Origin of the sequence: Actinomyces sp. 2119 (assembly GCF_003591215.1) — a bacterium.
Classification (GTDB): domain Bacteria; phylum Actinomycetota; class Actinomycetes; order Actinomycetales; family Actinomycetaceae; genus Actinomyces; species Actinomyces lilanjuaniae.
Genome location: NZ_QYRR01000010.1, coordinates 1 through 56,197, shown reverse-complemented (window position 1 = coordinate 56,197; position 56,197 = coordinate 1). Strand labels below are relative to the sequence as shown.

Annotated in this window: 54 protein-coding genes, 1 tRNA gene and 2 riboswitches (1 of these 57 cut by a window edge); of the genes, 36 read left to right on the top strand and 19 right to left on the bottom strand. The window is 70.7% G+C overall.

Going from position 1 to position 56,197, the window contains the following annotated elements:
- The 5 genes from D4740_RS11775 to D4740_RS11755 all read right to left on the bottom strand — a co-directional run.
- Window positions 1-565, bottom strand: the 5' portion of a protein-coding gene (locus D4740_RS11775; protein ID WP_119836236.1) for a class II fructose-bisphosphate aldolase. The gene continues 287 nt to the left of window position 1, outside the view; only the first 565 of its 852 coding nucleotides appear in the window; the start codon lies at window positions 563-565; its stop codon lies beyond the left edge, outside the window.
- A 146-nt stretch (window positions 566-711) separates the two neighbouring features.
- Window positions 712-1,317, bottom strand: a complete 606-nt coding sequence (locus D4740_RS11770) for a tetratricopeptide repeat protein (protein ID WP_119836237.1) — start codon at window positions 1,315-1,317, stop codon at window positions 712-714.
- A 12-nt stretch (window positions 1,318-1,329) separates the two neighbouring features.
- On the bottom strand, window positions 1,330-2,622 hold the full coding sequence (locus D4740_RS11765; protein ID WP_119836238.1) for a PTS ascorbate transporter subunit IIC: 1,293 nt from the start codon (window positions 2,620-2,622) through the stop codon (window positions 1,330-1,332).
- Window positions 2,619-3,071, bottom strand: coding sequence for a PTS sugar transporter subunit IIB (locus D4740_RS11760; protein WP_119836239.1), 453 nt, complete (start codon window positions 3,069-3,071; stop codon window positions 2,619-2,621). The genes D4740_RS11765 and D4740_RS11760 overlap by 4 nt, the downstream gene beginning before the upstream one ends.
- Before the next feature lies 1 nt (window position 3,072).
- Window positions 3,073-3,582, bottom strand: a complete 510-nt coding sequence (locus tag D4740_RS11755; RefSeq protein ID WP_119836240.1) for a PTS sugar transporter subunit IIA — start codon at window positions 3,580-3,582, stop codon at window positions 3,073-3,075.
- Between the two features lie 283 nt (window positions 3,583-3,865).
- Here D4740_RS11755 and D4740_RS11750 point away from each other — a divergent pair, with 283 nt between their 5' ends.
- A complete protein-coding gene (locus D4740_RS11750) occupies window positions 3,866-4,981 on the top strand; it encodes an endonuclease/exonuclease/phosphatase family protein (RefSeq protein WP_147392866.1) in 1,116 nt (371 codons plus the stop codon).
- A gap of 120 nt (window positions 4,982-5,101) precedes the next feature.
- Here the strand turns inward: D4740_RS11750 and D4740_RS11745 are convergent, their stop codons facing one another.
- On the bottom strand, window positions 5,102-5,905 hold the full coding sequence (locus tag D4740_RS11745; protein ID WP_119836242.1) for a S9 family peptidase: 804 nt from the start codon (window positions 5,903-5,905) through the stop codon (window positions 5,102-5,104).
- 125 nt (window positions 5,906-6,030) lie between these two features.
- Window positions 6,031-6,113: riboswitch (SAM riboswitch) on the top strand.
- An 8-nt stretch (window positions 6,114-6,121) separates the two neighbouring features.
- Here D4740_RS11745 and D4740_RS11740 point away from each other — a divergent pair.
- The 3 genes from D4740_RS11740 (at window position 6,122) to metE (ending at window position 10,700) form a co-directional block, all read left to right on the top strand.
- Entirely contained in the window at window positions 6,122-7,246 is a 1,125-nt protein-coding gene (locus D4740_RS11740; protein WP_119836414.1) for a methylenetetrahydrofolate reductase, read from the top strand.
- 225 nt (window positions 7,247-7,471) lie between these two features.
- Window positions 7,472-7,744 carry a hypothetical protein gene (locus D4740_RS11735; RefSeq protein WP_119836243.1) on the top strand — a complete coding sequence of 91 codons (273 nt, stop codon included), beginning with the start codon at window positions 7,472-7,474 and terminating at the stop codon, window positions 7,742-7,744.
- 103 nt (window positions 7,745-7,847) lie between these two features.
- Window positions 7,848-7,934: riboswitch (SAM riboswitch) on the top strand.
- A gap of 384 nt (window positions 7,935-8,318) precedes the next feature.
- Complete coding sequence (metE, locus tag D4740_RS11730) at window positions 8,319-10,700, top strand: 5-methyltetrahydropteroyltriglutamate--homocysteine S-methyltransferase (RefSeq protein WP_119836415.1); 2,382 nt, start codon at window positions 8,319-8,321, stop codon at window positions 10,698-10,700.
- An 86-nt stretch (window positions 10,701-10,786) separates the two neighbouring features.
- Here metE and D4740_RS11725 read toward each other — a convergent pair whose 3' ends face one another.
- From D4740_RS11725 to D4740_RS11715, 3 genes are all read right to left on the bottom strand, one after another.
- Entirely contained in the window at window positions 10,787-11,725 is a 939-nt protein-coding gene (locus D4740_RS11725; protein WP_119836244.1) for a copper homeostasis protein CutC, read from the bottom strand.
- A gap of 136 nt (window positions 11,726-11,861) precedes the next feature.
- The gene (locus tag D4740_RS11720; protein ID WP_119836245.1) at window positions 11,862-12,779 is read right to left on the bottom strand and encodes a cation diffusion facilitator family transporter; all 918 of its coding nucleotides are present in this window, start codon (window positions 12,777-12,779) and stop codon (window positions 11,862-11,864) included.
- Window positions 12,780-12,908: 129 nt separating this feature from the next.
- Entirely contained in the window at window positions 12,909-13,193 is a 285-nt protein-coding gene (locus tag D4740_RS11715; protein WP_119836246.1) for a YtxH domain-containing protein, read from the bottom strand.
- A 234-nt stretch (window positions 13,194-13,427) separates the two neighbouring features.
- On the opposite strand from D4740_RS11715, the gene D4740_RS11710 reads away from it, so the two are divergent.
- On the top strand, window positions 13,428-14,192 hold the full coding sequence (locus tag D4740_RS11710; protein WP_205570073.1) for a VIT family protein: 765 nt from the start codon (window positions 13,428-13,430) through the stop codon (window positions 14,190-14,192).
- 93 nt (window positions 14,193-14,285) lie between these two features.
- Here D4740_RS11710 and D4740_RS11705 read toward each other — a convergent pair whose 3' ends face one another.
- From D4740_RS11705 to D4740_RS11690, 4 genes are all read right to left on the bottom strand, one after another.
- Complete coding sequence (locus D4740_RS11705) at window positions 14,286-15,410, bottom strand: App1 family protein (RefSeq protein WP_119836416.1); 1,125 nt, start codon at window positions 15,408-15,410, stop codon at window positions 14,286-14,288.
- A gap of 16 nt (window positions 15,411-15,426) precedes the next feature.
- Complete coding sequence (locus D4740_RS11700; protein WP_396027234.1) at window positions 15,427-16,827, bottom strand: glycosyltransferase 87 family protein; 1,401 nt, start codon at window positions 16,825-16,827, stop codon at window positions 15,427-15,429.
- 164 nt (window positions 16,828-16,991) lie between these two features.
- Window positions 16,992-18,227: an MFS transporter gene (locus D4740_RS11695; RefSeq protein ID WP_119836249.1), complete on the bottom strand. Its 1,236-nt coding sequence runs from the start codon at window positions 18,225-18,227 to the stop codon at window positions 16,992-16,994.
- An 80-nt stretch (window positions 18,228-18,307) separates the two neighbouring features.
- Window positions 18,308-19,855, bottom strand: coding sequence for a hypothetical protein (locus D4740_RS11690; RefSeq protein WP_119836250.1), 1,548 nt, complete (start codon window positions 19,853-19,855; stop codon window positions 18,308-18,310).
- 207 nt (window positions 19,856-20,062) lie between these two features.
- Here D4740_RS11690 and D4740_RS11685 point away from each other — a divergent pair, with 207 nt between their 5' ends.
- From D4740_RS11685 to D4740_RS11630, 12 genes are all read left to right on the top strand, one after another.
- Window positions 20,063-20,983, top strand: coding sequence for a PP2C family serine/threonine-protein phosphatase (locus D4740_RS11685; protein WP_119836251.1), 921 nt, complete (start codon window positions 20,063-20,065; stop codon window positions 20,981-20,983).
- A 115-nt stretch (window positions 20,984-21,098) separates the two neighbouring features.
- A complete protein-coding gene (locus tag D4740_RS11680) occupies window positions 21,099-22,034 on the top strand; it encodes a DUF2993 domain-containing protein (protein WP_119837095.1) in 936 nt (311 codons plus the stop codon).
- A 236-nt stretch (window positions 22,035-22,270) separates the two neighbouring features.
- Window positions 22,271-23,611 (top strand): MoxR family ATPase, encoded by a 1,341-nt coding sequence (locus D4740_RS11675; protein ID WP_119836253.1) that lies wholly within the window; start codon window positions 22,271-22,273, stop codon window positions 23,609-23,611.
- A gap of 14 nt (window positions 23,612-23,625) precedes the next feature.
- Window positions 23,626-24,714, top strand: a complete 1,089-nt coding sequence (locus D4740_RS11670) for a DUF58 domain-containing protein (protein WP_396027235.1) — start codon at window positions 23,626-23,628, stop codon at window positions 24,712-24,714.
- A 2-nt stretch (window positions 24,715-24,716) separates the two neighbouring features.
- The gene (locus D4740_RS11665) at window positions 24,717-25,238 is read left to right on the top strand and encodes an alpha-amylase (RefSeq protein ID WP_119836254.1); all 522 of its coding nucleotides are present in this window, start codon (window positions 24,717-24,719) and stop codon (window positions 25,236-25,238) included.
- A complete protein-coding gene (locus D4740_RS11660; RefSeq protein WP_259390711.1) occupies window positions 25,238-26,284 on the top strand; it encodes a VWA domain-containing protein in 1,047 nt (348 codons plus the stop codon). Before D4740_RS11665 ends, D4740_RS11660 begins: the two co-directional genes overlap by 1 nt.
- A complete protein-coding gene (locus D4740_RS11655) occupies window positions 26,281-27,363 on the top strand; it encodes a VWA domain-containing protein (protein ID WP_259390712.1) in 1,083 nt (360 codons plus the stop codon). Before D4740_RS11660 ends, D4740_RS11655 begins: the two co-directional genes overlap by 4 nt.
- On the top strand, window positions 27,360-28,277 hold the full coding sequence (locus D4740_RS11650; protein WP_119836256.1) for a tetratricopeptide repeat protein: 918 nt from the start codon (window positions 27,360-27,362) through the stop codon (window positions 28,275-28,277). Before D4740_RS11655 ends, D4740_RS11650 begins: the two co-directional genes overlap by 4 nt.
- 95 nt (window positions 28,278-28,372) lie before the next feature.
- Complete coding sequence (locus tag D4740_RS11645) at window positions 28,373-28,891, top strand: NUDIX domain-containing protein (protein WP_119836257.1); 519 nt, start codon at window positions 28,373-28,375, stop codon at window positions 28,889-28,891.
- Between the two features lie 45 nt (window positions 28,892-28,936).
- Window positions 28,937-29,674, top strand: a complete 738-nt coding sequence (locus tag D4740_RS11640; protein WP_119836258.1) for a TetR/AcrR family transcriptional regulator — start codon at window positions 28,937-28,939, stop codon at window positions 29,672-29,674.
- Window positions 29,675-29,836: 162 nt separating this feature from the next.
- A complete protein-coding gene (locus D4740_RS11635; RefSeq protein ID WP_119836419.1) occupies window positions 29,837-30,490 on the top strand; it encodes a M50 family metallopeptidase in 654 nt (217 codons plus the stop codon).
- A 296-nt stretch (window positions 30,491-30,786) separates the two neighbouring features.
- Window positions 30,787-32,040, top strand: coding sequence for an extracellular solute-binding protein (locus tag D4740_RS11630; protein ID WP_119836259.1), 1,254 nt, complete (start codon window positions 30,787-30,789; stop codon window positions 32,038-32,040).
- A gap of 111 nt (window positions 32,041-32,151) precedes the next feature.
- On the opposite strand, the gene D4740_RS11625 is transcribed toward D4740_RS11630, so the two are convergent.
- Window positions 32,152-32,222 (bottom strand) — tRNA-Gly (locus D4740_RS11625).
- Window positions 32,223-32,412: 190 nt separating this feature from the next.
- On the opposite strand from D4740_RS11625, the gene D4740_RS11620 reads away from it, so the two are divergent.
- From D4740_RS11620 to D4740_RS11605, 5 genes are all read left to right on the top strand, one after another.
- Entirely contained in the window at window positions 32,413-33,108 is a 696-nt protein-coding gene (locus D4740_RS11620; RefSeq protein ID WP_119836420.1) for a TM2 domain-containing protein, read from the top strand.
- Between the two features lie 424 nt (window positions 33,109-33,532).
- Window positions 33,533-33,802 carry a hypothetical protein gene (locus tag D4740_RS12770; RefSeq protein ID WP_147392867.1) on the top strand — a complete coding sequence of 90 codons (270 nt, stop codon included), beginning with the start codon at window positions 33,533-33,535 and terminating at the stop codon, window positions 33,800-33,802.
- Entirely contained in the window at window positions 33,795-35,546 is a 1,752-nt protein-coding gene (locus D4740_RS11615; protein ID WP_119836421.1) for an ABC-ATPase domain-containing protein, read from the top strand. The genes D4740_RS12770 and D4740_RS11615 overlap by 8 nt, the downstream gene beginning before the upstream one ends.
- A 252-nt stretch (window positions 35,547-35,798) precedes the next feature.
- Complete coding sequence (dcd, locus tag D4740_RS11610; protein ID WP_119836260.1) at window positions 35,799-36,509, top strand: dCTP deaminase; 711 nt, start codon at window positions 35,799-35,801, stop codon at window positions 36,507-36,509.
- Complete coding sequence (locus tag D4740_RS11605; RefSeq protein WP_119836261.1) at window positions 36,506-37,633, top strand: hypothetical protein; 1,128 nt, start codon at window positions 36,506-36,508, stop codon at window positions 37,631-37,633. Before dcd ends, D4740_RS11605 begins: the two co-directional genes overlap by 4 nt.
- 170 nt (window positions 37,634-37,803) lie before the next feature.
- On the opposite strand, the gene D4740_RS11600 is transcribed toward D4740_RS11605, so the two are convergent.
- Window positions 37,804-38,709 carry a 3'-5' exonuclease gene (locus D4740_RS11600; protein ID WP_119836262.1) on the bottom strand — a complete coding sequence of 302 codons (906 nt, stop codon included), beginning with the start codon at window positions 38,707-38,709 and terminating at the stop codon, window positions 37,804-37,806.
- A gap of 284 nt (window positions 38,710-38,993) precedes the next feature.
- Between D4740_RS11600 and D4740_RS11595 the strand changes: the two genes are divergently transcribed.
- Entirely contained in the window at window positions 38,994-39,746 is a 753-nt protein-coding gene (locus D4740_RS11595; protein WP_259390744.1) for a nitroreductase family protein, read from the top strand.
- Window positions 39,747-39,857: 111 nt separating this feature from the next.
- On the opposite strand, the gene D4740_RS11590 is transcribed toward D4740_RS11595, so the two are convergent.
- Both D4740_RS11590 and D4740_RS11585 read right to left on the bottom strand, forming a co-directional pair.
- Window positions 39,858-40,850, bottom strand: coding sequence for an AraC family transcriptional regulator (locus D4740_RS11590; protein WP_220475023.1), 993 nt, complete (start codon window positions 40,848-40,850; stop codon window positions 39,858-39,860).
- 355 nt (window positions 40,851-41,205) lie between these two features.
- A complete protein-coding gene (locus D4740_RS11585) occupies window positions 41,206-42,291 on the bottom strand; it encodes an NAD(P)-dependent alcohol dehydrogenase (RefSeq protein WP_119836264.1) in 1,086 nt (361 codons plus the stop codon).
- A 383-nt stretch (window positions 42,292-42,674) separates the two neighbouring features.
- On the opposite strand from D4740_RS11585, the gene D4740_RS11580 reads away from it, so the two are divergent.
- The 3 genes from D4740_RS11580 to D4740_RS11570 all read left to right on the top strand — a co-directional run bounded on the left by D4740_RS11580 (window position 42,675) and on the right by D4740_RS11570 (window position 45,891).
- Window positions 42,675-43,742 carry a serine hydrolase gene (locus tag D4740_RS11580; RefSeq protein WP_243106875.1) on the top strand — a complete coding sequence of 356 codons (1,068 nt, stop codon included), beginning with the start codon at window positions 42,675-42,677 and terminating at the stop codon, window positions 43,740-43,742.
- A gap of 266 nt (window positions 43,743-44,008) precedes the next feature.
- Entirely contained in the window at window positions 44,009-44,803 is a 795-nt protein-coding gene (locus tag D4740_RS11575; RefSeq protein WP_119836266.1) for a hypothetical protein, read from the top strand.
- A 2-nt stretch (window positions 44,804-44,805) separates the two neighbouring features.
- Window positions 44,806-45,891, top strand: a complete 1,086-nt coding sequence (locus D4740_RS11570) for an XRE family transcriptional regulator (protein WP_182911363.1) — start codon at window positions 44,806-44,808, stop codon at window positions 45,889-45,891.
- A 41-nt stretch (window positions 45,892-45,932) separates the two neighbouring features.
- Here D4740_RS11570 and D4740_RS11565 read toward each other — a convergent pair whose 3' ends face one another.
- A complete protein-coding gene (locus D4740_RS11565) occupies window positions 45,933-46,874 on the bottom strand; it encodes an exodeoxyribonuclease III (protein WP_119836268.1) in 942 nt (313 codons plus the stop codon).
- A 124-nt stretch (window positions 46,875-46,998) separates the two neighbouring features.
- Here D4740_RS11565 and D4740_RS11560 point away from each other — a divergent pair, with 124 nt between their 5' ends.
- The 7 genes from D4740_RS11560 to D4740_RS11530 all read left to right on the top strand — a co-directional run bounded on the left by D4740_RS11560 (window position 46,999) and on the right by D4740_RS11530 (window position 50,961).
- Window positions 46,999-47,859, top strand: a complete 861-nt coding sequence (locus tag D4740_RS11560) for an SDR family oxidoreductase (RefSeq protein WP_119836269.1) — start codon at window positions 46,999-47,001, stop codon at window positions 47,857-47,859.
- Window positions 47,860-47,907: 48 nt separating this feature from the next.
- Window positions 47,908-48,405: a thiol peroxidase gene (tpx, locus tag D4740_RS11555; RefSeq protein ID WP_119836270.1), complete on the top strand. Its 498-nt coding sequence runs from the start codon at window positions 47,908-47,910 to the stop codon at window positions 48,403-48,405.
- 151 nt (window positions 48,406-48,556) lie between these two features.
- Complete coding sequence (pyrE, locus tag D4740_RS11550) at window positions 48,557-49,126, top strand: orotate phosphoribosyltransferase (protein WP_119836271.1); 570 nt, start codon at window positions 48,557-48,559, stop codon at window positions 49,124-49,126.
- Between the two features lie 91 nt (window positions 49,127-49,217).
- The gene (locus D4740_RS11545; RefSeq protein ID WP_147392868.1) at window positions 49,218-49,631 is read left to right on the top strand and encodes a hypothetical protein; all 414 of its coding nucleotides are present in this window, start codon (window positions 49,218-49,220) and stop codon (window positions 49,629-49,631) included.
- Between the two features lie 2 nt (window positions 49,632-49,633).
- The gene (locus D4740_RS11540; protein WP_119836273.1) at window positions 49,634-49,867 is read left to right on the top strand and encodes a hypothetical protein; all 234 of its coding nucleotides are present in this window, start codon (window positions 49,634-49,636) and stop codon (window positions 49,865-49,867) included.
- A gap of 17 nt (window positions 49,868-49,884) precedes the next feature.
- Window positions 49,885-50,226, top strand: coding sequence for a hypothetical protein (locus D4740_RS12765; protein ID WP_147392869.1), 342 nt, complete (start codon window positions 49,885-49,887; stop codon window positions 50,224-50,226).
- Window positions 50,227-50,283: 57 nt separating this feature from the next.
- Window positions 50,284-50,961 carry a TrmH family RNA methyltransferase gene (locus tag D4740_RS11530; protein ID WP_119836275.1) on the top strand — a complete coding sequence of 226 codons (678 nt, stop codon included), beginning with the start codon at window positions 50,284-50,286 and terminating at the stop codon, window positions 50,959-50,961.
- Between the two features lie 243 nt (window positions 50,962-51,204).
- Here the strand turns inward: D4740_RS11530 and D4740_RS11525 are convergent, their stop codons facing one another.
- On the bottom strand, window positions 51,205-51,642 hold the full coding sequence (locus D4740_RS11525; protein ID WP_119836276.1) for an Hsp20/alpha crystallin family protein: 438 nt from the start codon (window positions 51,640-51,642) through the stop codon (window positions 51,205-51,207).
- A gap of 355 nt (window positions 51,643-51,997) precedes the next feature.
- Here D4740_RS11525 and fbaA point away from each other — a divergent pair, with 355 nt between their 5' ends.
- The 3 genes from fbaA to D4740_RS11510 all read left to right on the top strand — a co-directional run.
- On the top strand, window positions 51,998-53,047 hold the full coding sequence (gene fbaA, locus D4740_RS11520) for a class II fructose-bisphosphate aldolase (RefSeq protein WP_119836277.1): 1,050 nt from the start codon (window positions 51,998-52,000) through the stop codon (window positions 53,045-53,047).
- A 255-nt stretch (window positions 53,048-53,302) separates the two neighbouring features.
- The gene (locus D4740_RS11515; protein WP_119836278.1) at window positions 53,303-55,696 is read left to right on the top strand and encodes a glycoside hydrolase domain-containing protein; all 2,394 of its coding nucleotides are present in this window, start codon (window positions 53,303-53,305) and stop codon (window positions 55,694-55,696) included.
- A 37-nt stretch (window positions 55,697-55,733) separates the two neighbouring features.
- On the top strand, window positions 55,734-56,197 hold a 464-nt coding region (locus D4740_RS11510), incomplete at its 3' end, for a hypothetical protein (RefSeq protein WP_147392916.1).

Sequence of the window (56,197 nt, the reverse complement as noted above, 5' to 3'; positions counted from 1 at the left end):
CGAGGTCGATGTCGGTGGTGGAGCGGAACTGGCCGTGACTGGTGCCGATGCTCACGGCCAGGGCGTCGGCGTCCACCTGCTCCAGGAACCACACGGCCTCCTGGGGCTGGGTGCGCAGGCCCCCGGTGCTGCTCACCCCCTCCTCGGTCCCGCCGATGGTGCCGATCTCTACCTCCACGGAGACGCCGCGGCTGCGGGCGTAGTCGATGACGCGGCGCGAGGTGGCCACGTTGCGGCTCACGGCCATGAGGGAGCCGTCGAACATGACCGAGGAGTAGCCCGCCTCCACGGCGTCGCGGATATCGGTCAGGCTGGTGGCGTGATCGAGGTGGAGGGCGACGTCGACGACCTCGTCCTCCGCCATGGAGCGGCATACGGCCACCAGGTTGCGCATGCCGACGTACCGGGCGGTGCCCGGAGAGGTCTGGACGATGACCGGGGCGCCGAGGTCGCGGGCTGCCCGGATGATAGGTGGCACCATCTCCAGGCTGTGGGCGTTGAACGCGCCGACCATATAGCCCACGGCGGCCGCCTCGGCCAGCATCGGGGTCATGGATACGTACATGGGGATCCTTTCACGAGGGTCTCAGGTACGACGGCTCCCTGCGGGCTGCTTCCCGGGTGGGAGCCGCCTGCCACCTGCTGACGGTGCCGGGCGGCGCTCTCACCGATGCGCGGTCAGTGCCGGGCTGGTGCCGGGTCAGTGCCGGGTCAGTACTGTGAGCGCATGACGCGCTTGGACAGGGCCGTCAGGTCGTCGAGCCTGGAGCTCCAGTGCCGGACGCCGTCGTCGTCCTTGGCAGCGGCGGCCTGACGGAGCATGTTGTTGTACAGGGTGAGCAGCCCGCGGTAGGCGGGGCCGAACTGCTCGTGCAAGGCCATGGAGGCCTCGTAGTGGGCGATAGCAGCCTCGGTGTCCCCCAGCTCGGCGCAGGCGGCACCCAGCTCGTTGAGGACGGTGACGCGCTGGTCGGTCCCGCCGGTGCCGACTTCCTGGGCCGGTCCTGTCGGCACCTGGCCCTGCCCGGCCGGTGCCTGGGACAGGGCACTTGTCTCCGGTGCTGGGCCGACTCCTGCCCCACCCAGCGCCACCAGCTGGTCGGTCAGCGAGGCGATGGTGGTTCGCAGCTCGGCCTCGCGCTGTGGTGGGACCGGCAGCGACGGGGCTGCTGCGGCACTGGCGGCGTTGGCGGCGCTGGTAGCGCTGGTAGCGCTGGCAGCACTGCCTTCTTCACCGGGCGTCACGGCTCCGTGGTTCTCCAGGCTCCCACGGCTCCCGCGGCCCTTGCGCCCCCACGACCTCTTTCCCAGTCTCATGGCCTCCTCCTCTCAGAAGGCCCGCATGATCGGGCCGATGACGTAGGCGAAGACCAGCCCCGCCGTGATGGTGTCGACGTCGGTGGCGGACAGGTTGGGGAAGCCCAGGTTGAGGAAGGTGGTCACCAGGAGGGCGGGCAGGAGGGTGATGAACAGCCCGTGGACGACCCCGCCCACTAGCGCCCCTCGCCTGCCGCCCACCGCGTTGCCGAAGATCCCCGCCGTGCCTCCGGCGAAGAAGTTGGTGAGCATGCCCGGCACGATGACGGCGAAGCCGAGGGCGGGCAGGGCGAGCATGGCGATGACGGTGCCCAGGGTCGTAGTGATGAAGCCGACCACGACAGCGTTGGGTGCGTAGGGGAACAGGACCGGGCAGTCCAGAGCCGGCCTGGAGTCAGGGACCAGCCTCATGGAGATGCCCCGGAAGGCGGGGACAATCTCTCCCAGCAGGAGGCGCACCCCGGCCATGAGGACGTAGACGCCCACGACGAACTGCACCGCCTGGATGAAGGCGTGCACCATGTGGTTCATGTCCCCGGTTTGGTCGGCCACGGGATCCGCCCCGGCGAAGGCGGCGGTGACAAGGTAGAGCGGCACCATAACCACCGCCAGGGACATGTAGGTGTCCTGGAGGAACTCCAGGGAGCGGGGTAGCGTGACCTCCTCGGTGGAGGGCTGTCTGTCTGTGCCCCGCCTGCGCACCAGCCAGGCTACCCCGGCCTCGACCAGGTAGCCGATGGTGCAGAAGTGCCCCAGGGCGATGGCGTCGTTGCCGGTGATCCTGCGCACGATCGGCTGGGCGGCGGCGGGCATGCCCACGGCGAAGACCCCACCCACCAGGCTGGCTGCGGCGATGAGCCAGGCTCCGTGCAGCCCGGCAGCGTGTCCCAGGACCACGGTCATGGTGGCCATCCACAGTAGGGCCTGCCCGGTGAGGAAGATGTACTTCCACGGGGTGAGGCGGGCCAGGAGGATGTTGACCACGAAGATCCCCAGGAAGGTCAGGGCGATCTGGCCGCCCAGCTGGAGGTTGTTGGTGGCGTAGCCGTTAACCGCCTCGATGCTGGGCACCACGCCGGTCATGTTGAAGGCTGCCTGGAACACGGTACCGAAGTAGGTCAGGGTGTCCACCAGGATCGCCGAGCCGGCGGCCAGGACGTAGAAGCCCAGAAGGGTCTTGAAGGTGCCGACGACGGTGGCACCTACGCCCTTGCCCTGAAGGACCAGGCCGAGCATCGCGATGAGGGCGATGACGATCCCGGCCTGGGTCAAGATGTTGGAGATGACCCAGCCCAGGGCGCTCATGGCTGGGGCTCCTGGGTCATGGAGGGCGAGGTGGCCGACGTGCTGGTCTCGGGAAGAGCCGCCCCAGGCCCGCTACCCGGTGACGTGCGAGCGTCCTGGTCACGGTGTCCGTCCCGCAACCCTGTGACAAACGCTGTGACGACAGGGACGAGCCGGTCGCGGATCTCCTCCTTGTCCACGACGTTGTGAAGGAACACAAGGGTGATCGAGGGGTCAGGACCGTGCTTGTCGATCATAGGCCGGAAGTTCTCCGCCGAGACGATGATGTCGGCCTGGATACCGGGCAGGGCGGAGATCCCGTCGTGGTGGAGGCTGGCGGGCAGGTCGGCCTGGCGGAGGACCTCCTCGGCCTCCATCTGGCAGGCGAGGCTGGAGCCTAGGCCGGCCCCGCAGACGAAGTAGATGTCGGGCTTCCTGGGTGTGTCGGCCGTGCGGGCGGAACGTGCCATGTCAGGTACTCCTTTGTCGGTGGCTGCCGGTGTCTGTCGGTGACGTGGTGGATGCGCCGTGCCCGTGGCGGAGTGCCCGCTGGAGCTCGGTGACGGTTCTCGCTGCAACCAGGAGCCTCAGCCGTGTGACGTCGGTGACCAGGGACACGAACTGCTGCAGGGCGGCCAGGTGGGAGGCGCTGTCTACAGCCGCCAGACAGAACACGAGGGACACCGGGTCGTTGTCCTCATGGCCGAAGGTCACAGGGTCTGACAGGGTGAGCAGGCTCATGGCCTGTCGGTAGACCTCGCCGTCGGGGCGCGCGTGGGCCAGGGCTGTGTGGGGAGCCAGGACGATGTAGGGGCCGTACGTCTCCACGGAGCGGATCATGGAGCGGACGTAGGCACGTGAGACGGAGCCGTCGGACACCAGTGGCTCGGCGGCGAGCGTGATGGCCTGGCGCCAGTCGTTGACCCGCTGGCGGATGACGACACGGTCGTCGGTGATGAGGTCGGTCAGTGCACTGTCCATGGCTTGGCTCCATGACGCGGACAGAGGTCGTGCTCGGTGATTGTGCTCGGCAGCATGTGCTCGGCTCCTGGCCCGCGTGGCTCGTGGTTGATGCACTGCGAGTATCCGCGCCCGCGTCTGAGGCGGGCCAGCACGTCTCCTTCCGCCTCAGGGCGTGCAGGCGGAAGATGGGCGGGACCGGCTGGTCCAGGGACCTGGCAGGCAGCAGCCGCGAGACCATGGCCGCTGCGCGTGCTCCTCTCGCTGCCCGGACTTTCTCACGAGCTCTGGTTGAATGTCGTGCATGAGTCGTTACCTTCATGGCCTGGGATGGGGTGTGGTCGCGCTCGCGGCAGCCGTGGCGCTGGTGAGCCTGCGTCCTCCTCTGACCATGCAGCCCTTTGTCGCCCAGGTCGTGGCGCTGCGCACCTTCATGACGCTCGGGTGGGGGCTCCTGGGCCTCCTCCTGCTGGCCACCGCCCTCCTGCGACGCAGGCTGGCCCGGTCCCGGGCTGGGCGTGCGTCCTCCTCGTCGCGTGCCGGACTGCGCACCGGTGCCCTCGGGCTGGTCCTTGTCCTCGTCGCCCTCGCCCACGGTGGCGTCCTCCTAGGGCGCGGCATGTCCCTGGGACCTCTTGAAACCTCTGATACCTCCTCGGACACCCCCTCGGACAAGGCTGCTTTCACCGTCATGTCCCTTAACACCGAGAGGGAGGACGCGCCCGTCCAGGCCGTGGCCGAGACCGCCCGGGCCGTGCAGGCCGACGTCGTCGTCCTGCCGGAGACGACAGCCGCCTACGGCGAGGAGCTGGCAGGGCTGCTGCGGGGCGCGGCTGGGGAGCTGACGGTCTACACCGCAGTCAGCCCGCCCTACGGGTGGAACGACGAGGACGGCGACGGTGCCGACGACGACTCCGGGGCGCATCACGGCATCGACCCGGTGCGCGCTACGACGGTCCTCGTCTCCGAGCGCCTGGGGGGCTACCGGCAGACGGAGGGGGTGGCGGGTGCGGGGCGCGGAATGGTCGTGCTGGAGCCCGTGGACGGGTCAGGGCCTGTCATCACCGGGGTGCACACCTACCCGCCGGTGCCGGGGCTCATGGGGGAGTGGAGGTCCTCGCTGACCACGGTGGCCGGCCTGTGCCAGGACCCGCCCGAGGGGCTGGTCATGGTCGGTGACTTCAACGCCACCCGCGACCACGCCCTGCTGCGTGACCTGCACGCCTGCGCGAGCGCGGGGGAGCAGGCGGGTGTCGGTGGCCTGGCGACCTGGCCCACCCACACCGGGACCAGGCTCCTGGGGGCAACCATTGACCACGTCCTCGTGGACGCCTCCGCCTGGGTGGGGCAGTCAGGCGAGGTCCTCACGCTGCCCCAGACGGACCACCGGGCAGTGGTGGTCCGTCTGGGCAAGGCCTAGACATGGGCAAGGCCTAGACGGGTAAGGCCGAGACGACGATGACAGGGCGGGGCTGACAGGGCGGGAGCCAGGGCCACCCGGGGTCCGCAGGGTGACCGTATCCGCTCACCTGGGTGCGGCTCAGCGCAGGTGTCGTGTCACCCATTCAGTACCCAGCCGAGCCACCTCCGCCTGGGCCTCCTGCGGGTGGTCCTTGCGTACCTGCACCAGCTGGCTGCCGTCCTTCAGGAGCGGGAAGCCCTTCTGGGCGTCTGCCGCGGTATCGGGCATCTCGTGGGTCAGCGCCCCGTAGATCATAAGGACCGGCCACGGAACCTCCGCCATGGTGGTGTGGGGCTCCTGCATGGAGAAGTCGGCGAGGGTCTCCTTGCTCAGCACGTTCCACTGGCGCGGGTTCGGGTTGTCGTCCACCAGCCGGGTCAGGCCGTGGCGGGCGAGCTCGTCGAGCTGGTGGGGGGAGAAGACCTGCTCCCACAGGACTGACTGGGGGCCGACCACGGCCCCTACCAGGACGGCGGTGCGTACCTGCTCGGGCCGGGCCAGGAGAGCGGCGGTCGCGCCGAAGCCGTTGGCGTGGATGGCCTGGCGGGTGTAGCCGCGCTCGGCCAGCCAGCCGGACACCGCCCTGAGGTCCTCGGCCTCGTTGGCCAGGGTGATGACGTCGTCGTCGGACTCGCCCAGTCCGGAGAAGTCGATGCTGAGGGTGGCCATGCCCGCCTTCTGGTAGCTGGCCGAGACCAGGTCCAGGCGCCCCTGCTCTCCGTGCCGGTCCGCGAGGAAGTCGTGGGCCAGCAGCACCACGCCCTCCCGGCGGGTCGGCACGCCCGTGCCGCTCTCGCCGTCCTGCGGCGGGGTGCCGTCGGGGCGGACGAAGGAGCCCACCAGGGTGACACCGCGCGGGGTGTCGATACGCACCATGCTCATGCGTACAAGCTTAGGCTAGAAGCTGGCGCGGGTCACCAGGTCGCGGAGGGCGCCCAGGGGAATTGCGCTTCCAGCGTGAGCCTGTAGCTGTGCCCGTGGTCCTGGGGTTCGTCTACCCTTGGGCTGTTCCATCTAGAGTGGCTGAGAGACCTGGCTCCGTGACGCCGCAGCAACCCCCTCCGGGTGCTTCCGCCAGGACCGATGGAGGGCCGCACCATGGACCGAGTGGACCGAGTGGACCAGTACGACGCAGACCTGGTTCCCGTGACCGGGCCGCCCCTGCCTGCAGCGGGGCCTGTCGCGCCCCAGCGGGCTGCGTCCCCGGGTGCCGCTGGTGCCGCGCTGGCCCCGGCGGGGCTGCCCTCGCTGTCCCTGGAGCTCTTCCCTCCCCGCCCCGGTGTCCATGCCTCGCAGACGTGGGGAGCGCTGGACCGGCTGCTGGGGGTGCTCCCCGACTTCGTCTCAGTCACCTACCGGCCGACCTTCGCGCCCGACCCTGACGGCGGCCCCGGGGTGTGCGCGGTGCGGGAGCACAACCCGGCTGAGGACGTCGTCACCCACGTGCTGGCCACCAGCCGGGTGCCGCTCATGGCCCACCTGACCTGTATCGGCTACCGCAGGCGCGACGTGGTGGAGATTGTGCGCCTCTTCCTGGGCTTGGGGGTGCGCCGCTTCCTGGCGCTGCGGGGCGACCCGCCGCGCGGGACCAGGGCGAGCGACGTCCCCGGTGAGCTGCGCTACGCCAGCGACCTGGTGCGCGTGATCCGCGAGGTCGAGGACGAGTACTTCGGTGACGGCGCCCGGCACCTGCAGGTGGCCGTGGCTGCCTACCCTGCCTGCGAGGACCTGGAGGCTGAGGTGGAGGTCCTGGCCGCCAAGCAGGAGGCGGGTGCCGACCTGGCCATAACCCAGGTCTTCTACGACGCGCAGGACTACCTGTCGCTGTCGCGTGCCGCTTCCTACAGCGGGGTGGTCATGCCTGTCCTTCCCGGCATCATCCCCCTGACGGACCTGCGCCGCCTGACCCGCCTGGAGTCGCTGACCGGTGTGCAGGTCCCGGCCGACCTGAGTGCCACCCTACGGCGGGCCGAGGGCGCCCAGGCTGTGGCGGCGGGGATCGACGCCACCCTGCGCCTGGCCACCCAGGTGCTCGACGGAGGTGCCCCCGGGGTGCACCTCTACACATTCAACCGGACCCGGCCCGCGCTGGACGTGGTCTCCCACCTGCGTCTGGGAGGGATCTTCCGGGGGCAGGAGCCCGACCGGGAGACCCAGCACGAGGTGGACCTGGCCTACCTCAACGCCACTCCCGGCGGGGACCGGCGTCCCTCTGTCTGGTAGGGGTCTGGTAGGGAGGGAGCTGGTGGGCGGGTAGAGCCAGGTCGTAGCGTAGGGAGGACCGTGGGGGCGAGACATATATGAGCGTATGAGCGCAGGCTGTCTTCGCGTCACGGAGGCGGCACCGGAGTGGTCCGGCGGGGCTGCCGGAGGTAATGATATTGCGGTGTTACCGTGGCAGGGCGGTTGACGCTCGTGTCACGTCATTAAGATGACAAGGAGATTCTCATGTTCTCTGTCCTCCGGGTGACCTCGTTGGTCGTGGCTAGCCTTGTCCTCGGCGCCTGTAGCGTGTTCCTGCTGTGTGCCGGGGCTGCCCTCGTCGCTCTTGCCGCTGATGCGTCGGTGTCGATCCCGTGGGTGTACACGGTGTGGCCTACCGAGGTGAACAGCTTGCCGGCGCTGAGCTTTGTCCCCCACGTCCGGGGTGCTGCCGGGCTGTCAGTCCTTGTCGCGGCTGCCTATGTCCTCTACCGAGTCCGTACCGCGCGCCCGCGCTGAGCCGCCCCATCGGCCGTCCATCGCTGTCCACCGTCCGGACGGTGTGTGGTGATCGGCGCGGCTGGGGTAGGGTTGGCCCGGTCCACCTAGGCCCGGTCCGGGCCTTCTATCCAGAGCGGCTGAGAGACGTGGCTCGGTGACGCCGCAGCAACCCGCCCCGGCAGGGTGCTTCCGCCACGACCGATGGAGAGGCGATGCTGCTCAGGCTACCCAGCACCGATGTCACGGGTGTGTTCGCGCCGCGGACCACCCCTGCCCCCGGTGGTCGAATGCCCGGGGCGGCGAGGACCTGACGCCGCCACGTCCCGGATACCCGGAAGCAGGAGAGCAGCCCCCAGCAGTGTCCAATGGTGACAGACAGTGCCTGAGGCGGTGCCGTTGCCCCAGCCTGAGCGCTGTGCTGGCCTGCGCCGTGCACCGGTTCCGTGGAGACCACTCCCGGCGGTTCCAGGGCGGCATGCCTACCGACATGCTTCCTGCGCCACCTGACCGGGCCGCTGTCCTCGTCGCCTGCCCGCTACCGGGCGTCGCCCACCGCATCCTCGTTCGTACCCTGCCCTGCAAGGAGACCCCCATGAGCGCCTCTGACACCCAGCCCACCGCACCTGCCCCGCTCCCCGCGGCCACCATCCTGGGCTACCCGCGCATCGGCCCCGACCGCGAGCTCAAGCGTGCCGTCGAGTCCTACTGGAAAGGGGCTGCCACCGCTGCGGACCTGCGCGAGGCCACCGCCAGCCTGCGCCAGGCCACCCGCGCCCGCCTGGCCGCCCTGGGCCTGGACGCCGCCTCCGCCGTCCCGGCCGACTCCACCCTCTACGACCAGGTCCTCGACGTCACCGCCGCCCTGGGCGCGGTCCCAGCCCGTTTCCGCGACCTGTGCGACGAGCACGGCGGCCTGGACCTGGACGGCTACTTCACGCTGGCCCGGGGGGAGGGGGACCGCCCGGCCCTGGAGATGACCAAGTGGCTGGACTCCAACTACCACTACCTGGTCCCCGAGATCGACCAGGACACCCCCATCAGCTACGTCGGCTCGGCTGCCGCTGGCACGGCCAGCCCCGCTGACCAGGTGCGTGATGCCGTGGCCGCGGGCACCCTCCCGCGCCCGGTGGTGGTGGGCCCAGTCACCTACCTGCTGCTGGCCAAGCCTAGCGACGACGCCGCCCCCGGTTTTACCCCCCTGGACCGCCTGGGCGACGTCATTGACGCCTACGGCCACCTCCTCATGGACCTGCATGAGGCTGGTGCCCAGTGGGTCCAGCTCGATGAGCCGGCCCTGGCCAGCGACTCCTGGGCCGTGGGGCGCGCTCGGGTCCTGGAGGCGGTGCGTGACGCCTACACCTGGCTGGGGGCGGTTGTGGAGCGGCCCCGCCTGCTCGTGGCCGGCTCCTACGGGTCCTTGGGCGACGCCCTGCCCGTCCTGGGGGCTACGCCCGTGGATGCCGTCGGCCTGGACCTGGTGGCGGGCGGCCTGCCCCACGACCAGGACCTGGCCGCCCTGGCGGGCAAGTCGGTGGCGGCCGGGGTGGTCTCCGGGCGCAACATCTGGCGCACCGACCTGGACGCCGCCCTGACTGCCTTGGAGCGGCTGCGTGATGCCCTGCCCCCGGGCACGCCGGTGACCGTGACCACCTCCACCTCGCTGCTGCACGTGCCCCACGACGTCGAGCGGGAGACCGCCCTTGACCCGCAGGTGCGCTCCTGGCTGGCCTTCGCCGACCAGAAGGTGGGTGAGGTGCAGGTGCTTGCCCGGGGGCTGGCACAGGGGCGTGAGGCGGTGGCCGCCGAGCTGGCCGAGGACGCCCGTCTGCGGGCTGAGCGTGCCGCCCACCCGGGGGTCAGCCGGCCGGAGGTCCGTCAGGCGGTAGCTGCGGTCACCGAGGCGGACCGCACCCGCGCCCCCTACGCCGAGCGTCAGGTAGCCCAGCAGGCGCGTCTGGGGCTGCCCGTCCTGCCCACGACCACCATCGGCTCCTTCCCCCAGACCTCCCAGATCCGCCGGGCGCGTGCCGCCTACCGGCGCGGCGAGCTCGACCAGGCCGCCTACGAGGAGGCGATGCGCGCCGAGATCGCCTCAGTGGTGCGTCTCCAGGAGGAGATCGGCCTGGACGTCCTGGTCCACGGTGAGGCCGAGCGCAACGACATGGTCCAGTACTTCGCCGAGCTCCTGGACGGTTTTGCCACCACCGAGCACGGGTGGGTCCAGTCCTACGGGTCACGCTGCACCCGTCCCTCCGTCCTGTGGGGCGACGTGGTACGCCCCGCGCCGATGACGGTGGCCTGGTCCTCCTACGCGCAGTCGCTGACTGACAGGCCTCTCAAGGGCATGCTTACCGGCCCGGTCACCATCATGGCCTGGTCCTTCGTGCGCGACGACGTGCCGCGCGCTCAGGTGGCCGACCAGCTCGGCCTGGCCCTGCGTGCCGAGGTGGCCGACCTGGAGGCGGCCGGGATCGGGGTCGTCCAGGTCGACGAGCCGGCCATCCGCGAGACCCTGCCCCTGCGTCGCGCCGATCGGGAGGAGTACCTGGCCTGGTCGGTGGGGTCCTTCCGCCTGGCCACCGGCGGGGCCGCCCCGGCCACCCAGGTCCACACCCACCTGTGCTACTCGGAGTTCGACGTCGTCATCGACGCCGTGGACCACCTGGACGCCGACGTCACCTCCATCGAGGCCTCGCGCTCGCGCATGGACATCCTGCCCGCGGTGGCCGAGCACGGCTTTGAACGCCAGCTGGGACCGGGCGTGTGGGACATCCACTCCCCGCGCGTGCCCAGCACCCAGGAGTGCGTGGAGCTGCTGGAGCGCGCGGTGGCGGCCCTGGGGGCGCAGCGGCTATGGGCTAACCCGGACTGTGGTCTCAAGACCCGCGGCTATGAGGAGGTGCAGGCCTCCCTGCGCAACCTGGTCCAGGCGGCCGCGCAGGTTCGAGCCGCGGAGCAGGCGAAGGACTCCTGAGGCAGGAGGAACCGTCTGGGCGGTCTTATAGGTGTGTGTGGCTGGCCTGTCCCAGGGCGGGTCAGCCACACCTGCCAGGCTCCGGCTCACGCGCGCGGCGGCAGGGTGACGGCCCGGGCTGCCTCCACGGCGCGGCGCACCATCTCCTGGTCAGTACGCTGCGGCTCCCCCGGGCCGATACCCGGTTGGGGGCAGCGCATGTGCACCTCCCGTACCCCGGTCGCTGCCACCAGGGAGCCAAGGCCCTCCGGGCCGATACCCAGCCCGCCGGAGGCTGCGATGACAGTGGGGCCGTCGCTAGTTGTCAGCCCGGCGATCATGGCAGAGGCCTCCTCCGGGGAGTCGGAGGCGCCAGAAGTGAGGACATAGTCCACGCCCAGGCCGCCCAGGTCGCCGTAGGCCTCCACCGTGTCCCGGCACTGGTCGAAGGCCCGGTGGAAGGTGACGGGGGCGCCGTCCGCCATGGACACCAGCAGCCGCACCAGCCCACGGTCCACAGCGCCGTCGTCAGTGAGCGCCCCGACGACGAAGCCCAGCTCGACGGCAGGTGGCAGGTGCGTGCCCGCACCCGCCACCACCTGGGGCCGGGTGAACTCCCCCATCTCCCGCGCCAGGGCGGCGATGCGTCGCACGTCAGCGATCATGGCCCGTCCCTCGTCGGAGTTGTAGACGTAGGGGCCTCCGCGCGGCCTGATGAGGACGCGCAGTCCGAAGGGCGCTGACTGCGCCGTCTGTGCCCAGTGCGCTCCCAGGCGTGTGCGGCGCTCCTCGACCTGCTCCGCCGCGGCGAAGATGGCGGCCTCCACGGTGCCGATTGACGGTGTGGTACCGGAGGCGGTGAGGTTCTCCCCGAGCTCTGCCCGGTCGGCCCCGACTCTTGCGGAGATGCGAACCCCCTCCACGTCCTCCACGCAGGTCTCCAGGACCAGGTGGCCCGGTCGGCGCCAGAAGGGAGGAGATGACGGTCGTCGTGCCGGGTGCTGGCGCAGTGACGGCGCCGACCTGGAGAGCCGCGTTGCATTCATAGGGTTGAGTCTGACATGTAACGAAGAATAAGGAAACTGGGGTGTCGGGTGGTGTTGGCTGCGGACCGCGGCAGCGGAGCGCGGCCATAGGCTGGCTGGTACGCGTGGACCCGTTGGCGCTGGGACGAGCCGGTCCCTAGACGTCAGCGACGTCCTCGTAGGACTTGGGGTCCTCGATAGGCTCCAGGTGGGCGGAGACCCGCAGGATGGGGTCGGCCGCGACGAGATCATCGATGAGCCGCTCGGTGAGGTCGTGGCCCTGCTTGACGTTCCAGGCTGCGGGGACCAGCACGTGCAGGTCCATGAAGCGCCGCGAGCCCGCCTCGCGCACTCGCACCGCGTGGAAGTCGATGGTGCCCGGCTGACGGTAGCGCTCCAGCACGTTATCCACCCTCGCCAGCGTCTGCGCGGACGGGGCCGCGTCCATGAGCCCGGCCACCGACTCCCTGACCAGCGCGAGCCCGGTGCGCATGATGTTGAGGCCCGCCAGCAGGGCCACGACGGCGTCGAGGACCGGGGCGCGGAAGACGGCGACCAGGCCCACCCCGAGCAGGACGGCCGCCGAGGTAGTGACGTCGGTGGCTAGGTGCCTGGCGTCGGCAACCAGGGCCGCAGAGCGCTCCTGACGGCCCTTGCGGTACAGGACCCAGGCCACGGCCCCGTTGACGAGGGAGGCCGCGACGCAGACAACCAGCCCCGTTCCCAGCTGCTCGGGCATGCGGGGGGAGACCAGCCGCTCCACTGCGGAGACGACGATGAGGGCGGAGGCGGCGAAGATCATGACGCCCTCGACAGCAGCTGAGAAGTACTCGGCCTTGGAGTGGCCGAACTGGTGGTCGTCGTCGGCCGGGCGGACTGCGATCCGCAGGACGACAAGCGTCGTGACGGCGGCGACAAGGTTGACCACGGACTCCGCCGCGTCGGAGAGCAGACCCACGGACCCGGTTAGCCAGGCGGCCATACCTTTGAGGGTGATGGTCGTGACCGCGGCGCCGACCGACAGCCAGGCGTAGGGGCTGAGGTCCTTCGGCGGAGCGTAGCGAGGTGGGCGCACGCCGCGATCCTCCCGGCTCACCCACGCCGACCGCAACCAGGGTTTCGGGAAGCCGTAAGCAACCTGGAGGATCCCCAGCGGCGACTACGCTGACGCTGACCTGCGCCAGCCAGGCGTGCGCCGACTAGACTAGGTGGCTGACGGCGTGGAGGAGGAGCCTGCTGAGCCTGCTGAGGAGGGGCCGAAGAGCCTGTCCTTGACGGCATCGGCTACCTTGTCCGTCACGGCTTCCCCCTGAGCACGGACCGCCTGGCTGACCCGGGCGGAGGCGGTGTCGATCTTCTGACGGACGAAGGGCTGCTCGGCCACCCGGGCCGCCGCGGCCTTGATGCGCTCGTACTGGGCACGTCCCGCCCGTGCCCCCAGGACGTAGCCGACGCCCATTCCGATGGCGAAGGGGATCTTTGTGGCCATGCGTGCCTCCTGGGCTCGTTGTGGCTGGACAGGTGCCGACTGGTCGCCTGTGTCCGCCGGGGGGCGGGCCAGCTGCTCGGGTGGGTGGGCGCCTCCTGTGCGCCCTGCTCCAGCCTACCGCGTCGCACCTGCTCCCACCGGGTGGCAGGCAGTGCCAGGCGAGGGCAGCCGAGCCTTTGTAAGGTAAGTTAACCTTTGCTATACAAGGGAATTTATCATTTCTACCATAGTGCTATGAGCGCTTTTGAGATGCTGGCACCCGGTAGGCGCGGTGAGCACGACCTGGAGGGCGCGGCCGCGTCGAACCAGGTGTCGCAGGCCTCGCAGCTCGCCTCGCGCCTCAACTGGCTGCGTGCCGGGGTGCTGGGGGCCAACGACGGCATCGTGTCGGTGGCCGGGCTCGTTGTCGGGGTCGCTGCCGCCAACCCGGGCGCGACCCGGGTGATCCTCACGGCGGCGGTCGCCGGCGTCCTGGCTGGCGCGGTCTCCATGGCGGCCGGGGAGTACGTGTCGGTATCGACCCAGGCTGACACCGAGCGGGCTGAGGTCGGCCGGATCCGGGCAGGGCTGGCCCACGACCCCGACGCGGGTCTGGCTGACCTGGCCTCCCGGTACCAGGACAGGGGGCTGAGCGCGGCCACGGCCCTCCAGGTGGCCCGCGAGCTGACCGCCCACGACGCCGTCGCCGCCCACCTGGAGGCGGGCCCGGGCCTGCGGGAGGACGACTACACCAGCCCCTGGGCGGCAGCGGCGGCGTCGGCGGTGGCCTTCGTCCTGGGGGCGGCCCTCCCGGTGCTGACGATCCTGGTGGTCCCGTCCCCGCTCGACGTGCCCCTCACCATGGCGGCAGTGCTGGCGGGCCTGGCGTTGACCGGCTGGGTCTCGGCCCTGCTGGGGCACGCCCCGGCGGGACGCGCTGTGGTGCGGGTCGTGGCTGGCGGGGCGCTGGCCATGGGGGTGACCTGGGGGATCGGCAGCCTCGTCGGCACAGCGGTGTGAGCCTTCCCGGCGCCCACAGCCGTGGGTCGACTGCCTGTGCCGGGCGTCTCCTGCAGGCGTTTCCGGGGGCCTCTCCCCCCGGGAGCGTGCGTCTCAGCGCCCGTCCACCAGCTCGGGAGGCAGCCGCCTGGCCAGGTCGTAGCCGTCGGCCCCCACGACAACGGGGACGTCGGCCTCCGCGAGGGTGCGCGACTCGGGGCTGATCCCCATCTGGGGGACGGCCAGGCCGCCAGCGAGCACCTGCTGCGCCGGGGTCAGCTTCCTGATGGCCACGGCCCGGACGCGCTCGGAGTGGTGCCGGGCCGCCTCGCCGTAGATGAGCGGGTCGTGCTGGCCGTCGTCGCCCACCAGCAGCCAGGACACCTCCGGCAGGTCGATCATGAGGCGACGCAGCTCGGTGCGCTTGTGCTCGATACCTGAGCGGAACCAGCCGGTGTTGGTGGGTCCCCAGTCCGTCATGAGCTTGGGTCCGTCAGGGAACCCGTGGCGCTGGAAGAAGGATCGCAGCGTAGGCAGCACGTTCCACGCACCGGTGGACAGGTACATCACCGGCGTTCCTGGGTGGCTGGCCTGGATCCGGGTGTAGAGCTCGGCCATCCCGGGGACGGGCTCGCGGGAGGAGGTGTACTTCACCAGCTGGTTCCATGCGGCCACCAGGACGCGGGGCACGTGGCTGACCATGGCCGTGTCATCGATGTCGGAGACGATCCCCAGCCGGGGGCCGGGTGGGACGACGAGCACCCTGGCGCGCACAGTCCCGGCTCCCGCCGCGTCGATCTCGACCGTGTGCCAGCCCGGCTCCAGGTCGTGGCCGCGCACGACGACGTCGACGTAGCCGCCGCGGTCCGCCCGGGTGCGCACGCTGGTTCCCCCGGCACGTACCGTGACCGGCAGGTAGGGGACGGGGGCGTCGATGAACAGGCGCCACCCGCGCTGGGCCTCCATGAGGCTGGTGACGGCCATGTCACGGGCCTGGGCCGCAGTGGTCGGCAGGGTCTCGGGCAGGGAGCTGAGCAGCGGCCCCTCGCTGGGCGCGTCCTTGGGACGCATGACCATGCGGGCCAGGACCCGCACCATGGAGGTTCCTGCGGAGCCGGAGGTGGTGCCGTAGCCGTCGTAGGGGATGACGCGGGGGTGCCATCCCCTGTGCCTGAGCACGGGGATCAGGTCGCGGTGGAACTGGTCCTCGACAGCGCGGGGGACGGCGGAGAAAGGCACAGGCACAAGGGGCATCCTAGGGGCAGACTGATTCTCCTGACTCCTGGGGGAAGAACTCCGCGTCAGTGCCACGGTGCCGACGGCTCAGTACCTGACCAGAGACGAGCCACAGGACGGCACCACTTCCCAGCGCCCACCAGGTGTAGCTCGAGCCCACCAGCTTGGCCCAGGCGGGCCAGTCCTGCTCCACGTGGTTCTGCTCGGGGAACCACCAGTGCGCCGCCAGGAAGAACACGACGGCTCCTGCGACGGATGCGGCCAGCAGGCCCGCGGAGCGCCACCGCCAGGCGGCTGCTACCAGCGACACGAGTGCCGGCAGCGCCCACACCCAGTGGTGCGACCAGGAGATCGGGGAGACGAGCAGCCCCAGCACCATGGTCACGCTCAGCTGGAGGGTCACGACCAGGCCCCGGGTCGGCGGTAGTAGCAGCGTGGTAGCCGTCGGCGCTGCTGGCGCGCCCGCTGACGCTGCTGGACTACCCGCCGGTGCCAGGGCGTCCAGGCGGCGGCACAGCAGCCAGGCGCCCAGGACGGCCAGGGTCGTGCCCAGCGCCCAGGCGGGGGTCCACAGCGACTCGGGCAGCGACCGGGCGACAGCCCCCTGGATGTTCTGGTTGCCGGAGAAGTCGCGGAACCCGGCCCGGCCGGTATCCCACATGGCCCAGGTGAAGAAGTCCCAGGTCTCCTCGGGGCTGGCCAGGGCCGCCAGCAGGGTCGCCCCGGCTGCGGAGGCCACCATGGTCGCGGCGCTGCGCCACTGCCTGCCCGCCAGGAAGACCAGGACGGCCACCGCCGGGGTCAGCTTGACTGCTGCGGCCAGCCCGCTGAGCACTCCGCGCCAGCGCGACTCCTCGGGCAGGACCAGCACGTCCACGGCGACCAGTGCCATGAGCACGGCGTTGACCTGCCCGTACTCCATGGTCTTGGGGAAGGGCTCCAGGACCATGACGGCCAGCAGTCCCAGCCACGGGGCCAGGCTGCGCGCCTCCCGGGCGGACAGGGCGTGCGGGAGCCAGGCATCACCTGGTGGGTCGGTGCCCGGTGCCCGGGAGGAGGGGGTCACAGGCGGGGAGGGGGGAGGTCCTCCCGGCGGTGGACGGTCTCGCAGGGTGTGCAGGACGGCCCAGGCGGTCACCGCGGCACACGCAGGTGTTGCGGCTACGAGCAGGGCGGTGGCCCACTCGTAGGTGAGACCGGTCAGCGGGACGAGGAGCCACGCGGCCAGGGGGGTGTAGGTGAAGGGCCACAGCTGTTGACCGGGGTTGGCGTACCAGCGGTAGAGGTCGCCGCCGTCCTGCCACTGCTCGACGGCGGCGTAGTAGACGTAGGAGTCCAGCTTGAAGACCCATGAGCCCGCGTCGGTCAGGGAGACGTAGGCGGCGACCAGGAGGGCCAGTCGCCCTACCTCCTCGGTCAGGGGCGAGCCGAGGGCCCGGTGCCGGAGGCGCCGGGCCACCCGCACGGTCGCTGCCTCTGCTGCGGGTGCCGTCGCCTGCCTCCTCCTGCGCACCCGAGGAGTCTAGGGCATCGCCTTGCCCGGTCTGCGCAGTGGGCAGGACGACGCCGCTGCCGGCCCTCCTGTCACTGCCCCTCCAGGGTGCTGCGGGTACGTGCTCCTCGTAGCACCCTGGAGCCCGCCACCGCGGCTGCCACGGCGGCCCAGGCGCAGGCTGCCATGACCAGGTAGCCGCCGCGTGACCCGGCCGCGTCGATGACGCTGCCAGCAAGCAGGGCACCTAGGGAGACGCCGATGTTGAGCGCGGTACTGACCCAGGCCAGGCCCTCGGTCAGCTGGGAGGCAGCTACAGTCACCTGGATGATGTTGTTGCCGTTGACGACCGTAGGGGCGATGGCCGTCCCCGTGAGGACCATGAGCACGCTCAGGACGACGAGGTTGGGTGCCAGGGCGAAGGTGGAGGAGCCCACGGCCAGCGCGACCACTCCCAGGAGGAGCCGGGTCCGCAGCGGCCAGCCCCAGGAGCGGGAGCCGTAGGCGAGGGCGGCGGTCAGGGAGCCCACCCCCCAGGCGGCCAGGATGACCCCTGAGGCGGAGGCGTGCCCCTGCTCGGTGGCGAAGGCGACGGCGGCCACGTCGTTGGCGCCGAACATCGCGCCGGACAGGAGAAAGACGGCGATGACCACGATGACGGCCCCGTGACGCAGCACGCTGTGGTGCGCGGCGCCTCCTGGGGTCGCTGCGCGCCCCGGCCTGCCGTGGGCAGCGGGCTCGGTGGCACGCTGGGACAGGAACCACGAGCCGCCGCCGACCTGCAGGAGCAGGGCCGCCAGCCATCCCGAGGTCACCGGCAGGACGGGGGCGGTGCACAGGGCAGTGGCCAGGACCGGCCCGATGATAAAGGTGACCTCGTCCAGGGCGGCCTCCAGGGAGAAGGCGGTGTGGGTCTCCTGGGGGGTGCGCAGGATGCCCGTCCACCGGGCCCGCACCAGGGATCCCATGGACCCGGCGAGGGCGCCGGCCAGGACGGCCAGGGCGACCAGGACAGCCAGGGGCGCCCGTGCCCCGGTAGCTGCAGCCAGCCCGGCCAGTCCGGCTGCTGAGCCCAGGACGGCGGGCAGCATGACCCGTGACTGCCCGTAGGCGTCCACCAGCCGTGCCAGCAGCGGCGAGCCCAGGGCCACGGCCACGATGTTTGCCGCACTGACGAGGCCGGCGGCGGTGTAGGAGCCGTAGGCGTCCTGGACGGCCAGGATGGTGGAGATTCCCGTCATGGACACGGGGAAGCGGGCTACCAGGCCCGCAGCGGAGAAGGCTGCGGCACCCGGGTAGGCAAGGATCCTGGAGTAGGAGGTGGTCATCTGGGGCAGGAGGTAGTCATGAGGTCACCGCTGAGCTCGAGTGAGGTCACTGCCAGGGGACCCGGCCCAAATGTGTGGTGTCAGCGCTGGGTGGTCTCGGAGGAGGCCCGCGACAGGGTGAAGCCCTGGCCCGTGACCTGGCTCCAGCACTCGATGCCCTCCTCGGAGGAGGTGCAGGCAAAGGTGTCGTTCTTCGCCGAGGCGCCGTACTGGAGGCTGGCGCCCGTGCTGGCGAAGTCCTCCCCGCAGGACCCGCTGGCCTCGCCCTCGACGCCGACGGAGGCAGTGAACGGCTCGCTGGAGCCGCTGCAGGAGGAGTCGTTGCCCACGAAGTCGTGGTCGTTGATCGTGCAGGACACGGAGTCCTCCCCCAGCAAGCAGCTAATGTTCCCGCTGGGCGTGGTGAAGACGCTCATCTCCAGGGCGTCGTCAGGAGCGGGGGCGCTCAGGTCCGGGGACGGTGTGGCGCTGGGGGTGGAGGAGGCCGAGGCGGTCGCGCTGGGGGACGCCGAGGGCGCGGCCTGTGTGGCCTGCTGCGCCGGGGCGGTGGGCTGCGAGCCCTGGGCGCCGGTGGAGGAGTCGTTCTCCCCGCCGGTCAGGATCCAGGTCATGACGAAGACCAGCAGGGCCGCGACGATGGCGGCGAGGATCCACAGGAAACGTCCAGAGGGACTGTCGGAGGCGGTCTCCTCGGCCTCTGCCGTCCCCACGCCGAAGACCGTCGCCTCCGCCGCCTCGGCGCCCGGTGTACCCCCCGGGCGGGCGGAGGTCGCGGCGTAGCCGGCTGCGGCCGTGGTCTGTCTGGGCCGACGAGGTGGAGCGGGCTGGTAGGGCTGCCCAGGCTGTCCGACAGCAGCCGGGGCGCCGGTCCCCAGGGCTGCGGGGCGGGCGGAGGCGGCGGCGACCGCCTGCGTGGGCGCCTCGGCTCCCGGCCGGGCGGGGGCGTGTGCCGTAGGGACGGCGGGTGCGGGGGAGGTGGGCGAGTACGCGGGTATCGGCTGCTGGGCGGCCGTGTAGGGCGGAGGCTGCTGCGGTGAGGCGGCGGAGAAGGCTGAGGTCTGGGAGGCCTGGGAGGTCTGGTAGGGCGAACGTGGCACCGGCTGTGGCCGGGTGGCCTCAGGGTCGGAGGTCGGCTGGGAGGGGATAGCCTGCGTAGCCTGGAGGTGCGGGTCGGGGGAGGCTGCAGGACCTGAGGCCTGGGTGCTGGGAGCGCCCCCGGTGCCCGGGGCGACTACTGAGGGAGCGGCTGAGGGGCTGCCCTGCCCTCCTGCCTCCCCCGGGCTGCTTGCGCCTGCGCTCCCTACGGTACGGGCGATGGTGTGGCCTGCGGTGCTCGGCGTCGCGACGGGGGAGGTCGCTGCGGGGGAGGCCTGGGGAGGCTGAGGCAGGACCTGCGTGGAGGCGGTCACGGTCCCGCCTGCCATCCCGCTGGCACGGGCGGCGAGAGCGGCGTCGACAGCGGGGTCGTCCAGTGTGCCCAGCCACTCCAGCAGCGCGGGGTAGGTCCGCGGATTGGCTGCGATGTAGGGACGCAGGTCGGGGTAGTTCTGCGCCAGCTGGTGCAGGGTCTCCAGAGGTGCGTTGGGGTCTTGCGCGCGAGCGGTCAGCTCGTCCTTGGCCTGAGGCATCCTGGGTCCTTCGCTGGTTCGGGGTACAGGGCGTACCGGGCTCCTGGTGCGGCGTGCGCCGGGAAACGACGTCCTGGGGCGGTGAGGGAGCGCTGCGCTGGGGCGGCTCCCCGGTATTGTCGCACCCGGACCGTTATACGGTGACCCAAGGAGCGCCCCGGCGCAAGACCTCACCCTTTGTGATCTCACCTCCGAGAAAGGGAGCTGATGGCTGATCCCAGCGATCCCAACCGTGCCGTCCCGGCCTGGGCCGCCGGAGTCGTGGCTGGTGCGGCGACCGACGTCGGGCGCCTGCGTGTCGTCAACGAGGACGGCTACCTGGCGGTCAGCCCCGCCTTCGTGGTCGTGGACGGCATGGGAGGTCACGCCGCCGGAAGAGCCGCGACCCAGGCGGCACTGGGGGTGCTGTACAGCCTGGCTGGCAGGAGAGTCACCCGTGTCGAGGAGGTGCTGCGGGCTGTGGCTGCTGCCCAGGAGGCGATCGTGGACATCCCCTCCCACGCGGCCTTCCTCCCCGGGGCCACGGTGGCGGGGGCGGTGCTGGCCGACCTGGAGGAGCCTCCTGCCGGGCAGAGCGCCCCCGACGGCCGGACTCACCTGCCGGAGCCCGTGGCAGCGGGGAGTCCTGCGGGAGCGGGCACGCGTCTGACCTGGCTCGTCTTCAACATCGGGGACGCCCGCACCTACCTGTTGCGCGACGGCGTGCTCAGCCAGCTGACCCGGGACCACTCACAGGTCCAGGACCTTATTGACAGCGGCTACCTCACCCCAGAGGACGCCCGCGTGGACCCCCGGCGCAACATCGTCACGCGGGCCCTGGGCGGAGGCATTGCCGACTCTGCCGTCCCCGACCTGTGCACCGTCCCCGTGGAGGCCGGGGACCGTGTCCTGGTCTGCTCCGACGGGCTGAGCGACGAGCTGGACGACGACTCCCTGGCCGTGGTCCTCACGGCGGGCTTCCCCCCGCAACGCACGGCTGACCTGCTGGTCGCGGCCTCCCTGGAGGAGGGAGGGCACGACAACACCACCGCAGTGGTGGTCGATATCGTTGATGTCGCCGACGGCGGTCGTGCCCGCGGCGCTGCTGGCGCTGCCGGTGCTACCGGTGCCGCAGCCGCAGGTTCTTGACGGGAGGTGCCCGGGAGGGCAAGGATGCCGCCGGGGTCCTGCGACCCGCCCGGGCGCGTGGACCCCGACGAGCCGGGAGCGTGACGCGGCCCGTGAGTAATGGCAGCAGCCGACGGTGAGGGAGCGCAGGCACGTGGTAGCAGCAGGGCTAGACCCCCGGTACGGCGAGGCGACCAGGGCGGTGGGCGGCGACCCTACCCGGGGCCGTCCTCGTGCCGGTCGGCGACGCCGGTGGCCCGTCGTCCTCCTCGTGCTGCTCCTGGTCCTGGGAGGTGCCGGGGTCGCTGCCGAGCACTACGCCCGGGGTCGGGTGGAGACTGAGGTGCGTGACGCGCTGCCGGGCCTGAGCCAGGACGCCAAGGTCACCACGGAGGGGATCGTGCTGCTCCAGGCCGCTCAGATGTCGTTGAGGAGCCTGGACGTCACGGCTTCCAGCCTGGCCCTGGAGAGCGCAGGGGGCGCTGGGGCCGGGGGGCGTGGCAGTGAGGGCCAGGGCGAGGACCAGGGCGAGGACCTCAGCCTGGCCGACCTGAGCGTCTCGATGAGGCAGGTCGGGCTGCGCGCCCCGGTCACGGCTGCCAGCGTCGACATCTCGGCCACAGTTCCCTGGGAGCAGGTGGGTGCCGCGATGGAGGAGGCCTCCTTCCCGGGGGTCTCCTTCCCGGGGGTCTCCTCGGACCTCTTCTCGGGCACTGACGTCGCTGTGACCGCCGACCAGGTCGGCACCTCGGCCCAGGACCCGGGCTCCGCCACGGCGAGCGCCTCGATACTAGGGCAGGAGGTGGAGATCGGGCTCGTTCCCGCCGTCGGTGAGGACGGGGGACTGGCGCTTGACATCACCTCGGTCTCCCTGGGTGGTTCCCAGGAGGAGACGGGCACTGGTCTGGGGGCGGTCGGCGACCTGGCTGCCTCCCTGGCCCTGGAAGGGTCCCAGGTCGAGGTCCCGGCCGAGCTCCTGCCCGGCGGGCTGGGCCTGTCGGGGGCGATCGTGGCCCCGGAGGGGCTGCGCGTCCGCCTTGAGGGCGAGGACGTGGCGCTGTCACAGATGTGACCGAGCGCGCGCGTGGGGTGTCGCACTGTGCCCGGCGGTGTCGGGACGTGCCTGCGTGTGGCACGCTGGGGGCGCCCTGCCCGGGCGGCGGCTCCTGCCTGGTGCCTGCCGCGTGCTGGTGGGGCCTGGTCCTGCGGGCGCTCCTGCGCTGCGAGGACCAGCAGGCGCCGGTCGTGCGGGGCCTGCGGCAGCACGCGACCGGGCAACCGAGCAGACGCTGAGCACACAGGAGAGCCATGAGCACGCAGCCTGACCAGACAGGTCCCGCAGACCTGCGTCAGGGCTACCCGGCCCAGCGCCAGCCGACGGCCGGTACCGGTGGTACGGCAGGCGCGGCCGCCCCGAGCCAGGCCCCGTCGGCTAGGCCCGAGGCGGATGTGGGATACCCCGTCGGCCCTGCTGCCCCACCGGGCGCTCGGACGCCTACCGCCCAGCAGGCTCCCGGGACGGTGGCCCCGCCCGTGCCTGCTCCCGCCTCCCCGCCTGCTCCCCGGACCGCGCCTGCTCCCGCTCAGGGGGGCGGAGCTGTGACCCCGCCTACCCGCTCCCGGGTGCCCCAGCACGCAGGCGCCTCCTCCCACTCCCAGGGCTCTAGGGGGGTCACGGAGGCTGACATCCAGCGTGCCGGGACGCTGCTGGACCGTGTCGCCCGGATCTTCTCCCAGCGCGTCGTCGGGCAGGACCAGCTGCGCACCGTCCTGGTCACCACCCTGGTCTCGGGCGGCCACGTGCTGCTGGAGTCCGTGCCCGGTCTGGCCAAGACCACGGCCGCCCAGACCCTGGCCTCAGCGGTGTCGGGCTCCTTTCGCCGCATCCAGTGCACCCCCGACCTCATGCCCAACGACATCGTGGGCACCCAGATCCTCAACTACGCCACCGGCGAGATGACCACCCAGCTGGGGCCCGTCCACGCCAACATCGTCCTGCTGGACGAGATCAACCGCTCCAGCGCCAAGACACAGTCGGCGATGCTGGAGGCCATGCAGGAGCGGCAGACCTCCATCGGCGGCGTCGTCTACCCCCTCCCGCAGCCCTTCATGGTGCTGGCCACGCAGAACCCCATTGAGGAGGAAGGCACCTACGTCCTGCCCGAGGCCCAGATGGACCGCTTCCTCGTGAAGGAGGTCCTGACCTACCCGCGTCCCACCGAGGAGGTCGACGTCCTCGACCGGATCAGCGACGGCTCCTTCGACAGGCCGGTTGTCGAGGCACCGATCTCCACCGATGACGTCGAGTGGCTCCAGGCCACGGCAGAGCACGTCTACGTGGACCCGGTCATCAAGCAGTACATCGTCGCCCTGGTCAACACTTCCCGCGGGGGCGGCCCCCGCCCGGTGACTGGCCTGGACGCCCAGGTGCGGGTGGGCGCCTCGCCGCGCGGGGGCATCGCACTCATGAAGGTGGCCCAGGCGATCGCCCTGCAGGAGGGGCGCGGCTACGTCATCCCCGACGACGTGCGCCTGCTGCGCCACGCCGTGCTGCGCCACCGCCTGGTGCTGACCTACGACGCCCTGGCGGACGCGGTGGCCCCCGAGTCGATCATCGACGCGATCTTCGCAGCCGTTCCCACGCCGTGAGCCCCGTGACGACCGTGCAGCAGGAGACGCAGGAGGCAGCCCCTGGGCAGGACCCGGGGCCTGCGCAGCCCTTCTCCCAGCCCCGTTCGCCCAGTCAGGGGGGTCGGGCGCAGCGCCTGCGCGCCGCCCTGTCCCTGCCGACCCTGCGGCGGGCCACGGGGATGCTTGACGGGCGCCACAAGTCGGTGTTCCTGGGGCAGGGGCAGGACTTTGACGACATGTCCTTCTACCGTCCCGGCGACGACGTCTCCGACATCGACTGGAAGTCCTCGGCGCGGGTCGGCTACCCGGTTATCAAGCGCTACCAGCGGGAGTCCTCCGTGCCGCTGGTGCTGGCGGTGGACACTGGGCGGACCATGGCCGCCCAGACCCCCCACGGGGACGACAAGCGCGACCTGGTCCTGGGGGTCGCTGAGGTCTTCTCCTACCTGGCCCGTATGCGAGGCGACCCGGTGGGCCTGGTCGCGGGCGACTCCAGGCGCATGGTCTCGCGCCCGGCACGCTCGGGCGCCAAGCACGCGCAGACGCTGCTGGCCCTCCTGTCACGGGCACTGTGGTCCCTGGACGCCGAGCAGGGCGCCGGGCGAGATACCGGGTGGGATGCCGGGAGGAAGGAGGCCGTGGCACGGGGCTCCTCCCGCCCGCGGTCTTCGGGGGCGCCGGGTCTGGCTGCCGACGCCCCGGCCTCCAGCCTGCCAGTGGTCCTGGAGCGGGTCTCCCGCTGGCACCGGCGCCGCAGCCTGGTGGTGCTTGTCACCGACACCGCTCACCCCGGTGAGGACTGCACGGTCTGGCTGCGCCGCCTTCCCGCCCAGCACGAGCTGGTGGTGGTCCAGGTCGAGGATGACGACCCGCTGCGTGAGGGAGCTGGTCGGGCGCACGACGTCGACTCGGTGGCCGAGCTGCCTGCCTTCCTGCGTTCGGACCCCCGCGTGGCCGCGGAGGTCGGCCAGGCTGCTCTGGCCCGCCGCCAGGCTGCGGCCTCCCTGCTGGAGCAGCGCCACATCGAGTCGGGCGTGGTGGACTCCGGGCAGACTCTCATCGACTCGGTGGCCGAGCTGCTCATGCGGGAGCGGGCGGCCGTGGCCCGGGGGAGGAGGTAGCCGTGGAGGCTGTCCCCCCCGTCCTCATGCCGGCGTGGGTGGCGCTGGTAGCGGCACTAGGCGCCGCCGCCGTGGCTATCTGGCTGCTGCGCACCTTCCTGGTCACACGCCGCGACCTGTCCCTGGAGGTCGGAGACATCCCCATGGCTGCCGACGAGCGGCAGCGCTGGGGCGACCAGCTGACGACGATCACCTCCCGCTGGGAGGCCGGGGAGCTGGACCTGCGTGGGCTGCACCTGGAGCTGGCGTCCCTGGTGCGCGGCTTCGCCCAGGCCCGCTCCGGGCAGGAGGTGACCACGGCGACGGTCACCGAGATCCTGGACATGGCTGACACGAGCGGCCCCCGCGCCGTCATGGACAGGCTGCGCCGTGCCCGCCGGGAGGGACGTCCCGTGGACACCAACCCCCTGGGCTACGTGGGCGAGCTCCTGGCAGTGTGGGAGCAGCCCTCCTTCGACCGGGAGCCTGAGGCGGCCGCCCAGGAGGCCATCGACAGGGCGGGGTGGGTGGTCTCCCAGTGGTGATGCCATGGCTGTTCTGGCTGCTGCTCGTCGTGGCGGCGGCTGTAGCGGTGCTGGCGGCGGTCAGGCCGGGCGGGACCGGCCGCCGCAGGGAGGCGGAGCCGCCGCGACGGGTGGCTAACTCTGCGGGCATGTTTCTCCTGCCCCGGGTTCGCTCCCGCGTGCGCCAGCAGCGCTGGCTCCACGCCGGGGCAGGGCTGCTGGTCCTGATCGCGCTCCTGGCCGCAGCGGGGGTCTCGGCCCGTCCGGTCTCCGAGGTGGAGCGCTCTGACCGTCTGGCCAACCGCGACATCGTCCTGTGCCTGGACGTGTCCACCTCAATGATCACTATCGACGCCTCTGTGCTGGAGACCTTCTCCGAGCTGCTGGACTCTTTTGACGGGGAGCGCGTCGCCCTGGTGGCCTGGAACTCCACGGCCCAGACGATCGTGCCGCTCACTGACGACTACGACCTCCTGGGCCGCCAGATGGAGGACCTGGCCGACGTGCTGGACATCGACCCGGCCAACCCCACCTCCCGGCAGGTCACCGCCTACGAGGACGCGCTCAGCGGCACCATGAGCTACTCGGTGGTGGGCTCCTCCCTGGCCGGCGACGGCCTGGCCTCGTGCGCCATGGCCTTCGACAATCAGGGGCTGGAGCGCTCCCGCTCGGTCGTCCTCGCCACCGATAACCTCATCATCGACCCCGACGGGGAGCAGATCTACAGCCTGGCGGACTCCGTCCAGGTCCTGGGGGAGCGCTCCATCCGGTTGTTCTCTGTCTACGGGACCGATCCGGACCAGTACGACCTGTGGGTCACCGAGAAGACGCCGGAGGAGGCGCGTGGGGAGCTGGCGACGCTGACGCAGGACAGCGGCGGCCGCTTCTACGACGTCGAGGACTCCGGTACCGGGGGCGACATCGTCAGGCAGCTGGAGGAGACCCAGGTCGCCGAGCTGGCCGGGGGCGTGGAGACGCGCCGTACCGACACCCCCGAGCACCTGGCTGCCGTCCTAGGTGCGGCTGTGGTGGTTGTCCTGGTCCTGGCGGCGTGGAGGCGACTGTGACCCTTCTGCCGATGCTTCCCTGGCCTGTCCTGGCCCTGGCGGCGGTCCTGGTCGTGCTGCTGCTGTGGCTGGCGCGCGCCCGGCTGGACGGCGCCCGCGCCGAGCCTGCCGCCTACCGCTCCTGGTGGAGGCGGGTGGCGCTGGCCTGCCTGGTGGTCCTCATCCTGGTCGGCCCGGCGCTGCGTAGCACGGAGTCCGTCAGCGTCTCCAACGTGGAGGTCTACCTGCTGGTGGACCGTACCGGCTCCATGGCGGCGGAGGACTGGGCGGGACCAGCCCCCGACGGCGTGGCCAGCCCCGCTGCCACTCGCCTGGACGGTGTCAGGGCCGACCTGGCCGCTGTGCGCGAGGCCCATCCCTCTGCCCGCTACTCGATCCTGGCCCTGGACTCCGCCGCCGCCGTCGAGCTTCCGCTGAGCAACGACGTGGACGCGGTAGACGCCTGGGTGGGGTCGCTGACCCAGGAGGTCACCGACCGCTCTACCGGGTCCTCCCTGGATACCGCCCTGCCGCTGCTGGGCCAGACCCTGTCGCGCTCCTACGAGGAGGACCCTGACGCGATCCGCCTGGTCTATGTCCTGTCCGACGGTGAGGACACCGACGGCGGAAAGGGTGCCCAGGAGGCGGCCGAGGGCGGGTGGACGTGGCAGTCCCTGGCCGGGGTGGTGGACGGCGGGGCTGTCCTGGGGTACGGGACTGCCGAGGGCGGCCCTATGCGCTCCTACGACGGTACTGCCGCGACGGGCGAGCACACCGACGCGGACTACATCATGGAGGACGACGGTGGCCAGCCCGCTGTCTCGGTCATCGACGAGGAGCGGCTGGGCTCGGTGGCGACCTCCCTCGGGCTGGACTACCTCCACCGGACCGGGGGCAGTCAGGACGACCCGACGCAGGTCTTTACCGACATCGACCTGGAGGCGGTCGTGTCCGACGGGCAGGCCTCGGGCCGGGCCAGGCGCTACGTGGTGTGGCCGCTGGCCCTGGCCGCCAGCCTCCTGCTCGTGTGGGAGGCTGGCGATCTGGTGCGCGCCGACCGTCGGCTGCGTGCCCTGACCGCGGGGAGGACAGGGACGTGAGGATCCGACGGAGGGCAGGGGCCGGCGGCCCCGGCAGGCGGGACGGGCAGCGGCAGGAGGGGCCGGAGGACCCGGCGCGTCGCACGGCTCGCCTGCGTCGCCGTCGTCGGCTGCTGCTGGTGGGGGCGCTGCCCGCCACCGTCCTGGTGGTGCTGACGGCGTGGTGCCTGGCGGTGTTCGGTCTCACGCTGGCGGCCGGGCGGGCCTACACGGACGGCGACTATGAGACGGCCTCCTCCCGCTACCGCCAGGTGGCTGCGCTCAACCCCTGGCTGGAGCAGTGGCGCGTGCACTACAACATCGGTACCGCCCTGTACTCCGCCGGGGACCTCACGGGCGCCCAGGGGCTCCTGGAGACGGCTCTGGAGGAGGTGCCGCAGGAGGAGTCCATTGATCCCGAGACCGGCTACAAGCCCGCCGACTCCCCGGAGTGCCGAGTGCGCTACAACCTGGCCCTCACTCACCTGGCTCTAGCCGCCCAGGCCCAGGATGAGGGCGGGACGCAGGCCTTTGAGGAGCACGTGGGCGCTGCGGCCCGGGCTGCCGGGGAGTGTGAGGTGCCCTCGCCACAGTCCGCTGACGACCCCAGCCAGGATCCCAGCGCCTCCCCCTCTGGCACCCCCTCCGGGGACCCGGGGACGGCCGAGCCGCAGGAGCAGCCCTCCTCCGGCGGAAGCTCCGCAGCGACCCCGTCGCCGGAGCCGGGCTCCCCCACGCCGACGCCTTCTGCCGAGGCCTCCCCGCAGACCTCCTCCTCGGCGGGACCCTCCCAGGAGGCCTCGGTGAGCCCCTCGGCAGACCCTGACGACGAGCGGGAGCAGCGCCTGCGCAACCGCAACCAGGGATCCCCTGAGGGAGGCGGCACCGTCGTGCCCGGGGACGACCAGGACGGCTCCGACTACCGTCCCTGGTAGGTCTTGGCAGGACTTGCCAGGCCGGGCTGGGCGCTGCCAGGTCCTGGCAGGAACCTGGTGAGTGCTGGGCAGGCGTCAGCGGGTAGGCTCGGCGCGTGCCTGCCATCTCCCGGCTCTCCCGGCTTGTCGTCGCCGCTGCCGTGGTCGACTCCCTGTCTGAGCCCACGGCGCTGCTGTGTGCAGCGCGCTCCTACCCGCCCGAGCTAGCGGGACGCTTCGAGCTTCCCGGGGGCAAGGTGGAACCGGGTGAGACCCCGACCCAGGCGCTGGTGCGTGAGCTGGCTGAGGAGGTCAGCCTCACGGTGCGCCTGGGGACTGAGCTGGTGCCGCCTGCTGGCCGGGCTGCGGCCCCACCGTGCGCGTCTCCCGCCCAGCCGTCGGCTGCTGCATATGGCGACGACGCCCCGGCCTGGCCGGTGACCGCAGGGCTGCGGATGCGGGTGTGGCTGGCCGAGCCGGCTGACCACACCGACACCGGGACGGCAGGAACGAGCCACCAGCTGCTGGAGTGGACCGCCCTGGACGTAGTGACCGGCCTCCCCTGGCTTGAGGCTGACGTCGCAATCATTGACACCCTCTTGGAGGAGCTGGGGCGCCTGCCACGACGTTTTTGATGACGTTCCTAGCCAAGCCGTCATCTTGTGGGTTAGGCTGACCTCATGCCGAAGATTACGGGGGGCTCGCTGGCCGAGCACCGCAAGCGCACACGCAGCGCTCTGTTCGAGTCGCTCTCCGAGCTCCTGAGGCAGCGCAGCTTCGACAGGATCACCCTGTCGGACGTGGCCGCCCACGCCGGTGTGGGGCGTACCGCCGTCTACAACCACTTCACGGACAAGGAGGACCTCCTCCTGGCCCTCATGGACTACGAGGCCCAGCGCTACGCCGAGGAGCTCTCCCGCGCGCTGGCGGGCACCAGGGACCCTATCGACCGCCTGCGCGTCTACGTGCGCCAGCAGGCCCTCATCAAGCCTCATTACCACTTCCCCACCACCGGCCCGCTAGCGAGCTCGGTGTCGCGCAGCGCCGCCAGTCGACTGCGGGCGCACGGCACCCTTCTGACCCAGATGCTCTCCTCCATCCTGTCCGAGGCGATGGCGCAGGGTCTCATCCCCCAGCAGGACCCAGCCCACGTCATTCCCCTTATCCACGCCACGGTCATGGGCGGGCGCCCCACCCCCTCCGACCCGCAGGAGCGCCGCGCCTACCTGGACTCCCTGGACACCTTCGTGCTGCGTGCGGTGGGGGCGGCCCAGCCTGACCACGAGGTCCCGCGTATCCCCAGCCCGCACGGGACCGAGGCCGCTGACGCCCCCGGTAGCCAGAGCGGTCAGGTGAGCGGGTCCGCAGCAGCCTGCGGAGCCGCCTCCACAGCGCCCCAGGGGACTCAGGCAGGCTGAGGCAGCGGATCGGGCCGTGGTGGTACCGGTGCGCAGCCGCTCTGGCAGACTGTCCCCGTGACCCTGAGCCGGAGTGTGTCCTGGAACAGTCTTGCTGACCGTCTTGTTGACCGTCTTGCTGACCGTCTTGTCGACCACGCTGTCCCTGACGGCACCCCTGCCATGACCGTCCTGTGGGTGGCGCTGGTGGTGCTGGCTGTCGTCCTGACCTGGCCACCTGCCCGGCGCTGGGGCCGTACCCTGGTGACGATCGTCCACGAGGCAGGGCACGCGGGCGTGGGTGTCCTGGTCGGGCGGCGATTCCTGGGCTTCGTGGTGGACAGGGACCTATCGGGGCACGCGGTGACCAGCGGCCCGGTGCGGGGGCCCGGACGGGTGCTGACCACCTGGGCCGGGTACCCCGCCCCGGCGGTGCTGGGTGCGCTCGTGGCCCTGGCGGCGTTGCGCGGCTGGGCCGGGCCGGTCCTGGTGGCTGCAGTGGTGGTCATGGTGGTCCTGCTGGTGATGTCACGCTCCGTACGCACGGCTGGTCTCGTGATCCTGGTCGGGCTCCTGGCAGCGGCGCTGTGGTGGTGGGGAGGACCGTGGCGTGCGGGCGTCGTGGCGGGCACGGGGATGGCCATGCTCGTGGGGGCCTGGGACTCCCTGCGCGACGTCGCTGGCACCCGTGACCCGGGCCAGGACCACCGCACGCTGGCGCAGCTGACCCCGCTGCCCGCGGGGGCGTGGCTGGCGACGTGGTTCCTGGTGGACGCGGCGGCCACCGCGGCCGTCGTGCTTGCGGTGCGGGACCTGTGGCAGGTTCCGGCGCTGTGAGGCCAGCTGTGAGACCGGGGGAGGCCCTGAGGGTCTTCGCGGAGCCCTGCTGGGCAGTCAGAGGTGACGGCCTGTAGCGCCGAGCGGTCGGCGGCCTCCTGCAAGACCGTGAGGCGGCCCGCAGGGGCGCCGGGGTGTGTACCGAGCAGGTAACCCTGTGGCTCCTGGCGCGCCCGGCGGCGGGCGCTGCGGCTAGGATCACCGGGCTGTGGGACCCTGGCACGCCACCGGGCAGGGGCGGGCCGCCCCTGTCCCACCCGATCCCTGGCCCGACCTGGACGTGCAAAGGACGCACCATGATGATCTCTCGCCGCCGCCTCGGCAGGTACGCCGCGGCCCTCACCATGACCACGGCTGTTACCGCCGTGCTGGCAGCGTGCACGGGGGACGGTGAGGACTCCGGCACCGAGGCGGGCGAGGACGGCCTCACCCTTATGATCTCCTCCTCCGGCGAGGCGGAGACCTCCGCCGTGCGTGACGCCCTGACCTCCTTCACCGAGGACACCGGTGTGGCCGTGAGGCTCCTGCCAGCCACGGACCTGGACCAGGAGCTCTCCCAGAGCCTGGCCTCTGACTCCCCGGTCGACGTGTTCTACCTGGACCCCCACCAGCTGGTCTCCTACGCGGACGCAGGTGCCCTGCACGCCTACGGGGACCAGCTGCCCGCAGCCGGTGACTACTACCCGTCCCTGGTGGCCAACGCGACCTACCGGGGGGAGGTCTACGGCGCCCCGAGGGGCTTGTCCACCCTGGCACTGTTTCTTAACACCGAGCTGTGGGAGGCGGCGGGGCTGACACCGCAGGACTACCCTGCCACCTGGGCCGAGCTCGAGACGACGGCGGCCGCGCTCGCCGCTGGCGGCACGGCTGGCCTGGTCCTGACTCCCGACTACGCCACTGCGGACGCCTTCATGGCTCAGGCAGGCGGCGGGCTGGTGGACAGCTCCGACAGTGCCGAGGGGGTCACGGTGACCGCGGACTCACAGGCCTCCGTGGCGGGGCTGTCCCAGATGAAGGCCCTGGTGGACTCCGGCGCCGCAGTGCTGTCCTCCTCCCTGGACGAGGGCTCGGGTGGTGACGTCTTCGCCCAGGGGCAGGCCGGGATGACCATAGCGGGCTACGGGCTGGTAAGTGTGCTGGAGGCCGACTACCCGGAGCTCGGATTTGCTGTCATCGAGCTGCCTGAGGGGAGCGCGGGTCGGGCGACGGTCCAGCAGGCGGCCTTCTACGGCGTGGCCGAGGGCTCGGCCAGGAAGGAGGACGCGCTGCGGCTGGTGGAGCACCTGACCTCGGCCGGTGTCCAGGTGGAGCTTGCCGCGACCCAGGGGCTGGTCCCCTCGGTGAGGTCAGCGGCCGACCAGTGGGCGGGTGAGGACCCGGTGTCCGTCGCCTTCGTTGCTGGTGCGGAGCACGCTGTCTACGCCCCGCTGGGTGACGGCGTGGCGGAGGTCCTGCAGGGCTTCGAGGACCAGCTGGCCTCGCTGGCGGACACTGAGCCCGAGGCCATTCTGGGGCCGCTCCAGGTCAACCTGGAGGCTGCGACCGCCTGAGGCACCCGCCGGGTCTGAGGGCGGCAGGAAGCAAGCGCCTGCCGCCCGGACGGTATGGCGTACAGGAGACAGCCGAAGGGCCTCCACCCACTGGGTGGAGGCCCTTGCCCGAGCGGGTGACGGGAATCGAACCCGCGCTGTCAGCTTGGGAAGCTGAAGTTCTACCATTGAACTACACCCGCGACAACGGTTCCGCCAGCACTGCTGCTGGCACCGTCGGTCATGGTCGACCATATCGGCGATGACGCGGATGCAGCATACCCTGCCAGCAGGTGGCTGCCAAGCTGGCGGGTGGGTGGGGCGTGTGAGGTTCTTGTCAGTGGCGTCCATGACCGCCCCCGGGGGCAGGCTCTTTCTGGCATCATGCGCTCCATGACATCGTCCAGTCCTTACGATATCGCCGGTCCCCAGCCTGACGACGCGGCCTGGTACCCGGGGTACCCAGGTGGCGGTAGTGCCGCTTCGGGGAGCAGTGGCGCTGCCGTCTCCGGCTCGTCTGCTGCCGACCCGGCCTCGGTCGTGGGGCCGGCGGTCTCCAGCGGTCCGGCAGCCGGGACTGGTAACGCCGCGGCCTGGCCAGCGGGCTATACGCAGGCGAGCACCCACCCCTATCCGCAGGATGGCGCGGCCTCTCCCGGTGGCTACCAGCAGCCCGGCTACTCCCAGTCCGGCGCCGCCTACCCGGGCGGTTATCCCCTGGCCGGGTACTACCAAGCCCCCGGCCAGGTTCCCGGGGGCGCCTACCCGGGTGCCTACCCGCAACCTGTCGTCCACGGCCCGCAGTACCTGGCCTACCCGGTGGGCAAGTCGAAGGTCGCCGCGGGTGTCCTCGGCATCCTCTTCGGGTGGCTGGGGGTCCACAACTTCTACCTCGGGTACGGGGGCAAGGGTGCTGGTCAGCTGTGCCTGACGATCTGTGGCCTCCTCACCCTGATCCTCGGCATCGGTTTCTTGATCATCATGGGGACGAGCATCTGGGGACTGATCGAGGGGATCATGATCCTGTCCTCCCCCTCTGGGACGCGGCCCTGGGGCATGGACGCCCAGGGAGTCCCTCTGACTGAGTGAGGTGGGTGGCTGGCCAAGCGGGCAGAGGTCAGGCTCGTCGTTCCGTGGAGGTCGGCGCGGCGTGTGCCTGCCGACTGAAGGGGTGCATGAACCTTTCCCTGCAGGGTCCGCTGCTTTGTCGGGTCTGCGGTATTGACTGCCCTTACGGCGTGGTATAGCGTGTAAGAATGCTAGTTGGCTGCGGATTTGGGGATGCCCTGTCCGGGGCTTGAGCTGGCTGGCAGTCGTCGTGATCTTGTTGAGGGAGCATGGAGGTGGTCGGTACGTCGGTTCCAGTGTGTAGCGTGTGAGGCTGGAGTGCGAGTTGGAGGTTTGGAGCGCGGCTTGATGACGCGGTCCTGCTATTGGAGTGCGTCGGCGCAGGCCTGGGTGTGGCTCCTGCGCTCATGTACGAACTGACAACTCGGACTTCTGGAGATATGACATGATAACTTCACGTGGAGTTCCTGCGGCTAATGTGGTGCCTGTCATGGCGACCTTCGTTGCGGCTGCGACCCTGTTTACTGACACGCTTCTTCGGGAACTGGCTGTACCTGCGTTGTTCCTGTATCCCGCAGTGGTTCTATCGGCGGCCGTGCTGGCTCTGCTTGGCGGCGTAGCCCTGACCCGTCTGCCTGCGTTGCAGCCCGCCACCGCTGCCGCAGGTGACTCGGGTGTCGTGGATCCTGTCGTCGCAGGGGGCCGTCATGCGTGACGCAGCAGCTCTGGGGCGCGTAGTCGCCCAGATGGACGGTCAGAGCTACGGCGCATACAAGCGCCTTGCCGGCAGCTACCAGCTGGGTCCGTTCCATCTCGACATCGATCACGTCCAGGTGGACCCGTACGCGCCACCGTCGCGCATGAGGCTGTCCGCGTCCCCGGCGCAGACGCGCTTGCCTGCCCGGCTTGCACGCGACGCGCTGACACGAACTGCCGTGGCCGACTTCCTTCTGCGTCGGCTCGCGCAGGCTGCCCGTCGGCTGGCCCCGAGGCCGACCGGTACCGGAAGCAGCGGTATCGTCACCACGGGGGAGCCCGGTCAGGAGGTTCTGGAACGCACCAGCATCGTGGTCACCCCTGAGGGCGGCGGTGCCCGGGTCGAGGCCCGCCTTGAGGTGGGGCTGCCGGCCTCCGGCCGCAGAATCCGTGGTCGCGAGGCTGCGAGGCTCCTCACCGATGTGCTGCTTCAACTGGCTGAGGAGACGCTGGTCTATACCAACCTCGGCCACCAGGCTCAGGACGCCATGGACGCTCACGTCGAGCTTGCGCACGATCAGGACTACATCCGCTCCTCGCTGCCCCAGCGAGGCCTGGTCGCGTTCGTCGGGGACGGGGCGGTGCTGCCGCGTCGTTCCGGTGACTCCGATCTTCCCCTGACTGGGGCCACCGTAGTCCCGTTCGCTAGTCCTCCCAGCCTGCGCACTGCCTTTGACCTGCCCAGCGGGCGACGTATCGAGGGTATGGGGATCCCCGAGGGGGTCACCGTCATCATCGGCGGTGGCTACCACGGTAAGTCCACCTTGCTGCGGGCGCTTGAGCGTGGTGTCTACCCCCACGTGGCCGGTGACGGGCGCGAGTGGGTTGTCACCCGTCCCGATGCTGTCACGGTGCGGGCTGAGGACGGACGTGCTGTTACGGGAGTCGATATCTCCCCGTTCATCTCTAACCTGCCCTCTGGCACTGACACGCGGTTCTTTAGCACCACTAACGCCAGCGGCTCCACCTCGCAGGCGGCCAACCTCGTTGAGGCCGTTGACGCCGGAGCCTCGGTGCTACTCATTGATGAGGACACCTCTGCTACGAACTTCATGATCCGTGACGAGCAGATGCGAGCCGTCATCCCGGTGGACCAGGAGCCCATCACACCGTTCGTCGAGCGTGTGCGCCCCCTGCTCACGGAGCGCGGTGTGTCCACCGTCCTTGTCGCTGGAGGGTCGGGAGCCTTTTTTGACGTCGCCGACCACGTGATCGCGGTCAACCACTACAGGCCCAGCGATGTCACACGAGAAGCCCGTGAGGTGGCCGGGGCCGCTTCTGGCTCCTCTCGTGCTGCAGCGGGTGCGGCTCTTCCCGCCCCGGGGGCCCGGCGGTCAGTCACCTTGGGACGCAGTGGTGGAAAGCCAGCCAAGGTCCGTGGCCGAGGCAGCATCCTCTACGGTGGCGACACCATTGACCTTGCTGCGGTTCCACAGCTGGTTGACGCGGCCCAGACCCAGGCTGTGGCCTGGGCGCTGGACCGTCTGCCGGGGCTGCTGGACCGGGCAGCCAGTCTGCCCGGGGGGACAAGCCGTCCAACAACCTTGTCCGAGGCTGTTGACGCCGTGTTGCGTCGTATTGACCGTGACGGGCTCGACTGGCTCTCACCCTACCGTGGACACCCGGGACACCTCACCCGCCCTCGCCGTCACGAGCTCCATGCGGCGGTCAACCGCTACCGCAGGCTAGACGCTAGGCAGTGAGATCTTGGGCAATGAGATCTAGATGAGGGCTACGGGACTACCCCGCTAAGGCGGGCGGTCGCGAGTGGGCCTGCCTGGGCGTTGCGGGGTAGGTCTGCGTAGGACGTGCCGACTCCCCGCCAGTGGCCGCTGTGCGTGCCACTGGCGGGGAGTCGGCACATCTCAGTAAGGACCGTGGGCGGCTCCTGCCCGCCTGAGCGGTCAGCATGCCCGTCCCGGCACTGACTGGCCCCACCTGGCACAATCAGCCTCGTGCTTCTCTCCGACCGCGACATTCGCTGTGAGCTCGAGGCCGGGCGTGTCGTCCTGGACCCCTACGATCCGCAGATGCTCCAGGCGGCCTCGGTAGACGTGCGTCTGGACAGGTGGTTCCGTCTCTTCGACAACCACCGCTACCCGGTCATCGACCCCTCCCAGCCCCAGGACGACCTCACCCACCTGGTGGACGTCGGCCCTGATGAGCCCTTTGTGCTTCACCCCGGTGAGTTCGTCCTGGGGGCGACCTACGAGCGCCTCACCCTGCCGGACACGGTCGCCGCGCGCCTGGAGGGCAAGTCCAGCCTGGGCCGCCTGGGCCTGCTCACCCACTCCACGGCGGGCTTTATCGACCCCGGCTTCACCGGGCACGTGACCCTGGAGCTGTCCAACACCGCTACTATGCCGATCATGCTGTGGCCGGGAATGAAGGTAGGCCAGCTGTGCTTCTTCCGCCTGTCCAGCCCCGCCCAGGTACCCTACGGTAGCGCGGCCGCAGGATCGCGCTACCAGGGCCAGCGCGGCCCCACCGCCTCGCGGTCCCACCTGTCCTTCCACCGGCTGCGTATCGCCGACGCCGGGACATCTCCGCACGGCACGGCCGCTACCGCTGCGCCGGGTCGTGAGGGTCTCGGGGACAGTGGCGGCGCGCCGTCCCCGCACGCCACCTCCCCCACCGAACCGACAACCCCCCAGGAGCGCCCATGAGCGACCCCACCGACCTCGCCGTCTCCCTGCCCACCGACACCGGTACCTTCTCCGCCGGGTCCATGCTGCCTGTCGGCCACCTGGACACCCACCACGTCCTCCTCCTGGCCGACGACGTCACCTCCGACGAGGTCGAGGCCCTGGCACTGTCCCAGGACGTCCAGGCGGGGTGGGTCGGCGTCTCCAGCCTCCAGCTGTTCCCCGGCGTGACGCTCCAGGGCCCCTGGGAGGTGGACGCGCAGATGCGAGGTCTCCTGGAGGCCCCGGAGTGGACCACCCAGCTGATGATCCTGGACTGCCCCCGGACCCGTGCCGGCGCCCAGCCCAGGGAATTGGCGGGGCTGGACCCGCTGTCGGACGCCTTCCCGGTGGCCCAGCCCACCGGGGTGGAGCTGGAGGCTCTGTCCCGCCTGCGCTCTATTGCCCGCCGCCTGGCGGGGGCGCTGCGCCTGGTGCCCGGTGCGCCCAACGGCAACCAGCCCGTCATCGTGGAGCCTAGCCCTGAGGTTTCCGTCTCCCTGACCGTCTACGCCCCGGTGTGGATGGGGCCGGAGGACCTCTCCGCCCTGCTGGGCGAGGTCGCGCCCGGTATGAGCCCCGCCCTGACCGCTCCGCACCCCACCGGCGCCGTCGGCCTGGACGCGGTTGACCCCGACAAGCTGGAGCGCCTCGTGGAGCGCATCGGGGCCGACGTCTTTGAGGAGGCCTGGCGCACCTCTGAGCGCGCCCGGGCGCAGGCCGAGGCGGAGGAGGCGCGTGTGGCCGCCTCTGGAGGCTACATTGAGGAGGTGCGCGACAGGTACGCGGTCGTCGCGCCGGTGGATCCCGAGCGTGAGGGCTGGGGGCGGATCGAGGTGCAGGTCGGTGCCACCGACGGCCTGCCGCTGGCTGTGCGTGGGGAGAGGTGGGCGCGCGGGGCGGTCCTGTCCTACGACCTGAGGTGGAAGCCCGTGGACGAGACGGAGGCCTACCTGGAGGTGGTCTCACGGGCGCGCCGCCGGGAGCGCCAGGCCGCGCGCGACCTGGTCGAGCAGCTGGCCACCGTCCTGGTGGGGGCTGTCTCCGGCGTGGCCGTTGACGACGACGGGTTCCTCGTATCCCTGGGACCGGAGGAGAGCCGCTAGACCCGAGCCAGTCCCGGATGCCTGTTCCTTCCTGGCTACCTCCACCTCCTCTGTCCCGGGAAGCAGGTGGGGGCGTCAGGATGTACGGCGCATAGTTCCGCAGTCATGGAGACCTGGTGGTATGTGGGTCACCGACGGCAGGTGCTGAAGATGCGCAGCGGCTTTGGGGGCTAGCGCAGGGCGCCGGGGCGTTGGCGGGTGACAAGCCGCTCGTCTGCGCCCTGGGCGCGCTCGTCGTCCCAGTGCCACCCGGTAAAGCGCCAGGCGTCCACCAGGGACCTGGTCCAGGCCACCGGCTCCTCACCGCGCGCGCGGCCTACGCTCATGTAGTGGCGCAGCAGACCCGCAGCGGCCCGGGCGTCGTCCAGCGCCGAGTGATGCCTGCCGATCTCCACCCCGGCCACCTCGCAGCAGGTGGTCAGACGGCGTGAGGGGGTCGCCATGAAGTGGCGTGACCACTCCATGGTGCACACGCGTGGGATGGGCGCTCCGGGGTCCAGGAGGCGACGGCGCCCCAGGGCCTGGGTGAGGAAGCCGACGTCGAAGCGAGCGTTGTGGGCAACGACCGCGCGTCCTGCCAGGTCGCGGGCCAGCCGGTCGGCGACCTCGTCGAGGCTGGGGGCGTCCAGGAGGTCCTGCGCTATCAGGCCGTGGATGTGAGTGGGTCCGACGTCCGTGCCACGGCCTGGGTTGATGAGCGTGGACCAGCTGGTCTGTGTACAGCCGCTGGGATCAGTGAGGACGACGGCGACCTCCAGGATCGTGTCAGACACGGGGGACAAGCCGGTGGTCTCCAGGTCGATGACGGCGTAGCCGACCTGGGCGGCGGCTCGCAGCTCAGTCTCAGTCAGTGCATCGCTGGGTGCTCTGGACAGGGTGTTGGCTGACGGCGGTACGGGGGAGACCGGGGCGCAGAGGGACGCTGGTACGTGGGAGGCCGAGATGCTGAGCGAGGGGGACGTGCTGCCCGCGCAAGGACGGTCGCCCCCCTGAGACGGAGGGTTGCCGGGAGAGGGAGCGGGGAGCCGCGGCCGCAGGGGTCCCCGGTCGTGGGGCGGGCGGTGGAAGAAGGGCATCACCGGGAGCCTACCGTCGTGACACCCTGACGTGCTCGTGGCCGGCCCGTCCTACCTCCTCGCTGCCCGGGCTCCGTCGCTGCCGCCGGGGTGCCTGGGTTCATCTAGGATGGCGGCAGTACCGGCAGGAGCGGTGGGACCGGGGCAGGACCGGAGGGAGAGTTCTCATGACTGCGAATGACGTCACTGACACTGTCGAGGGATCGGACGGCCCGAGGGGCGGGCCCGCTGCTGCCCCTACGGACGCCCCCTCCCCGGCCCTGTCCGCTCCCGAGACCACGCCAGTGTCTAGCGCCACGATCGCCACCCAGATGGCTCACCGCTCGATCCGCGCCTTCAGCGAGGAACCCGTGGGGGAGGAGATCATGACCACCCTGCTGGACGTGGCCCGGCACGGTGCCACCTCCTCCTTCCAGCAGCAGACCACCATCATCCGGGTGAAGGATCCCGAGGTGCGTGAGGCGGTCCACGCAGCCTCGGGGCAGCCCTACGTCGGAGGCCACCGCGGTGAGCTCCTGGTCCTTGTGGTGGACCTGCACCGCAACGCCGTCATCCGGCAGCGCGCCGGGGTCTGCCTGGAGCCGCTGGAGCGTATGAGCCTGTTCCTCCAGGGGGTGGAGGACACGGTCATCGCGGCGCAGAACCTGGTAGTCGCCGCGGAGTCACTGGGGCTGGGGACCGTCTACCTGGGATCGCTGCGTGGTGGGCTGCGCGGGCTCATCCGGGCGCTGCACCTGCCTCTGCGGACCTTCCCACTGCTGGGCCTGCTGGTGGGGCACCCTGCACAGGTGCCCCAGTACAAGCCCCGGCTGCCGCGTGAGGTCACTGTGGGTACGGACCGCTACCCGGAGCCAGAAGACCACATGGAGGCGCTGGCCGTCTACGACGAGGTGGTGCGTGAGTACTACGACCTGCGCGACACCAGTGCCCGGGTGGACTCCTTCACCAGCCAGATCGCCCGGAACCTGGGCACGGGGGCGGCCTCGACGGCGCCGGTCCTCCAGGTGCTGCACGAGCAGCGGCTGGCCCTGGGCTGAGCCGTCTGGCCCCGGGCAGGACTCCGGGGAGGGGCCTCCTGCCGCCGACCTGCTCCTCGCCAGGTTCTGCGCTACGGCTGGGGTGACCTCCTGGGAGGAGAAGACGCGTCCCTACGGGGAGGCTGCGCCTTCTGGGAGACTGGCGCCGCGCCTGTAGGCCGTGGGCGTGGTGCCAGTCTCGGTGCGGAAGCGCCGGTTGAAGTTGGCGAGGTTGGTGTACCCGCTCATCGTGCTGACCCGGGACACGGGCAGGTCCGTGGACCGCAGCAGGTGGCAGGCCCGGGCGATCCGGCGCCGTCTCACGAGGTCGGAGAAGGTCAGCCCGGCTGTGGCGCGGAAGAACCGGGAGAAGGCGGAGGAGCTCATGGCGACCAGGCGGGCCGCCTGGGTCATGCTCACCTCCCCGTCCAGGTTGTGCTCGATGTAGTCCAGGACCGTGTTGACCCGGTGCGTGGTCTCGTCGTCCAGGCTGGGTACATAGCCCTCGGCCACGATCGGGTGCCACTGGCCGGGCGGTGCCTGGAGAAAGATGTCGACCAGCTCCAGGAGGGAGGCCATCCGCCTCAGTCGGGACTGCTGCTCCATGCCCACCAGGACACGCGCCGCGTGCTCGGCGCTGGGGCCGCTGAGGATGACACCACGCCGGGCACGGTGCGCCAGCTCCTGCACGCTGATCAGCTCGGGCATGTGGGTGGCCGCCTCGGCCAGCCGCTGCGGGTGGACCTGGCACAGGACGTCGCGGCTGGGCAGGACCTCCTGCGGTCCCAGGTCGGACAGCCAGTTGTGAGGCAGGTTCGGTCCCATGAGCGAGACGTGCCCGGCACGGAAGCTGATGGCCTGGTCCCCGGCCAGCAGCTGGCCGGATCCGCTGCGGATAAGGTGGAACTCGATCTCCGGGTGGTGGTGCCAGCGTGCCAGGGGACTGGGGTAGCCGTGCTGGAACCAGCGTACGGTTGACCCGAGGTCGGGGACGACCACCTCCAGATCCCCTACGCCCGCTCCGGCGTGCGAGGCCGGGGCGGTCAGGGAGGTGATGGCGGGCATGGCCGACTCGGCCCCTGCGCCGGGGTCGGAGCTGTTGCGCGGTGCGTGCGTCGTCGTCATGTGTGGGCCACATCGTGCAGGTTGTCGTGCGTGACGGCTGGTCTGGCGGGCGGGCAGCAGGTCTGGGCCGGGAGCAGCCGGGGTGAACAGGGCTGAGGGCGCCTGCTGGCGCAGGGGTGCCCGGCCTTCTCTGCCTGTGCCTTGGCCTGTCCCTGCTCGGTCCTTCCTTCTGCCCTCCCTGCTGCCTTCCCCGCCCTCGTGAGATGTACCGTTTACTGACAGGGTAACCGTTTCCGCATAGGACGACCGGCATGCCGTCCTCTATGAGGATTCGGCGCACGGTGAGGACTGCATCCCCCTGTGAGGATTCGGCACGTCCCGTGAGGACGCCTCTGCCCGCCCGGGGCCAGTTGTCTCAGCCGACGGTGATCTGGAGCTTGACGTCGCCGGGACGTCCCTCGGCCACTCGGTCGAACACCTCCTTGGCGCGCTCCATCGGGAAGGTCTCGGTGATGAAGGGCGTCAGGTTGATCTTCCCGGCAGCGACCAGGTCGATCGCGCGCTGGTAGACGTTGGCGTAGCGGAAGACTGTCTCAATGGTGGTCTCGCGGGCCTGGACCTCGGTGACGTCGACACTGACGGGGTCTACGGGGATGCCCACCAGAACCGTGCGGTTGCCTGGTGCCCCCAGCTGCCACAGGTCCTCGTAGGCGGAGGGGTGCCCGGAGGCCTCGAAGACGACGTCGGCGCCCCAGCCCCCGGTACGCTCCTGGACGACGTCGAGCAGCCGCTGGGAGCGCAGGTCTACGGGAACCACCCCGGGAACCTGTGAGGCCATCTCCAGCTTGACCGGGGAGACGTCGGAGACGATGGCCGTGGAGGCGCCGCCTGCCAGGGCAGCTGCGGCGGTCAGCATGCCGACCGTGCCGCAGCCGGTGACCACGGCGACGTCGCCGGGGTGGATGGAGGCCTTGGTCGCGGCGTGCATCCCCACGGCCAGCGGCTCCAGGAGCGCGCCCTCGCCGAAGGAGACCTGGTCGGGCAGGTGGTAGGTGAAGGCGGCCGGGTGGATGACCTCCTCCACCAGGCAGCCGTCCACCGGGGGCGTGGCCCAGAAGGAGACCGCCGGGTCCACGTTGTACATGCCCGCGCGGGAGGCGCGCGAGCTCATGTCGGGCACACCGGGTTCCATGGCCACGCGGTCGCCGACGGCGAAGTCCGTGACGCCCTCGCCGACTTCGACAACGGTGCCAGAGGCCTCATGGCCCAGGATCATAGGAGCCTCGACCACGTAGCGGCCGATCCGGCCGTGGGTGTAGTAGTGGACGTCGGAGCCGCAGATGCCCACGGTGTGCGGGGCGATACGTAGCTGGCCGGGGCCGCAGACAAGGTTGCCTGGGACCTCGCGGACGCTGATCTCGTGCTGACGCTCCAGGACGACGGCCTTGAGGGCGGCGCGCGGCCCGGTCGTCGCCGAGGGTGCAGGTGTCTGGGTTGTCATCGTGGTCCTCCTCGTTGAGACGGTGATGAGCAGATGATGTGCAGTTGATGAGCCGGTGACGGGCGGGGGTGGCCGCGGCCGGGGCCGCCCCCGTGCGGCCGGTACTCGTGGCAGCAGGGGGTTGCTCCCTCCGTCGGCCTGCGGCTGGACCCCCGCAGCCCGGGCGTGCGTGGACGCTCCGTGGCTAGGACAAGAGTGCCCAGACCGGGGGGAGAGTGACCAGGGGCGGCCATGCTGGCTCCTGGTACTTTCTTGCGCGGGTGGGCTCCCGGGCTGGGGGCCGCCGGGCTGGGTGTGCAGGCGCTGCGGCCGCAGGGTGCGGAGGTGGTGGGGGCAGGCCTGCTGTGGCAGCCTCCGCGTCGGGAGCGTGCCACAATCCGGTCATGAATCCGGGCATGACCGACTCCTCCAGCCAAGCCCCCGGCCCTGCGCTAGGTCCGTGCTCCCCGGTCCTGACCGGCTCCGGGGCGCGGGCCGCCCTGCCTGCCCTGGACGCCCTCGGCTTTCCCTTCGCGCTGGTCCTCACCCAGGGCGGGCGTATCCTCGTCGAGGCGGGTGAGGTGGACACGGTCTTCCCCTTCGCCTCGGTGACCAAGCCGATCGTGGCGTGGTCGGCCCTGGTGGCGGCCGAGCGGGGCATGCTGGACCTGGACGCAGGCCTGGACCTGGCTGCCCTGGACGCCCTGGTCAGCGACGACCCCGTTGCCGCAGCAGCGGCTGCGGGCGGGCACGAGCCAGGCCAGGCCGGGACCGGTGGGGGAGGTCCCAAGCCCCTCCAGGGCGACTCTGCTCCGGCGAACCCCGCCCGCCTCGCCCCGACAGGCCTCGCCCCCACAGCCCGTCACCTGCTGGCCCACGCCTCGGGAGTCGCCCCGGACAGCGCGGACCTTCTGGCTGCCCCCGGCTCCCGGCGCATCTACTCCAACCGGGGCTACGAGCTCCTGGGGCGGGTGCTGGCGGAGGCCACCGCCATGCCGGTGTCGGCGTGGGTGGAGACCTCGGTGCTGGAGCCGCTGGGGATGGCCAGCGTCATGGTGGAGGGCTCCGCCGCGCACTCCGGTGAGGGAACCGCCCGGGACCTGGCGCTGTTCGCGGCCGAGTTGGCGGCGCCCCGGCTGATCTCTTCCGGGCTCGCGCGTGAGGCCTGCCAGCCGGCCTTCCCCGGGCTCGACGGCGTCCTGCCCGGGTATGGCCGCCAGTCGCCCAACGACTTCGGGCTGGGACTGGAGGTCCGGGGGCGCAAGCACCCGCACTGGACCGGTGCCGCGAACAGTCCGCAGACTTTCGGGCACTTCGGGCAGTCGGGATCCTTCCTCTGGGTGGACCCGGTGGCGGGTCGGCAGGCGGTGTTCCTGGGGAGCAAGCCGTTCGGGGCGGTGCACCAGGAGGTCTGGCCGAGGCTCAGTGACCAGGTGCTGGGGCTGACGGACGTGGCCTCGGTGCGGTTCTGACCGTGTTCCCAGGGGCCGTGTTCCCAAAGGTCGTGTTCTCGGGGACTCGGGGACTCGGGGACTCGGGCCTGGTTGGGGTCGACGCGACCGCTGACCCGTCCTAGGTGCGGTGGCTTGTATCCGGTACTGGGACGAGCCGCTGCCCGATGGTGTCTCATGCTGGTGCTACCTTCTGGTTCTGAGCACTTGACCGAGTAGCGCGCTTCCCGGGCCGCCCGGGCCGTGCGGGTACAGGCATCGCGGAAGCGTGAGGAGGGGAGGCCGTCGTGGTACGGAAGGGTCAGGACCGTCTGGCTGCGGGCCAGCAGGAGCCTGCGCCTACGCAGCCGCAGTCTTTCTCGGTGGCTGAGCTGCGGGGTGACCTCACGGGCGCTGCTGCCCAGGAGGCCCTCGCCCGGATGGGGCTGACCCCGCAGCTGCTGACCGGGGCGTGCGCAGCAGGCCTCCAAGCAGCCGTCAACCAGCACTCCTCCTACGAGCCCAGTACGGCCTTCGGCTACCAGCACTGGGCCAAGACCGTCGCAGCGCTGCGTGAGGCCCTGGCGGAGCAGGGGTGGGACAGCCGCGACATCCTCAACGCGCCGCGTTCGGTCAGCGGCGACGGTCGCTTCAGCATTGCCGCCATCAGGGGGACTGCCGCCACAGGGCAGGTCGGTGCCCGTCCCACCAACGCTCGTGCGCGGGGCCGGGTGTTCGTGGACGGCGTCGCCGTCAACGCCCAGTTTCTCGCGGGCTCTGAGGCAGGGGGCGGCAGCGCAGCAGACGTCTACGGCCAGCACTACCAGCCGGTGCTTGGCACCATGCTGGCCCTGGACGTCTCGGCCCGTTCGGCCGGTGACCTGGCCCGCTTGCCGCATACCTGGCTGCTGCTCTATTTCTGGGACCGCTCGGACAACGTGGTGCGCAGCGAGCTGTCGCTGCCGGTGGCCTGTGAGGACGGTGTCGTCACTCGGTGGCGTACCCGCATCATCTTGCCGCCGGAGGAGCTGGGCGGGCTGGCATCCGGGCAGGTCGGCGCGCTGCCCTCCGACGACGTCGACTTTGTCATCCAGGCGGTCTGAGGGTGGGTGTGCACCCCTGCCGGGTCCGCCTGGCCAGGCAGCGTGCGGGCCTGTCCAAGCAGGAACTGGCCCAGCGCACGGGCGTCAGCACGCGCACCGTCACCACCTGGGAGTCCGAGGGCGCGCCCCCGTCCCGGGCGGAGGGGCTGGCGGCCGCGACCATGGTGCCGGTGTCGTTCCTCCAGCGCCACCCGGTGGAGGAGGTGGCCGAGGAGGCCGTCTTCTTCCGGGCGCGCAGGAGGTCGCCTGCCCGGCTCAGGCACGTCGCCACTGCCCTGGGGGCTCTGGGCACGGACTTCTACGCGGAGGTGACCCAGCACTTCCGCCTGCCGGCGCTGGACCTGCCGGAGGGGGCTGTACTGGCGGCGCAGCCCGGGCCTTCCGCACCACTCTCGCTGACCGAAGCGCAGGAGGCAGCGCGCGAGCTGCGGACCGTCTGGGGCCTGGGGGAGCTGCCCGCCCCCAACCTCGTCCAGCTGGCGGAGGCCCACGGTGTGAGGGTGCTGGGGCTCCCGCGCGCCCAGCGTGACGTGGACGCCTTCAGCTTCTGGGGCGCAGACGGGTGCCCCTACATCTTCCTGGCGCGTCACAAGACCGCTGAGCGCTCCCGGTTCGACCTGGCCCACGAGATCGGCCACCTAGTGCTCCACGGCGGGGTGACCCGCACGGACGAGCGCACCGACCGCGTCGTGGAGGCGGAGGCGCACGCCTTCGCCGGTGAGCTCCTCCTGCCTCGCGCTGCTGTGCGCGCCGTCCTGGGGCGCAGCCCGTCGTTGCATGCGGTGCTGGGGCTCAAGGAGAGGTTCGGGACCTCCGCGGTGGCGGCCGCCCGGGCCGCGTGGGACGCGGGCTGCCTGTCGGAGTGGGAGTACCGGCAGATGTCGGCGCAGCTGGCCTCGCGGGGCTTCTCCACCGGGGAGCCCGGGAGTCGGCTCGGCTACGAGCAGTCCCGGGTCTACCGCACCGTGCTTGACTGGCTGCGCCAGCGGGGCCAGTCGGTCCCGCAGTGGGCCAGGTCCATCGGGCAGCACCCTGACGACGTCGCCGCCTTCATGCTGGGCCAGGCCCTGTCCCTCGTCCCCGGCTGAGGCCGCCGGTGGTGCGCATGACCCCGTAGGCGGCACCTCGCCTACCCCTCCAGGTCCACGATGACAGGCACGTGGTCGCTGGCGCCCTTGCCCTTGCGCTCGTCGCGGTCGATGGCGGCACCGCCGACCCGGGAGGCCAGGGCGGGTGAGGCGTAGACGAAGTCGATACGCATCCCCTCGTTGCGGGGGAATCGCAGCTTCTGGTAGTCCCAGTAGGTGTAGTTGGTGACCCGCTCCCGCGTCACCTCGCTCAGGCCGACCGACTCGAAGGCGGCGAAGGCCTCCCGCTCCGGTGCCGACACGTGCGTGGCGCCGTCGAAGGCAGTGACGTCCCAGACGTCCTCGTCGCGCGGGGCGACGTTCCAGTCGCCCACCAGTGCCAGTGCCAGGCCCGGATCTGCCTCCAGCCAGCCGACAGCGGCCTGGCGCAGCGCGGCCAGCCAGTCCAGCTTGTAGCGGTAGTGGGGGTGGTCCAGTTCACGGCCGTTGGGCACGTACAGGCTCCACAGCCGCAGCGGCGCGGTCCTGGTCGTCGTGCCCGGGCCGTCACCTGGGGAGCCGGTGGTGTCCCCTGCTGGCAGGGCGGCACTGTCCTCCTGCCCGCTGCTGGCTGGTGTCTGCATATCGCTGTTCTCTGCCAGCCCGCCGCCGACCGCCGCCTGCCCGCCGACCGTTACTCCCAGAGCCCGGGCCTCCACCACGGGCTCCTGGCCCTCCTGGCGGACCCAGCCCGGCTGGCCAGGGAACGAGGTCGCGACATCTGACAGCCCGACGCGGGAGGCTACCGCCACCCCGTTCCACTGGTCCAGGCCGTGGACCGCTACCTCGTACCCGGCAGCCTCAAGGGCCTGGTACGGGAACTGGTCAGGTCGGCACTTGATCTCCTGCATGGCCAGCACGTCGATGTCCTCGCGCTCCAGGAAGGCGGTGACTCGCTCGACCCGGGTGCGGACGGAGTTGACGTTCCAGGTAGCAAGACGCATACGGGCAGGGTACCGGTTGCCGACTCGATGCTGCGGTCGTGACTGGCGGCCTGAGCCTTCAGCACCTGACCGGGCACCGGAGCTGCCCGACGGTCGCTGCCCCGAGGCGCGCTAGCCTGGCCCCATGGGAACCGCACTTGTCACCGGCGCCACCAGCGGGCTCGGCCTAGAGTTTGCCTGGCAGCTCGCCCAGGCCCACCACGACCTGGTCCTCATCGCCCGTGACGAGCAGCGGCTGCGCCACCTTGCCGACGAGCTTCACCAGATCGCGGGTGTCGGCGCCCAGGTGCTGGCCGCCGACCTGGCAGTGCCTGAGGACTGCGCCCGGGTGGCGACACGCCTACGCCAAGGAGGACAGTCGGCTCCCAGCGGGCCTGGCGATGCCTCGGCCCCACACACCGCTGAGCAGGTGGCCTCCCGGCCCGTGGACCTGCTGGTCAACAACGCGGGTTTTGGCCTGGGGCAGTCCTTCGTCGGCGGGGACCTGGCCCGCGAGGAGCGGGCGCTGGACGTCATGGTCCGCGCGGTCCTCGTCCTGTCCCACGCGGCTGCCGAGGCCATGGCCGCACGCGGCCACGGAGCGATCCTCAACGTCTCCTCAATGACGGCGCGCACCGCCATGGGGACCTACGCCGCCCACAAGGCCTGGGTCCTCAGCTTTACTGAGGGCCTGGCCAGCGAGCTGGAGGGCACCGGTGTCACCGCCACGGCGCTGTGCCCCGGTCTGGTCCGTACCGGCTTCCACGCTGCCGCCGGGGTGGACGAGTCCACCTGGAGGGGGCCGGTGTGGCTGGACGCCGAGCGTGTGGCGGCTGAGGGCCTGGCGGCGGTGCGTCGAGGCCAGGTGATCTGCACCCCGAGCTTGCGCTACCGCAGTGCCAGCGCCCTGCTGCGCACCGCGCCCCGCTGGTTCGTGCGGCGGGTGGCGGGGACCTCCCGCTCCGCGTCTGCCGGCGCCGCGCCTCCTACGCAGCCAGCGGAATAGGCCGGACACTCCCTAGCGTGTCTGCCGAGGACCTGGGACCGTTGTCCCATGGCTTCCATTACTCTCCAAGGAGACCCCGTCAGCACCGTCGGTGACCTTCCTGCCGTGGGCACCCAGGCCCCGGACTTTGAGCTGGTCGGTGCGGACCTGGGGCCTGTGTCCAGCCAGTCCCTCGCAGGACGCCGCGTGGTCCTCAACATCTTCCCCTCGGTGGACACGGGTGTGTGCGCTACCTCCGTCCGCCAGTTCAACGCGCTCGCCTCCGGGCTGGACAACACGACCGTCGTCTGCGTCTCGGCCGACCTCCCCTTCGCCGCCGCCCGCTTCTGCGGCGCCGAGGGTCTGGACAACGTGGTCACCGGATCCTCGTTCCGCTCCACCTTTGGCACGGACTACGGCGTGACTATGGCGGACGGCCCCATGGCTGGGCTGCTGTCGCGCTCCGTGGTGGTCCTGGACGCTGATGGCACAGTCCTTCACGCCCAGCAGGTGCCGGAGATCCGCACTGAGCCGGACTACGACGCCGCGGTCGCCGTCCTGGCCTGAACAAGGCTGCCTCGCCCGGGCAGGACCTGCCTGAGCGGGGCGGTACTGCGCGCTGCCTCCTGGTGCCGTTACGAGCCGAGTCGTGGCGGGTGGTAGCGGGCTGCGCCCGGTGCTGCCAGCGTCCTGGGCCGCAGCGGCTAGACTCCGGGGCGTGAGCACCAACGACTCCCACATCACCCGCCTGGCCGGGCTTGTCAACGAGCTGGCTGTGGTCCGAGGAAGGGTCACCCTGGCCTCCGGGCTTGAGTCGGACTTCTACGTGGACATGCGCCGCGCCACCCTCCACCACGAGGCGGCCCCGCTCATCGGGCACGTCATGCTGGACATGCTGGAGGAGGCGGGGCTGGGGCCGGAGGAGGTCGACGCCGTCGGCGGACTGACTATGGGGGCGGACCCGGTGGCAGCCGCCATGCTGCACGCGGCGGCGTCGCGCGGCCTGGACCTGGACGCCTTCGTGGTGCGCAAGGCTGCCAAGGACCACGGTATGCGGCGCCGGATCGAGGGGCCGCAGGTGGCTGGTCGGCGCGTAGTGGTCCTGGAGGACACCTCCACCACCGGGGGTTCCCCGCTGGAGGCTGTCGAGGCTCTGCGTGAGGCTGACGCCGACGTTCAGGCCGTGGCCGTGGTGGTGGACCGCTCCACCGGGGCGCGCGAGCGCATCGAGGCTGCGGGCCTGCCCTACCACGCGGCCCTGGGTCTGGAGGACCTGGGGCTCGGATGAACCGGGCGGAGTCTTCATCGCCTACAGTGCCTGGTTGGACTCGTCGAGGGCAAACGCCTTCGCCGCTGAGCTGCTGATGCCGGCTGAGCATATGCGTGCTCTCGACTGGGCGGTCACCCCTGCCGTCCTCGCGCAGCGGGTCTGGGGGCTGGGCGTGTCCACCCAGGCCCTGCGCACCCGGTTGCGCTACCTGCGCCTCGATGTGCCAGGGCAAGGGGCAGCAGCCCTCCAGCTCGCTACTCAGAGGCTCGTCACGGAGCACCTTTCGTCAGCGGTGGCGTCTGCCCAGGACGTGACGGAGCGGATGGCCCTGAGTGCACGACGAAGGTTTCCCCTTAGGCTGCTGACTGACCTGCGCAGCGCGGTTGACTCCGGCCGTGCCTCCCAGGCGTCCCTGGCGTGGGTGCTCGGTACTCCGGTCGAGGAGGAGGATGCCAGCCCTGACGACCAGGCTGACAGCATGGGCGATGAGCTTCGCACCGACCTTCTTGACGGGCTGTTCTGATCGTGACGGATATCCCCTTCTTCTTCCCTGACAACACGGTTCTCATCAACATGGCGGTCCTGGGCAGGGTGGACCTGCTGGAGCGCTTCACCAGAGGGCGGGGTCGTTGGTGCGCGTCCATTGAGCACGAGTGGCGTCGTAGTCAGAGGATTCTTGAGCTCGGTGGGGCGGACCGGCAGGTTCGTGGTCTCTGTGGACGCCGATTCATCCTGACGAGGCCGACCATGTTGATATAAAGGCGCTGCGGGACCGCATGCTCGGTCCCGACGACGGTCCTACCAGCCACTTCGGTGAAGCAGAGACGATCGTCGTCATCCGCAGGCGCCCGGAGCTCTATGGCTCTATATTTCTTACTGATGATCGAGGTGCCCGGTCCCATGCGGATGCGGAGAATGCTGTGGACCGGTGCCTCGGTACCGCAGAGCTGCTCGCCTACTTCGAGGCGGCGGGCTGGGTGACGCGCTCACAGGTGCACGACTACCTGGACACCTTGCGTGACAATGACAGGCACGTCCGCCCGTCGGATGCTGGGGGCTACGACCGGCTGGTGGAAAGGCTTCTACGCAAGAAGCGAGGGAGCGGGCGCTCGCCGTGATTGTCCTGCCCGTGGTCAGGTACTTTGTGTGGCAGAACAGGAAAAGTGCCAGCGGCCATGACAGACTGCGGTAGCGTGCTGCCTCCCGCTCCCGAGCCCGACGTCCCAGCTGACACCCGTGAGGTCGGGGTGGGGCCGTGGCCGGGTGGCCCGCAGGCCTGGCCCGATGACCCCCGCTACGACCCTGTCCTGCTCGCCCAGGGGGACCGGCGCAACGTGGTGGACCGCTACCGCTACTGGAGCATGGAGGCGATCCGGGCCGACCTGGCTGGGCGCGCCCACCTGCTGCACGTCGCGATCGAGAACGTCAGCCAGGACCTCAATATCGGCTCCATCGTGCGCAGTGCCAACGCCTTCAACGTGGCCGGGGTCCACATTGTCGGGCGGCGGCGCTGGAACAGGCGCGGGGCCATGGTTACTGACCGCTATCTGGAGGTGCACCACCACGCCCAGCCGGACGACCTCCTGGCCTGGGCACACGAGGAAGGCTACGAGGTGGTCGGTATCGACAACGGCCCCGGGGCGGGGCTGCTGGAGCGGGCCGCCCTGCCCCGGCACTGCCTCATGGTGTTCGGCTCCGAGGGGGAGGGGATCAGCCCCGGGCTGCAGGAGAGCTGCTCCCGGCTGCTGCGCATCGGCCAGTACGGATCCACCCGCTCCATCAACGTGGCCGCGGCTGCGGCAGTTGCTATGCACGCCTGGGTCCTCCAGCACGCCGGGCCCGCACCGGACTAGGGCCACTGCGCGCTTTGCGCTTTGTCGCTACGGGTCGTCAGAGTGAAAGGTGAGCCTCAGGTCACTATCACACGGTGTTCCACCTGCTTCGCGTCAAGCGAATTCAGGTCCCGGGGGAGTGCAGGTCCTGGGGGGGTGCAGGTCCCGGGGGCCAGGGCTCCCGTGGTCCTGCGGGGCCGACCTGGTCAGGTCGGCCCCGTCGCCGACTCCCACACGTCTCCCAGGGCCCCGAGGGGCCGGTGCTCACGCCTGGTCGGCCTCAATGACCCGGTGGTCGGGCGAGGCGTGGGTGACCTCGATCTTGCGAGGCTTGGCCTCCTCGGCCACCGGGATCGTCAGGGTCAGGACGCCGTCGGCGTACTCCGCGGAGATCCGGTCCAGGGCCAGCCCGTAGCCCAGCGTGAGCTGGCGGGCGAAGGTCCCGGAGGGACGCTCGTGGGCCAGCCACTGGATGTCCTTGGCCGTGTTGGCGGGACGCTCGGCACGGATGGTCAGGGTGCGCTCCTCGACGTCGACGTCAATCGTGGACGGGTCGACCCCGGGCAGGTCGATGCGGGCAACAAAGTGCTCGCCCTCGCGGTACAGGTCCAGGGGAAGGCCCACGGACGCGGGCGTACGGACCGGGCCGTTGGTCAGCCAGCGGTCCAGGTCACGGAAGGTGTCAAAGGGTGTTGGTGCCATGTCAGCCACCTCCAGTAGTCAGGGGCCCGGACGGTCCGGGCCTGGGGCGGGGCGGGCGGCGGTCGCCCGGGAGGCCCCATGTGGTTGTGCCTTATATTCTCGCGCGGTCGGTACGGTTGCGCTGACAGTTGTCGCCGTCAGCGAAGGTCTCGGTTCAAGGCCGCAGCTCGAGGCCCGGCGCAGGAACCTCAGCCTGCCGGGCAGCACGTAGACGGGTGGGGCGGCTCGGGGCGGCAGACGCCATCCCCGAGCTCACGCGCTGCACCTGGGACCATCATCTGCTACACCTCGACGCCAAGTCGTGGAAGAATCAGTCCTGTACCACTGACACATCACTCACCTCAAGGAGGCACCAGTGGCCATCGCGACCCCGGAGTCCTACGCAGACATGCTTGACCGCGCCAAGGCCGGCAAGTACGCGATCCCCGCGATCAACGTCACCTCGTCCCAGACCCTGTCCGCCGCCCTCAAGGGCTTCGCTGACGCCGAGTCTGACGGCATCGTCCAGATCTCCAACGGTGGTGCGGCCTACTGGTCCGGCTCCTCCCGGGCGGACCGCGTCAAGGGTTCTGTCGCCTTTGCCGCCTACGCCCGTGCGGTGGGTGACCTGTACCCCGTGACCATCGGCCTCCACACCGACCACTGCCCCAAGAAGATGCTGGAGCCCTGGATCCTCCCGCTGCTGGAGATGGAGGCCGAGCAGGTCAAGCGGGGTGAGGTGCCGATGTTCAACTCCCACATGTGGGACGGCTCGGCGGAGTCCCTGGACGACAACATCGAGATCGCCGTGGACATGCTGGCGCGCGCCAAGGCCGCCAACACCGTCCTGGAGATCGAGATCGGCGCCGTCGGCGGCGAGGAGGACGGCATCAAGGGGGAGGAGAACGCCAACCTCTACACCACCGCCGACGACGCCTGGCGCGCCATTGAGGCCCTGGGCCTGGGTGAGAACGGCCGCTACATCACCGCCCTGACCTTCGGCAACGTCCACGGCTCCTACAAGCCGGGCTTCGTCAAGCTCCGCCCCGAGATCCTGGGCGAGATCCAGGACGACGTCGCAGCACGCCTGGGCGAGCGCCTGTCCACCAAGGTGGGTGACACCAGCTCGCCCTTCGACCTGGTCATGCACGGCGGCTCCGGCTCCACCGATGAGGAGATCGCCACCGCGGTGCGCAACGGCGTCATCAAGATGAACGTGGACACCGACACCCAGTACGCCTACACCCGCCCCGTGGCGGACTGGATGCTCAAGAACTACGACGGCGTCCTCAAGATCGACGGCGAGGTCGGCAACAAGAAGACCTACGACCCGCGCGCCTGGGGCAAGGCCGCTGAGGAGGGCATGGCCGCCCGCGTGGTGGAGGCCTGCGAGCGCCTGGGCTCGGTGGGCTCGGCCAGGCGCTGAGCCTGATGACGCTGCTGCGGCGCCGGTGAGGCGCTGAGGCTCGGCCCCGGTACCCCTGTGGTGCCGGGGCCGACGTCGTGGTCTGGGTCCCTTGCCGGACCATTGTCGGCTGGGCGCGGACGGGTCAGGGCTGTCCTCCGGGTCTTCCTTCAGGGACACCTTTTTGATACGGTGAGGGCGCTCACGGTTCCCCGTAGTCGTGAGCGTCCGCGCCGTAGGAGCGCGGGTCCCTGTGCGTCCAAGGAGGGGCGAGGCATGTTTGACCCGCAGGTGTTCGGCACCCAGAGGTGGCTGAACGAGACCTACTCCGGCGTCACGGGGTGGGTGCCCCTGGAGCAGGACGGGCAGACGGGGTGGGCGACGATCTACGGGCTGCGCCGCGCCCTCCAGCACGAGCTGGGCGTTTCCCCGCTGTCGTCCGGCTTCGGCCCGGCGACGACGGCCGCATTCCAGGAGCGGGTGGGCCGGATCGACTCCCAGGCCACCGTGTCTGAGAACATCCTGCGTGTCCTCAGCGGTGCCCTGTGGTGCAAGGGCCGCACCGGCGTCATCCTGGACGACCTGGTCACGGTCACCTATGGCGCCATGGTCCCTTCCGTGGAGCGGGTGCGTGAGGACCTGGGCCTGGGCGGAGGCAGCTACGTGGACGTCAAGCTCATGGCCTCCCTGCTGTCCATGGACGCCTACGACGTGCTGGAGGACTACGGCGGGGTGCCCCAGGTGCGCCAGGTCCAGCAGTGGCTCAACGGGACCTATGCGGGGCGCCGGGACTTCGCCCTGGTGCCCTGCGACGGTGTCCACTCCCGCCAGGTGCAGACAGCCCTGCTGATGGCGCTCCAGTTCGAGATGGGGATGGCTGACGGGGAGGCCAACGGCAACTTCGGGGAGGGCACGCGCTCCGGCCTGAGGGGCTCGGCGCAGGTGAGGAGCGGCAGCACCGACGGGGCGACGCGGTTCGTCCGGCTCTTCCATGCGGCGATGATCCTCAACGGGTACGACGTGTCCCTGGCCTCCTCCTTCGGTGCGGGCACGGAGGCGGTGGTCCGGGTGTTCCAGTCCTTCATGGAGATCCCGGAGACGGGCGCGGGCGACTACACCACCTGGTGCAGCCTGCTGGTGTCCAGCGGTGACACCAGCGTGGCCACCAAGGGTTTTGACACCAGCGCCCAGCTGCTGGGCGGCCGGGCGCAGGGCGCGGCAGACCGCGGCTACACCCACGCGGGCAGGTATACTGTGGGGTCGGGCAAGTTCATCACCGGGCCCGAGCTGGATGCGCTGCGCAGCGCGGGTCTGAGGCTGGTGCCGATCCACCAGCGCTGGAACAACGACGTCTCCCACATGACCTACGAGGAGGGGCGCACCCAGGGGCAGGAGGCCCTGGAGCGCGGACGCGTGCTGGGGCTGCCCGCAGACAGCATCATCTACTTCACCGTGGACTTCGACCCGGTCGGCGACGCCGTGGTGGGGCCGGTCATGGACTTCTTCCGGGGCGTCAACGAGGTGATGGGGGAGGTGGACTCCTACCGGTTCCGGGTGGGGGTCTACGCCACGCGCAACGTGTGCCGCCTGGTCATGGCCCAGGACTACGCGGTGGCCGCCTACGTGCTGGGGATGTCCACCGGGTTCTCCGGGAACATGGGCTTCCCCATGCCGCAGGGGTGGCACTACAACCAGATCGTGGAGGTCAGTGAGGACCTGGGGGGTAGGGCCACCCCGGTGGACCATGTGGTGGTGTCCCGGCGGGCGGAGGCGGTTGACCTGGCGGGGGTGGTCTCCCCGCCGCTGGAGGTGGACGGTGCTGCGACTGAGACCGGCTTTCACGTCCTGTTCGAGTGGTTCGTGCGGGCCGAGGTGGTCTGCGAGCTGGCGCTGACCCAGGCACGGACCCCGGACCTGACGGACCTGAGGCGGTACCTGCCCATGGTGGGCTCCTTCGTCCTGGGGTGGCTGCGCAAGCCGGACTACTGGTACGCCGCCGCCAGCGGCATGTGGATGGTCTACACCCCTGACACCGACGACGACGCGGGGCTGGCCTCAGCCAGGATCCTGTGCGAGGGGAGGCTGACCTCCGTCATGGGCTCCAGGCCGGCCGTCACCACGGACGTCGCCCACTGGGCGGCTGCGGCCATGGGGTATGTGACCTGGCCCGGCTCCTCCGATCCCACCACCTACGGGCTGGGGGACCTGGGCGGGTGGATGCTCGACCTCTACCAGCTCTTCGGTCAGTGGCAGACGGGAGGTGGCGGAGAGGACCAGGAGACCTGGATGCGGGCCAGGCTCGCGGTGGAGGGAGTGGAGTCCGGCTTCGGGGTGGCGGACCTGGTGGCTGACGCCGACGCCTGGCTGACGGTAGTGGGCCTGGCCGAGCCCAGCCCGGCACGGACGTCGGACACCTTGCGCACCCAGCTCGCCATGTCGCAGCAGGAGCGTCTGCGGGCCTTCTACTCCGGGCGCTTTGACAGCTCCCCGCAGAACGTGGTCAGCATGTTCTCCGCCATGGTGGACGGGATAGATGTGGGTGGAGTCAACTTTCCTTTGTCTGGCGATCGGCTGAGGGGAGGTGCCGGAGCTAAAACGGCGCCGACCCCGGAGCAGGCTCGAATCTGCGGCGAGCTCTTTGCCCAGGCACTGGAGAGGCTGACGGCGTGAGCACCTTAGTGCACTGGCCTGGAGGGATGGTGGCGTGATGCCTGTGGGGCGGTGGCTGGCGCGGTTCCTGGGGAGGGCGGCCCGTGACCTGCTGGTGGTGGCCTCGCTGGTGGTTCCGACCTGCGCCGTGCTCTGGCTGTGGGGTCACTTTGCTGGGTTCGACTATGTTATGGCTATTCACCCAGTTCCGTTGCGGACCAGCAGGGACGCGTCGCAGTCCTTGTGGACGCCTGGGTGGCTGTGGTGGACTGTCTTCTTTGGTGCTGGTTTTGGTCTGAGCGCGGGGGCGGTGCGTCACCAGGGGCGTGATGCGTGGGCGATTACGGTGGCCTGCTGGTCGCTGCTGTCCGGGGCTGCGCTGATGCACTTTGGCGAGAATCTTCAGTTTGCGCTGCCGGACCATGCTCCGTGCCTGTACGAGGGGTGCTGGCCGCTGTACTGGCAGGCGGTGGTGGTGTCTGCTCCGATGGCTGTGACCCTGGTGGTGGTGATAGTGCTGGG

Coding starts and splice junctions, on each gene's coding strand:
- D4740_RS11770 (WP_119836237.1), bottom strand. CDS start 1,317: ATGAGACTGGGAAAGAGGTCGTGGGGGCGCAAGGGCCGCGGGAGCCGT.
- D4740_RS11765 (WP_119836238.1), bottom strand. CDS start 2,622: ATGAGCGCCCTGGGCTGGGTCATCTCCAACATCTTGACCCAGGCCGGG.
- D4740_RS11760 (WP_119836239.1), bottom strand. CDS start 3,071: ATGGCACGTTCCGCCCGCACGGCCGACACACCCAGGAAGCCCGACATC.
- D4740_RS11755 (WP_119836240.1), bottom strand. CDS start 3,582: ATGGACAGTGCACTGACCGACCTCATCACCGACGACCGTGTCGTCATC.
- D4740_RS11750 (WP_147392866.1), top strand. CDS start 3,866: ATGAGTCGTTACCTTCATGGCCTGGGATGGGGTGTGGTCGCGCTCGCG.
- D4740_RS11745 (WP_119836242.1), bottom strand. CDS start 5,905: ATGAGCATGGTGCGTATCGACACCCCGCGCGGTGTCACCCTGGTGGGC.
- D4740_RS11740 (WP_119836414.1), top strand. CDS start 6,122: ATGGACCGAGTGGACCGAGTGGACCAGTACGACGCAGACCTGGTTCCC.
- D4740_RS11735 (WP_119836243.1), top strand. CDS start 7,472: ATGTTCTCTGTCCTCCGGGTGACCTCGTTGGTCGTGGCTAGCCTTGTC.
- metE (WP_119836415.1), top strand. CDS start 8,319: ATGAGCGCCTCTGACACCCAGCCCACCGCACCTGCCCCGCTCCCCGCG.
- D4740_RS11725 (WP_119836244.1), bottom strand. CDS start 11,725: ATGAATGCAACGCGGCTCTCCAGGTCGGCGCCGTCACTGCGCCAGCAC.
- D4740_RS11715 (WP_119836246.1), bottom strand. CDS start 13,193: ATGGCCACAAAGATCCCCTTCGCCATCGGAATGGGCGTCGGCTACGTC.
- D4740_RS11710 (WP_205570073.1), top strand. CDS start 13,428: ATGAGCGCTTTTGAGATGCTGGCACCCGGTAGGCGCGGTGAGCACGAC.
- D4740_RS11695 (WP_119836249.1), bottom strand. CDS start 18,227: ATGACCACCTCCTACTCCAGGATCCTTGCCTACCCGGGTGCCGCAGCC.
- D4740_RS11690 (WP_119836250.1), bottom strand. CDS start 19,855: ATGCCTCAGGCCAAGGACGAGCTGACCGCTCGCGCGCAAGACCCCAAC.
- D4740_RS11685 (WP_119836251.1), top strand. CDS start 20,063: ATGGCTGATCCCAGCGATCCCAACCGTGCCGTCCCGGCCTGGGCCGCC.
- D4740_RS11675 (WP_119836253.1), top strand. CDS start 22,271: ATGAGCACGCAGCCTGACCAGACAGGTCCCGCAGACCTGCGTCAGGGC.
- D4740_RS11660 (WP_259390711.1), top strand. CDS start 25,238: ATGCCATGGCTGTTCTGGCTGCTGCTCGTCGTGGCGGCGGCTGTAGCG.
- D4740_RS11640 (WP_119836258.1), top strand. CDS start 28,937: ATGCCGAAGATTACGGGGGGCTCGCTGGCCGAGCACCGCAAGCGCACA.
- D4740_RS11635 (WP_119836419.1), top strand. CDS start 29,837: ATGACCGTCCTGTGGGTGGCGCTGGTGGTGCTGGCTGTCGTCCTGACC.
- D4740_RS11630 (WP_119836259.1), top strand. CDS start 30,787: ATGATGATCTCTCGCCGCCGCCTCGGCAGGTACGCCGCGGCCCTCACC.
- D4740_RS11620 (WP_119836420.1), top strand. CDS start 32,413: ATGACATCGTCCAGTCCTTACGATATCGCCGGTCCCCAGCCTGACGAC.
- D4740_RS12770 (WP_147392867.1), top strand. CDS start 33,533: ATGATAACTTCACGTGGAGTTCCTGCGGCTAATGTGGTGCCTGTCATG.
- D4740_RS11615 (WP_119836421.1), top strand. CDS start 33,795: ATGCGTGACGCAGCAGCTCTGGGGCGCGTAGTCGCCCAGATGGACGGT.
- D4740_RS11605 (WP_119836261.1), top strand. CDS start 36,506: ATGAGCGACCCCACCGACCTCGCCGTCTCCCTGCCCACCGACACCGGT.
- D4740_RS11600 (WP_119836262.1), bottom strand. CDS start 38,709: ATGCCCTTCTTCCACCGCCCGCCCCACGACCGGGGACCCCTGCGGCCG.
- D4740_RS11590 (WP_220475023.1), bottom strand. CDS start 40,850: ATGACGACGACGCACGCACCGCGCAACAGCTCCGACCCCGGCGCAGGG.
- D4740_RS11585 (WP_119836264.1), bottom strand. CDS start 42,291: ATGACAACCCAGACACCTGCACCCTCGGCGACGACCGGGCCGCGCGCC.
- D4740_RS11580 (WP_243106875.1), top strand. CDS start 42,675: ATGAATCCGGGCATGACCGACTCCTCCAGCCAAGCCCCCGGCCCTGCG.
- D4740_RS11565 (WP_119836268.1), bottom strand. CDS start 46,874: ATGCGTCTTGCTACCTGGAACGTCAACTCCGTCCGCACCCGGGTCGAG.
- D4740_RS11560 (WP_119836269.1), top strand. CDS start 46,999: ATGGGAACCGCACTTGTCACCGGCGCCACCAGCGGGCTCGGCCTAGAG.
- tpx (WP_119836270.1), top strand. CDS start 47,908: ATGGCTTCCATTACTCTCCAAGGAGACCCCGTCAGCACCGTCGGTGAC.
- D4740_RS11545 (WP_147392868.1), top strand. CDS start 49,218: ATGCGTGCTCTCGACTGGGCGGTCACCCCTGCCGTCCTCGCGCAGCGG.
- D4740_RS12765 (WP_147392869.1), top strand. CDS start 49,885: ATGCTCGGTCCCGACGACGGTCCTACCAGCCACTTCGGTGAAGCAGAG.
- D4740_RS11530 (WP_119836275.1), top strand. CDS start 50,284: ATGACAGACTGCGGTAGCGTGCTGCCTCCCGCTCCCGAGCCCGACGTC.
- D4740_RS11525 (WP_119836276.1), bottom strand. CDS start 51,642: ATGGCACCAACACCCTTTGACACCTTCCGTGACCTGGACCGCTGGCTG.
- D4740_RS11515 (WP_119836278.1), top strand. CDS start 53,303: ATGTTTGACCCGCAGGTGTTCGGCACCCAGAGGTGGCTGAACGAGACC.